Source organism: Arcticibacterium sp. SM2516, assembly GCF_057914865.1.
Genome location: NZ_CP195290.1, coordinates 5,304,795 through 5,362,465, shown reverse-complemented (window position 1 = coordinate 5,362,465; position 57,671 = coordinate 5,304,795). Strand labels below are relative to the sequence as shown.

The window sequence follows — 57,671 nt, the reverse complement described above, 5'->3', positions numbered from 1 at the left end:
CAAACAGGGTTCTCATGCATTCTTTAATAAGCTCATTAAATCTTTTTTTGGGCAGTGCCATGCCAGTAAACATAATCCTGCCAAGTATTGATATCCCATAACATTATCATTTTACTCCTTAATTAATTCATGAGCTTCATAAGTTCCTGAAATAACTCTTTCTACCGCTGACAAATATCTTTCTCTACTACTAACCGAACTCCATTAAAGGATAGTCTCCTGCTGCATGGCATGATACTCTTTTAATCCGCTTTATTCATTAGAAAAGCTCCCGAAATTTATCGGGAACGTAGCTAAATTGCTTCCTATCGGCAAGCTCAGGGTAGACTGCTATGCTAATCTCGTTTAAGTGACTGATTTATTCCACTTTAAAACTCATTACGATTCTCCATTGCATAAACCGAGTTTAAGAATCCACTACCACTTTTTTATTTCGAGGTCAACTCGCCCTAACAGTTTCATTTTCCTCACATGTTATATGAAGATTAAATTTTAGTTATTTCTAAAATATGAGAAATTTATAACCAGTGTGGTTTTTAATTTTAAGTACTTAAGAATGGGTAATCGATAATTGGAACAAGAAATTCTTTTTTGAAAATCATAATCCGATCCAATGGTTTTTCTTACGCATTAAATGGCTCATATAAAGCGATATATATGGGCAAAAAAATACCTCTTCAATTTCACCTTTTCCTCAATCTTTACACACGTACCTAACCGTAATTACACCTCCCAATAATCAACTACTGTCAAAAAAAACAGACCACTTTTATAGTCAAATATTTAGGTTTTATAAGTGTCATTTAGTCGTTAAATCATGAAAGTGATAGGACTTGAAAATGGTCAGAATCCAGATATATTCACTTTAGTTCATTTGGTATTCACAAAAGATATTTATGTACATTATTAACAAAAAAGCAATATAGGAAATCATAAAAAATATCAATAATAGACTACTTTTAGTTAAAATTATTCAATCAATCACTCTTAATTAACTTAGGTATACTATGCTTAAAAATTACCCAATTCCAAAATTGTGGTCTGGAGCAATTAGAAATCTATCTGTAGCATCCGCACTGCTACTGTGCTCCGCAAACCATTCATTTGCAGAACTTTACAACGCAAATCCTAACAATTCCAATTTAACCACCTCAGAGAAAGTGGCGGTTGATAAAAGAATTACGGGAACAGTAAAAGACGAAACAAACACCGGAATCCCTGGTGTAAGTATTGTTTTGAAAGGTACTCAGCGAGGAACCATCACAAATGGGGACGGAACATACGCTATTGAGGTACCAGAGAGCGGTGCCGTTCTTACTTTTTCTTTAATAGGTTACGGAGCTAAAGAAATATCTGTTGGCAATCAAACAGTAGTCAATGTATCACTTGATCCAGACGATAAAATACTGGATGAAGTAGTAGTAATCGGATACGGTACTTTGAAAAAATCTGATTTAACGGGTTCTGTAAGTTCCGTTAAAGCCGAGCAACTTTTAGAAAGACCTGCTCCTTCTTTAGCACAAGGGCTTTCCGGTAGAATGGCTGGGGTTCAAGTGAGTTCCAACTCTGGAAGGCCAGGAGGAAGAACGCAAATTAGAATTAGAGGTTTTAGCTCTATTAACTCTTCAAACAACCCGCTTTACGTGGTAGACGGAGTCATGCTTCCTCAAGGAAACCAATCTCAGTTTACTTCGGCTATTGACTACATTAACCCAAACGACATCGTCTCTGTAGAAGTATTGAAAGATGCTTCTTCTACAGCCATTTATGGAGCTCGAGGTGCCAATGGTGTTATATTAGTAACGACCAAAAAAGGTAAAGCTGGTGCTAGTCAGGTAACTTACAATGCTGATTTTAGTATGAATACTATTGGGCCAAACAGACCTGAAGTATTAAATGCAGAACAGTATTTGGCTGTTGAAGATTTGGCATGGGCTAACATGGCGAAATACGATCCAAACGGATGGGCAGCAGGAAAATGGGCCTACCTAAATCCAGCTTTACGTCGTACAGACCCAAGAATTTTTGATGCCAATGGCAAACCTAAATATGACACCAACTGGTTAGATGAGAGTTCTCAGAACAGAGTTTCTCAAAACCATCAGTTAGGTTTTAGTGGTGGAAATCAAAAAACGCAACATTCATTCTCTTTAGGATATAGAGACGACCAAGGTTTACTTATTAATTCATACCTAAAAAGATATTCTGCAAGGTTTACAATTGACGATAACGTAAACAGCTGGCTGAAAGTAGGTGGAACATTGAACTACAATAACCAAACAGAAAACGTAGTTGACATTAACGATGCAGTAGCTCGTCAAATCGTAGAAGATTTTCCTTTCCTTCCTGTAAGATACGAAGACGGAACTTTTGCCAATAACAGAGATTATCCGTTTGCTGAAGGAACTATGAGTTCTGTACACAGATCTACAAACAGAAAATATATTATGAATACCCAAACCTCAATAGGTAGTGTTTATTCTAATATCAAATTTATGGAGGGTCTTGAAATGAGAACGGTTTTGGGTGCTAACATTAAAACCCAAGAAATTAACCAATCTCAAACAAGAACTTTGAACATTGGTGCTCAAGGAAACGCTTCTACCTATAACGGAAAAGAAAGCTTCTGGTCTTTAGAAAACTATTTAACTTATACGAAAGACTTCAAGGACATTCACTCGTTCACTGGTCTTTTAGGTTTATCATGGCAAGAAACCAACTTCTTTGACATGAGTGCGAGTGTATCTGGTTTTGCAACAGATTATTTCACGTTCAACAATCTGGGTGCTGGTGCCACTAATCCATCTGTAGGTTCTAGTGCAAATAGAAGTGCTTTTAACTCATACTTCGGTAGATTAAACTATGGTTTAATGAATAAGTACTTGGTTACTTTCACGGGACGTGCTGATGGTTCTTCTAAATTTGGAGCAAACCACAAATTCGCATTCTTCCCTTCTGGAGCATTGGCTTGGCGTGTGTCTGAAGAGGACTTCCTTAAAGGCAATCCCGTAATTTCTAACTTGAAATTAAGAACAAGTTATGGTTTAACGGGTAACTCAGAAATACCGCCATATTCTTCTTTATCTCTTCTTAGCTCAAACTATTCTACGATCTATAACGACACTAGAGTATCTGGAACTGGTATTGCAAGACTAGCTAACCCAGACCTTAAATGGGAGAAAACAGCTCAGACTGACTTCGGTGTAGAATTAGGTTTATTGAATGGTAGAATTAATGTAGAGGCCGACTATTACTACAGAAAAACGACAGACATGCTTTTGGATGCTCCTGTTCCTCAAACGAGTGGTTATGCAACTATTCGTAGAAACGTAGGTTCTATGGAAAACAAAGGGATAGAATTAGGTATCAATACCAATAACCTAAAAGGTGCTCTGGAGTGGACTACTTCGTTCAACATCTCTTTCAACAAGAACAAAGTACTTTCTTTAGCAACGCCTTCAGATATTTTCAACGTAGGTGGACCTAACTTCACTAATCCAACGAACATTATTAGAATTGGAGAGCCAGTTGGTGCTTTCTGGGGTTTAACAAGACTAGGTGTTTGGAGCGAAGCAGAACGTGATGAAGCAGCTCAATTTACCAGCTACAGAAACGGTCTTACCATGCTTCCTGGTGATATTAAATACCTAGACGTCAATGGTGACAAAGCCATTACAGACGCTGACCGTTCTATCATCGGAAACGGAAGTCCTAAAGGATGGGGTGCTCTTACTAACAGTCTTCGTTTTAAAGGCTTTGACTTCTTGTTTGAAACACAATTCATGTTCGGTAATGACGTGATGATGATGAACCTTCACCCAAGTGAAGACCGTCAAGCTCTAGCTAACAGTTATACTTCGGTATTAAATGCTTGGACACCATCAAACCAAAACACGATGATTGCGGAAATCAGAGATACGCGTGCTGGTTATGTAACAAACGTGGATACACAGTGGATTAAAAATGGCTCATTTTTAAGAGGAAAAAATGCCATGCTGGGTTATACTTTCCCATCAGCCACAACCGAAAAATTAAAATTAAGCCGACTTAGGGTTTATAGTTCTGTTCAAAACTTCTTCTTGCTAGTTGAGGATAAGATTGTAGGAGATCCTGAAACAGCTCCTACCAACCAAGGAAATGGCAACAGTGCCTTCTCTCAAGGTATGATCTGGCATAATTATCCTAAGCCTACTACTTACATGTTAGGTTTACAGGTTACATTATAATAACACTCAAAGTATTAAAAGAAAGACAAAATGAAATATTTAATAAAAAACCAATTCGGTAAAATGATACTTAGTGTTATCATTTTATTCAGCACTGCGAGCTGCTCAGATTTTCTGGAAGAGGTAGCTCCATCTAACCTTAGTCCAGACAGCTTCTATCAAATCCCTGACCACGCTGAAGCAGCCTTAGCTTCTGTCTATTCAGACATGCGTTTCATGGGTAATGGAGCTGGTATATTTTCTGCTAACTGGCAACTTTTAGAAGCTTTAACAGGAACAAGCACTACTGAAACAGCTCAAAACTCGGATTTGAACAACCTTTATGGTTTGGTTCACGACGGAAACACGGCACACGTAGTTAACTACTGGAATGGCCTTTACAAAGTAATAGCTCAAGCCAACCAAGTGTTGGATAAAGTCCCAGCTATTACGCCAATGAACGAGGCTCAAAAAACCAAAATTTTAGGCGAAGCTAGCTTTTTGAGAGCTACCGCATATTTCACAGCGGTAAGACTATGGGGAGATGTTCCATTAATCACAAAACCACAGACAGCTGCTTCTGAAAATTTCTTACCAGCAAGAGCTCCGCAAGAAGAGGTTTATGCCCTTATAGAAGCTGACCTTAAGAGAGCCGAAGCTGCAGGCTTATCTTGGATGGATGCCACAGGTAGAGTAAGTTTAGCCGCGGTAAAAGCACAAATGTCGCGGGTTTATTTAACCATGGCAGGGTTTCCATTATCAAAGGGAGCTTCTCACTATCAATTAGCTGCAAATAAAGCTAAAGAGGTAATGGATTACGCCAAAGCTAACCCTACTCAAATAGCTTTGTTTGACACCTACACTCAAGTACATCAAGAAAACTTGAAGAATACAAAGGAGCACCTATTTATGCTTCAGTATAATAATGTGGTAGCTAGTAATCCTATGGATAACATGTACCCTAACTTTAAGCCTGTTACTTATAATGGACCGTCAGGTACGGGTAGTACTGTTCCTACTACGGCCTTTTATAACTCTTACGAGAAAGGAGATTTAAGAGCTAAGAATCAAGAAGGATACTTCTATAACACTTACTTCACTAATGGAAATGGTGCAGAGTTTGACCTAGGAGCGTCTTATATTTTCAAGCACTTCAATAAAACATCTAACGGAACCAAAGGCGTGTCCGGTTCTAGAAACAACAATCTGAATGTTCCACAAATTAGATATGCCGAGGTATTATTAATATTTGCAGAAGCTCAGAACGAACTAGGTAACCCTACACAGGATGCTTATGATGCTTTAAAGAAAATACGAGACAGAGCCACCTTAGCTACTCCGGCCTTAGGAACATACACTCAAGCTTCTTTCAGAGAGGCGGTTTGGAGAGAAAGATGGCATGAACTATGCTATGAGCAAATCACATGGTTTGACATGGTCAGGCTTAGAAAAGCCTATAATGAAAAGACCAATGGTTTTGATAACTTTGTGGGGCATATTAATGGCAGCTCTAACCAAGCCCTTCAAGAAAAACACTTATTGCTTCCACTAGGAAAGCAAGAAATGTTAAATAACACGAATCTTAAACCTCAAAATCCCGGGTATCCTAGCTAGGTCATAGCACATATTTTATTTTATTTAGCTCCTCACTACTTTTGAAGTGAGGAGCTTTTTTATGTAGCAGAGAAGGAATTGAAAACATTTTCTAAAGAAAACATACTACATGCGAACTAATAAAATCGAAAACCGCTTTTGTAAGTGATTACTCACATACTATGAAAAGAATTTTGAAAATGATATTCATCGGAATCACAGTCTTACTGCTTTTGATAGTAGCGGGCACCGTTGTATTTATGAATCTCCATCCAGTTTTTGGAGGGAAACCAACGGAAGCAAAGAGAGAAAACTATCTAAAGTCTAAAAACTATAAAGATGGACTTTTTATAAATGCCATAGAAACCACCATGGAAATGGGAACTTGGGAAGCCCTTAAAATGATTCCCGAATACCTGGACAAAGCAGGAAGAGAACCAAAAGTGAACCTACCAGTTCAAAAAATTGATTCCATAGACATTCAAAAAAGAATAGGCGACTCCACTCGAATTACTTGGTTTGGGCATTCGGCTTTTCTTTTAGAAATCGACGGATTAAAAGTACTCATTGACCCCATGCTTGGTGCTAGTCCATCACCCATTGCTATGATTGGCTCCAAAAGATATAGTAAAGACCTTCCTATCGCGATTGAAAAACTGCCTGAGATAGATTTAGTTATTTTCTCTCATGACCACTACGACCATCTAGACTATGAGTCTGTGTTGAAACTTAAAGACAAGGTCAAACAGTTTTACGTACCCTTAGGCTTAGCCAGTCATTTAGAAAAGTGGGGCGTAGGTTCTGATAAGATAAAAGAGTTAGATTGGTGGCAAGAAGCCGACTTTGAAGGATTAAAACTAGCCTGTACACCAGCCAGACACTTCTCAGGAAGAGGTCTATCAGACAGGTTCACGACTCTCTGGGCGTCATGGGTCATTAAAGGACAATCAGACAACATCTACTTTAGTGGTGACAGTGGTTATGGCCCTCACTTTAAAGAAATAGGTGAAAAATATGGCCCTTTTAATTTCGCCATGATGGAATGTGGGCAGTATAACGAACGCTGGGATAATATCCATATGATGCCCGAAGAAACGGTACAAGCGAGCATAGATATTAAGGCAGAGCAAATGATGCCTATTCACTGGGGGGCATTTACCTTAGCTTTACACCCTTGGCAGGAATCGGTTGAAAGAGCTACAGCAGCTGCTGAAACCGAAAATGTAAAAATGGTATTACCAGAAATTGGCCAAACCATTTCCTTGAGACATGAACCACTACCCAATGATAAGTGGTGGCGTAAATTTTTGTAAATCATAAAAGGCGAGCCCCAAAGCTCGCCTTTTAATTACGTTGTTTTGGGCTTAGTTCCTCCAATAATTTCCTTTATCATCTCTCCTGCCTCTGGAAACTTCTCTTTCAGCATGGCCAAAGTATCAGCAAGCTTATTAGACGCCTCACCTTTTAATGCTTCAAAGTATTCTGGAGCTTTATCTATAGCACCCTCGGCCTCGTCCTTTAATTGTGTTCCCTTGGTCTTTAAGTCCTCCATAAGCTTTTCGCCCTCTTCAGTTTGAAGATACTTATGCATTGCCACTCCAGCAGCCGCTCCCAAAATGAATGTTGCCAAATGTTTTGATGTAACCGACATATTATTATCCTTTTATATTTTTAGAAATTTACCAATAAAGCAGTAAAGAATCCTATTCAAACAGAATTTTAACTTCCTTTTTTAACATCAACAAGGCATTTCGAGTAGGGTCACGCTCTTCGTTAATCACTTTATCAAAAATTTTCTTTGAAAGCTGAATAGCCGAATCGTCTGGCTTAAGTTCCGAAGCCGCTTGATTAACCAGTGATAGCATTTCATTCATGGCACCTTTAACCTCTTCCCAAGCCTCTGCTGATATATAAATTTGCTGAGCCAGATTATGGTAATATTCCTCTCTTATTTCCTTTAAAAGAATAGCCTGAAAATCATTCACATGAACCGCTCTATCAAAAAGCCTTAATAACAAATAATTAGGTGTAATTCGCTCCAAAAAAAGTGTCATACGCTCATAAGCCTGAAGTCTTAACGGTGTTATGGCTTCGTTCGATTTGCTGTTTAGCTCTAACTTCCTAAGATCATATTGCTTATTCAAAAAAGATTTGGCCAATACATACATACCTATCAACAATAAGCCCGCTGGGACCATGATCTTCAACAAATCTTCCATTATTTTCATATCAATTTCTATTCGGTCTAAATTTCCGATAATATTCCTTCCTTCGAAACAATTAATGATTTTTCTTATTAGTAACCTAACCTTAGTGTATTTTATAAATCGCAACAAAACTCCATAAACCGCAAAGTCATTGGCACGGTTTTTTCCCTATCCATTGAAATTAGATAAGCGTTAAACACTTAAATGATCTCTTCCAAAACAAAAAAAATCACGCTACTCGTATTCGCTGCAATAAGCCTTATTGCGGCCTTCTTGAGCAATCGGTTGTTGGAAGAGAACACCCCAAGAGCTTCAGAAAAACATTATGGAGAGGCTGTTCAAAGCAAAGTATTAAAAAGCTTAGAAGCCGCCGACGAAGAACTTACAGAAATTACCGGCTTATTTCAAAAAAGTGATCAAGTAAAATTTGCTGAGTTAAATCTACAGACTGTATTTCCTTACTACATTTTTAGAGACGGTCACTTGATCTATTGGTCAGACCACCGATACATTCCCGATTACGAGTGGATCTCCACTTTTCAAGAAGATGGGCTTCTCGCTAAAAACAATCATATCAATATTGTCAAAAAACAAGTTTTCTATTACCGCAAACAAAAATTAGAAATTGTTTCTCTAATTCCACTCTACCAGAAATTCAGAAACGAAAACGACTATCTTAAGTCTGGCTTTGATAAAAGGATACTTCCTACTAGTCCTTTAACCATTGGAAATGCCCAAAGCAAATTCGACTATCTTAATATTAATGATAAAAACAATCATTTCCTTTTCTCCGTAGTTCCTCCTAGGGCAGAAAACCTGAATTCAACAGAGGTAACAAACCAATCTCTAATATTGACCTTTATAGGCTTATTCCTTTTCGGAATTTTCTTGTTCCTGCACATCAGATTATTATGTTCTACTTCGCAAATAGAATTGGCCGCGTCCTTACTATTGGCATATATCATTACCATTCGTTGGTTCATGCTCGCCAACAGTCTTCCATTTGCAATAAGTGAAGGAGACTTGTTCAACCCCAAGTATTTTGCCTTAAATAAGTTCGCCCCTTCTCTAGGAGATATCATCCTTAACACAAGTTTCCTAGTTGTATTTGTCTCCTTTTTAATTAGCCATTTTAATAAGTCCCAAGCATATTTTAAACTTCAAAGCTCATCTAAGGTCGTTAAAAGTATTTTTTCCGTTCTGGCTGTTATAGTTACTAATTTACTTGGGCGTTTAGCTTTCATACGTCTTTCGTCCATTTATGAAAAATCTTCATACCTCTTAGATTATTCTTTTAGCATAGACTTTAATCATCTCAAATTAGCCGCGATAGTATTTTTCATAATACTAGCGTTTGCATTCTTTTTATCCCTGCACTTCCTAAGTACTTTATTTTTAAGGGTAAACATGAATCAGAAATTCGGGATTTTACATTGGCTTTTGGGCGTTCTGATATCCATATTAATATTACTCTATTTAGGTGAACTATCATGGGTATACATGCTGGTATCCGTATACTTCTTGATTGTATACTATTTTAAACTATCCAGATATCTTCATTCATTTAAGTACAATACTTCCATTTACTTTTTCTTGGGGGCATTTGTCTTCACCTTAATGACCGTTCAAGTTATTAAAACTGAATCTGTCAAGAAAAATGTTTTCGACAAACAGAATTATGGTTTACGTTATTTGGCAGAAAACGACGCTCTTGCAGAAGGTCTTTTAACAAAAGTGATTCAAGGAATTAAAGAAGATTCCAATGTGGTTAAAAGTATAAAAAGGGAATTACTCCCAAAACAAGCCGTAGAAAGTCTGATTAAGCAAAAGCACTTAGATTTATATTTTGATAAATACAATACTGAGATACTCTCTTTTGACAGTAATGGAAACCAACTGGGCATAAAAACGCCCTTACCGAGTCTTTTAGAGCTGGAAGAACAATACAAGAAAAATAAATATAAGACGGATAACCCTAGCATATTCTTCATCAACGAAACAGGAGAGCAGTTTATAAAACAATACGTCGTATTTATACCTTTAAATGGGAATGCAGGTTCAGTGATTTTAGATTTCAAACTAAGAGATGGCTACGCCGAAAGTGTATACCCAGAACTTTTAATGGAAAAAAGGTTTGTCCAGAATCCTGATTCAAAATCTTATAGCTATGCCATATTTAATAAAAAGAATGAGCTCGTTTATACCTATGGAAAATTCAATTATCAAAAATCTATCGACCTAAACATTTTAAATAATCCTGACTTATTTAAGAACGGCATACAAGTCAATGATTTTGAACATTTAGGAGTAAAAGGCCAAAATGGAAGATCAATTATCATTTCTTCGGAAAACAACATCTGGATCTCCCTCCTCTCGGACTTCTCTTTTTTGTATCTCTTTTTGGTACTTATTATCTCTTTTGTTATACTTCTGTATGCCATAAGAATAGGCTTGAGAAAACTAAGAATGAATTTCTCTACCAAAATTCAGATATACCTGAATGCTGCATTCTTACTTCCATTCTTACTTATACTTTTTGCCATAATTGGAGTAATAAGAAGTACCCTGCTTACTATTCAGGGAAATTTCTATTTAGAAAACACTAAAAATATTGGCTCCACAGTAAGACTTCATTTGCAAAATTTAGAAGATGGAAAAAGTAGTGAGGCCTTTTTTAAACAAGAAATTAATAAGCTGGCACAAGACACTAAATCCGACATCAATTTTTTCAATAATGATGGCATATTAACTTTGAGCTCTAGACCACTAATTTATGAATATCATTTACTTTCTGACCGCATAAACCCTCAGGCTTATCAATATATATTGGAAGAGCACGAGAATGAAATCCTTCTGGACGAATCACTCGGCAAGCTAAATTATAAGGCCGTTTATCTAGCCCTTAAAAACAGAGAGAACAAAAGGCTTGGTGTGATAGGTGTTCCATTTTTTGATTCATCTAACACTCTTGAACATCAGTTAGAAGAGGTTTTTACTACTATACTTAGCATTTGCATTGCTCTATTCTTGATTTTGCTTATTCTCTCTTATTTTGCGTCAAACCACCTCACAAATCCATTAAAAATGGTGGCTCAAAAAATTAAGAAAACGAGTTTAAGTAAGCAAAATGAGCCTATTGTTTGGGAAGCACAAGACGAAATTGGGGTATTGACTCAATCTTACAATAATATGCTTAAAATGTTGGAAGATAGTAAAGACGCACTTTCTCAAAGTGAAAAGCAAACGGCTTGGAGAGAAATGGCCAAACAGGTTGCACATGAAATAAAGAACCCATTAACTCCGATGAAGCTCACCATTCAGCAGCTTCAGAGAACTTTACCCTCTCTTGATGAAAAAGCTCAAAAGAGAATAGAAAGGGCATTAGTTTCTTTAACAGAACAGATTGACAATATCTCCGAAATCGCCAATTCTTTCTCTGAGTTCGCAAAAATGCCAGTTCCGAGAAGTGAAGTCTTTGAACTTTCAGGTCTAGTTCAAAAAACCGCCTACCTGTATGCACAAAATAATAAGGTGGACGTTTCCATCGAAACAGAAGAAAAGGAACTTCTTGTAAGAAGCGACCATCAACTGATCAACAGGGTAGTGACCAACCTTATTATTAATGGAATCCAATCTGTACCAACCGATAGAAAAGCAAAAATCAATATCAGAGTTTACAAAAATGATAAAGAGAAATTTGCCATTATTGAGGTAAAAGATAACGGAAGCGGTATCCCAGAAAACGTTAGAAACAAAGTGTTTTTACCAAATTTTAGCACCAAAGTTGGCGGATCAGGACTTGGGCTAGCCATGGCAAAAAGAGGCGTTGAACATAGTGGTGGAAACCTATGGTTTGATACTGAAATCGGTATAGGTACCACTTTTTACGTTGACCTGCCTTTGGCAAGCAGCCTAGGATAACTTTATTCTTCTTCCACCAATTTCACATGACCCCAGTTTTCCCCAGACCTAATTCTGTTTAACTGTGTATGCGTAATACCAAACTGCTTGGCAATCATTTTTAATCTAGACTTGTCAGACTTTAGCATTTTCTTAATCATCATCACCTTTGATTCATTAAGCTTATAATTTTTAGATTTTGCAGGTCTAGGTCTATTAATTACATTTGGGTTTTTTCTGTTGTGTTCTAGCATTTCTTCCTTGGTCACCCAAAGAAGGTTGGAGTAAATGTTGTTTAATTTGTCATAGTCTTTGTGGATTACAAAGCATTTTTCTTCAGAACTTTTCGTTACAAAAAAAGTTGCGACTAGTTTATGAATATAGCGATTAAAAGATTTCCCTTTAGGGAGACGAATGTTGAGTGAACGATATCCTTGAATTACAGATCCTTTCAAAATTTTTCCTTCGGCATCATTTTGAAAACTCCTTAGTCTTCCATAATTAGAGACTTCATAATGTGGTGGATTCTCTAAGTCTGGAACGCTAATTTCAATTCTTTTCCATTGCTCACCGGAGTGGTTGGGCTTGGTCATTTTTTGGGGTTTTATTTTAAATACATTGCTATTTAGCTAAATGATTGATATTGTGAAAATTAAAAATATAAAATTATTTAACGGTAACAATACTACCTAATTAAATGCCATTGAATATAACTATATTACAAATACAGTTTCCTTCATTTGCACATTTAGACGATAAGCTTAAAAAAAGTAACATGCACAATATTAAAATATTTACCTTCTCGCCCTTTAGTGAAAACACTTACGTTCTATGGGACAAAATGGATGAAAATAATGAAGCGGTAATTATTGATCCCGGCTGTCTATCTCAGTCAGAAAAAGAAGAACTAAATGGATATATCCTTAAGGAAGGTTTAAAACCAGTAGCTTTACTGCAAACTCACACTCACCTAGATCATGTATTTGGTAGTGCGTATGTAAAAAGAAAATTTGGCGTAAAAATGTATATGCATAAGTCTGATCTACCTGTGTTATCTGATGTGGAACTAAGATGTAAAACATGGGGAATACCTGGCTATGAACCTGTGGAAGCGGATGAGTTTCTTGAAGAAGGCGATAAATTTGAGTTTGGGAACACCACTTTAGACATTGTTTTTGTTCCTGGCCATGCTCCTGGGCATATTGCATTTATAAATCATAAAGAGCGATATATTATAGGAGGAGACTGTCTTTTTAAAGGAAGTATTGGAAGAACGGATTTCCCCTTATGTAGCACAGAAAAACTAATGAATAGCGTTAAAACAAAGTTCTTTACCCTTCCAGACGATTACGTGGTTTATGCTGGGCATATGGAGCCTACCACCATTGGACATGAAAAATCAACAAACCCTTTTTTTAATTAATGAAGATATTCACACTCCCTAACTTTATTACACTAGGAAATCTCCTTTGTGGAATTTTCGGAATAGTCTTTTTAGCCGATGGAATGATTCACGAGGCTGCCATCCTTATTCTGATAGCATTGCTTTTAGATTTCCTTGACGGCTTTGTAGCCAGATTAACGAATTCCCATTCTGAAATAGGAAAGCAGCTAGACTCTTTGGCTGATATGGTGAGTTTTGGCGTTTTACCAAGCTTAATATTGCTTTATCTTATGCAAGATGCTGGCTATCTAAAATATGTATCGCTACTCCCAGCCCTTTCCTCCGCTTTAAGGCTTGCAAAATTCAATATTGACACAAGGCAAACAAACAGCTTTAGAGGCTTACCTACCCCTGCTAACGCCATGGTGATTGCATCATTTCCCTTCATCATTGATCAAGGGTTCACATTTCTTAATGATATAAGCTTAATAATTATTTTTAGTGTTTATGCTGTTTTTGTGAGCATCATTCTAATCTCAGATGTGCCTATGATTGCATTGAAATTTAAAAACCGTTCATGGGAGACTAATAAAGTAAGATACCTCTTTTTAGTGAGTTGTCTAATCTTATTACTGACGTTTAAGTTTGCAGCTATACCTATGATACTAGTCCTTTATATTGGTCTATCTATTTTCTTCAGTGCCGATGAGTAAACTACCAGGGAAATGAGAACTTACTGAAGTAGGAATATTAGAAGGTTTCTTTCTCTCCAAAAAATTTGCAGTTAATACCTTCCTTGGATAATGCTTTGGAAGCTGCGTTTTATAAACTGTTCTGGCATTTTTAAGCCACAGGTAATGATCTACTGGGGTGGGGTTAAAATCACTGTCTATTTTTAGGAACATTAAATGAAGGTGTGTGTCCGAGCGGTTGGTTTTGGCATTAAAACCTGTCCGTCCAACTTCCGCTATTTTATCTCCTTGCTCCACCAACTGGCCTTCCACCACATAAACCTTACGCTGATGAGCATAATACCACAAGCCACCAGACTTAAAATCATATAGCCAAACGTAGTTTCCGCCACGATAACCACTCTCTTCTTCCCAATCCTGCTCTACGGCAATAACCACTCCTTCATTCACTGCCAAAACATCCACGTAGTCATCATCAATATCATCTTTCTCGTCCTTATTACGGTCATAGATGAAAATATCATGAGCAGGATGGCTTTTGGCTATAGAATGGTCAAAAAGATCGAAATGTCTGCCATAAAAACCTCTGCCTTTACCACCTACAGACCTATAATTTTTTTTCTTCAAAGGAAACACCAAATCCATGTTTAATGAATCATAATCGGGAGAAGGGTATTCCATTTTAATATCTTTTAAAATCCGCTTAAATTCAAGCTCAGCCTGCTTGGGCGTAATTCTCTGCTCTCTTATTTCTACCAGGAGCTCTTTAAAGTTCAAAGGTATTCCATCCATTTTGTCCCTGGACTGCAATTGGCATCCATTGGAAAAAATGGTTAGAACAAAACAGAATAAAAATTGAAAGTTGGGTAACATTAAAAATAAAAGAGGGGTTTAGACAAAGATAAGAAATAGAACAAACATATACAGATATAAACAAAAAGAGCTACCTGTCGGCAGCTCTTTTCAAAATTATATTCAAAGCCTTACTTACTCTGATTTCTTTTCGCAATCTGCTTTTCGTGGAATTCAATAAATCTATCAAATTCCTCTATAGGAATTCTTTTTCCTATTATTCTCTTTTCAGAATCCAGAATAAATGAGGTAGGAGTGGCATAAACATCATAATTTTCTCTAAAATAATAATGGTGTCCTTTATCCCACAAGTTCAGCATATCACCTGTTTTATATTTTTCTACAAACTCTTTATGCTTTTCCGTTTCATAGTCTACTGAAACATTATAAATCACAATGCCCTTTTCTTTTGCTTTAGCATTATAGGCCACCAATTCCGGAGCGGCTTCTTTACAGTGACCACAGTCTGGGCTATAAAAATAAACTATCGTATACTTTCCTTTACTTTCTTGAACGGTTCTGGCGTTACCCTCTAAATCATAAACCAAGAGCCTAGGAAAAACTTCACCAGTTCTTAACGGTTTCAAAATCTTAACCCTGTCTTTAAATTTCTTTATTTGATCTTCATCTAACCAATTAGCATCTTTTAAGTAATATTCTTCGGCTAAATGGACAAAAACACCATCAAGACCCACTATCTCACTATTTTCATACTTATTAGTCACCCACCAAAGCACATATCTGTACATTTCTGGGTCCTGCTTAGAAAGCATAATGACCTGATCTGCATTGGCAATAATACTGTCCTGAACTTGATAGACTAGATCTTTGAAATACTTTTCCATTTTAGAAAGGAAAAAAGGCGTTCTCAAGTTTCTTGGGTCGCTGAAATCTATACTATCCCAATAATGAGATTTGTAATAACGATAAGCAAAAGTACTGTCTTTGCTTCCATCGGCGTTTAACGGAATTTCTTTAGGGATTTCTACTTCCTTATTTGCCAAAATCACCTTTGAGGCAAAAGTACCTGCATTATTTTTGGCTACATTGTCGATATAAGTGGAAACTTCGTTTTGAAGCTCATTCATTTTATCTCTGCGTAAGACATTCGCATTGGGGTCGTCTGCTTTTATAGATTGATTAACCGCCGCGGCCTTATCATTCATACTCAAAAGAAACTTCCTATAACCAAACAAAATATCATTTTCTGGAGAATTGGTAAACTTCACAGACTTTACAAAATCCAAAGTATCTGCTTCAAAAGAGAATTTTGGTTCATCGCCACTGACAATGAAGTCATAGTATTTTGCAGGATTTAAAACGATAAGGTAAATCCCTCCTTTTAAAGGTTGATCACCTTTGAAATGATACAGACCAGATTCAGCCTTAACAGAATCTACCTTTATGTATTGATTGTATCCAAAAAAATGAGCGAGATAAACCATCTTATCCTGCGGCCCTCCAGCTAACTTAACAGTAATATCATACCCTTTTTGAGCAGATAATTGAAAAACAAATGACAGTATTAGAATAGCACTTAGTGTAAATCTTTTCATTGGTTTAATTTTAAAACTTTCTATGACGGATTCATACCACTAATTTTACTTTTAAATGATCATTGAAAGTAAAACCTAAGTGGTATGACGCAAATTTAATTATTAACGAAAATATATTTCCAATATTAACATCTCTTTATGTTTTACCTTGTTTCCAAGTTACTTACGTTCTTGTTGATGCCCATAGGGATAATTATCTCCTTAATCCTTGCAATGACTATTTGTAAAAATCGTACCAAAGCTAAACAGTTGGGGTACCTTACAATATTGTTAACATATCTTTTTAGCTCTCCTATACTGGTGAACAAGCTGACTATTCTATGGGAAGAGCCTCAAAAAGACATTGAAAAAATGGAATCCCACGATGTAGGTATTCTTTTAACAGGGGCATTAACAAACGCTTATCTTCCCTATCCAGAAAATATAGACCTAAAAAATTCTGGAGACCGACTTTGGCAAACTTTACACCTTTATAAAGAAGGTAAAATAACAAACATTATCATTTCTGGTGGAGACACTTCCTTATTAAACAAGAACATAAAAACAGAAATAGATTATGCAAAAATGTTTCTTGTAAAGAATGGCGTAGATCCACATGAAATTTTCTTAGACCACGCCTCCAAAAACACAAACGAAAACGCCTTAAACTCATCAAAATTATTAAACGAAAGCTTTAAGAACAAATCTGTCCTTATCATCACCTCCGCATTTCACATGAAAAGAGCGATGGCCTGTTACAAGAAAAGAGGAGTCAATGCCTCCTCTTTTCCCTCAAATTTCTTATCATTCCATAACAAACCAGATCTCTTGGATTACTTTCCAGATGCCAATGCTTTCCAAACTTCCAGTCAAATAATTAGAGAAATTATAGGAATGGCTGTTTATAAACTAATGGGATATGCTTAATCTATTAGATACTTAAAATATGTACCATTCTTAACAAGTCCTCATGAATAGGCTTTGGCTTTTGGATGGTATCGATGAAAGGCGTGTAGACTAAATTATTATTTACAATACCCGCCATTACATTCTTTTCGCCATTTATAAGACCTTCTATAGCTCCTAAGCCAAGTCTACTTGCCAAAATCCTATCATAGGCCGTTGGTCCACCACCACGCTGAATATGTCCAAGGGTAGTTACCCTAATATCTAGTTTATCTCCAACTTGCTTCTTGATTTTTTCTGCTATTTCTGGAGCATGACCCTCTTCATCTCCTTCTGCAACCACTACTATAGAAGAAGATTTAGATCTTTGCCATCCATCTTTCAGTGTAGAGATAACTTTTTTCAATGGAGTATGTGTTTCAGGAACCATCACAATTTCTGCTCCTCCACCTATTCCAGACTGAATAGCGATATAACCAGAGTCACGACCCATTACCTCAATAAAAAAAACGCGGTCATGAGAATCTGCCGTATCACGAATTTTATCGATAGCCTCTAGCGACGTGTTTACGGCCGTATCAAAACCAATAGTATAATCGGTTCCATACAAATCGTTATCTATCGTTCCTGGACATCCTACAGTAGGTATTTGATATTCATTATAAAAGACTTCTGCTCCTGTAAAAGTACCATTACCTCCAATAGCTATCAAACCATCTATTTCATGAGACATAAGGGTCTCATAAGCTTTCTTTCTTCCTTCAGGAGTCATAAACTCCATACTTCTAGCTGATTTTAATATAGTCCCGCCTCTCTGTACTATATTACTCACGGATCTAGAATCCATGCTTTTGATATCACCGGAAATCATCCCTGAATAACCACGGACTATACCGTACATATCCAGTCCATGATAAATCCCTCCTCTCACTACAGCTCTAATACAAGCGTTCATTCCTGGGGCGTCTCCACCCGATGTAAATATTGCTACTTTTTTCATTTGACGTAATATGGTTTCAACAAACGTGGCAAAAATAATCAGATTTAGGGATTAACACCATTTTGATCCTGCCTGTTTATTACGCAATAAATAAATTTTTCAATCAAAGTCATGGTAAATCATACATAATTAATATTACACCTTCCATTGGCACGTTTTTTGGGCTCCAACAAGCATATACGCTAAAATGTCAAATAAAAGATTTTGTAGTTAATCGAACTAAAGGAAAAAAAATGAATCTACGACTAAAAAAGAACGCTTTCTTAACGCTCTTCTTTTTGATTTTACTTGGATTGTCGCAAGTTAAAGCCCAAACAGAAGGAGGAGTAGGAATTGGAACAACAACACCGGACAATTCTGCCATATTAGATCTAAGTTCTAACAACAAAGGTCTCTTATTACCGCGAATGTCACTACAGGACAGAGCTGCCATCAAAGACCCCGCAAAGGGTTTGATAGTTTATCAGACCAATTTTATGTCTGGACTCTATATTTACGACGGAAATCAATGGACTACAGTAAGTAACACAGAAGCAAGATTAACTGCGGAAGATACTTCTATCTGGAGCACCATTGGAAATGCTGGTCTTAAAGCCGAACAAAACTTTATTGGAACTACAGACGAAACCGCTTTAGTTTTTAAAGTGAATAATTACAAATCGGGCTTAATTGACCCCGAAAGAGGAAATTTATTCCTAGGTTATCGTTCTGGTCAAAACTCTGCAGCTTATAACTCCGTGGTACTCGGCTCTTTAGCCATGCAAAAGGCAAATACCAGTGGAAACAATATTGCTTTAGGTTTCCAATCCATGTTTAATAATGAGAATGGAGGACATAACGTAGGAATAGGAACAGGCTCATTAGTGTCCAATATTTCTGGAAATAACAACGTAGCCATAGGTTCTTTGTCTGGATATAAAGCCACAGGAGCTAGCAATGTATTCCTAGGCTTTCAGGCTGGATATTCCGAGCAAGGAAGCAATAAGTTGGTCATAGCAAACGAAGCAAATCGCTCCCCGCTAATCTATGGAGACTTTCTTCAAGGCAGACTTGGATTCAACACACAGGAACTTACATCTACTGTAAATATCAACAGCGATGCTGCAAACACCAGCGGACTGCGATTTTTGAAACTGACTAACCAATCACCTGTTTCTAATTCATCTGGAAAAGTCTTAACCGTCAATGGAAATGGAGAGGTTGTACTAACCTCTGATTTGACCGGTGAGGCAGCCACAACCTATTGGACAGCTACTTCAAACAAAATTGAGAACTCCAACTCTGGCGTCGTAGCCATTAAAAATGACTTGACTGTTGGAAATAAAATAACCGTGAAAAACCTCTCTGTAGGCTCAGACGGATTAACACTGCCCTTCTTAAATCAATCGAATAAGATTTTAGGTTTAAATGATGCAGGAAAGATAATCACCGTTGATATGCCAACGAGTGGCACCGGAGGAACTCCCTCTGGTACTAGCGATCAGTGGTATTACAGTGCTTCAGGAGATCTGACTGCAAACATTTCGAACTCCAACAGGGTTTCGATGTTTGGTATAAATGTGGCCTGGGGTGGTATTAAGTTTACAGAACTAAACTCTACCTATGCTAACCCATTCCCTTCCAACGGCTTAGCCTTATCACTGGATGAATTAGGAAATGTTATTCTAACCAAAAACGCTGATGGCGGCACGGGCTCAAGTTCAGGAACAGGAAATAGCAAATGGAGTCAATCAGGGAACATCATTTTCACACCTACGGATAACAAAGTAGCTATAGGGTCTGGATTAACTTCCTTACCAGATGGCTACCTCTTATATGTAAAGAAAGGTATATTGGCAGAAAGAGTGAGAGTGGCCGTAGCGACATCATCTAAATGGGCAGATTATGTATTCAAAGACGATTATAAATTAATGCCTCTTCATGAAGTCGAAAGCTTTATTACTGAAAACAAACACTTGCCAAACGTACCATCAGCAGCCGAAGTTGCCGCATCAGGCATTGACATGGCTGAAATGGCTGCCAAACAAATGGAGAAGATTGAAGAACTAACACTTTATCTAATTGATGCCAACAAACGTATTGAGAAACTTGAAAAAGAAGTAGCAGCCTATAAAAAATAATTTTACAAAAAACTCTTAAAAGACCCACTTGGTGCATACCGAGTGGGTTTCTTATTTAAGCCCGCTTATGCATTAGTCAATCTCCCGATTTTATCGGGACCGTAGCTAAATTGCTTCAAATCAGTAGGTAAAACCAATTAAAGTAAATCACCATAGCCATGCTAATTTACTTTAATTCTGATTTATTGTACTTTAAAACTCATAACGATTCCCCCAACGCATAATCCTGTTTAAAGACTAACTATGCCATTTCTTATGGCAAAAAGTACCATCCCCACCCTACTTTTGACATCTAACTTATAAAACAGATTTTCTCTGTAGCCATCTACTGTCCTTGGAGATATGCACATCTTATCTGCTATTTCCTTATAAGTAAATTCCGAACACGCCAATTGAAGAAATTCATATTCTCTAGCCTGATATGTAATATCCGAACTAACTAACTCCTTTTTCTTTCCATTCAGAGAAGAAAGCAAAGTATTTGCCACCAAATCACTGTGATAATATCCTTTGGAGACCAGCTCATTTAGTGCCAATTCCAAATCGTCGGTATCAGAATCCTTTAGAAGGTAGCCTTTGGCACCACAACGGAGCATTTTTATAATAGCCTCTTCGTCATCTTCTACAGAGAGTGCCATCAATTTTATAGACGGAAATTCTTTCGTAAGACGCTGGGAGGTTTCAAAGCCATCCATTACAGGCATATTTATGTCTATTAGGGCTATGTCTGGTAGGTTTTGAGCATCTAAGCTTGATAAGAATTCACTACCATTAGCGGCATGATGCGTTACTTCATAATTATCAAACCTGCTAATGAGTTCTCCAAGAGCATTTCTTATGAGACTGTGATCGTCAATCAGTGCGACTTTTTTCATGGCTAGCGGTAGTTTTAGGGATAGATAGCTTGATTTGGGTTCCATTTCCAATGCTGCTTCTTATCTCTAAATCTCCACTTATTAGTTTTGCTCTATTCAACAGGTTTGCTAAACCAGCTCCTGAATTAAAACTTTTTAGGCTAGATTTTTCTCTAAAATCGAATCCGCAACCATCGTCAAGTACATCTAAAGTATAGACTTCTCCGATTTTCTGCAAACTTACTTTTAAGTTTTTGGCACCAGAATGCTTGATAACATTCTGAACTATCTCCTGAAAAATCCTAAAAATAATGATTTCAATTTGTGCATCAACCTCCAAAACTCTTACCTCACATTGAAATTCAACATTAAAAACACCCACTTTAGAGAGCCTGTCTACTTCAAAATCTAGAGCATTAATAAGCCCCCCATTTAGAATATTATCCGAATTAAGTGTTTTAGATAGCCCTCTTAGATCCTTTATGGCTTTACTCAAAAACTCCTTACTATCCCCTACTCTTTTTATCCCAGGATGTTCATCGTCAATGGTATTCAGTTGAATTTTTATAAGACTAAGCATTTGCCCAATATTATCGTGGATTTCCCGAGCAATATGCTTCATGGTGTTCTCCTGCACCTCGTTTTTGGCAGTCAGAATTTCTTCCTTGAATTGGGCTTGTAGATTGGTCTTTTCTAGTTTGTGGGCTTGTTGGCGGCGTTGGAAAACAAAGGCAAAAATAATAACAGCAGTAAAGAGCATCAAAAGGATTAGGGCTCCTGCTATCAAACTGAAAATTATTTCGGAATTATTGTTTGCCATCTATACTCGAAGCCTGTTTTGATAAAAATACAGGAACAAACAGACCATATAATAAGTAATTGCTAAAAAAACGAATATTAGCAAGAACAGATGATAGCTCCGGATGTTTTTCAGCTATGCTATTATGAGTTCCTAAAACAAAAAGATTGATCAAACTAAAAAAAGAAAAACCAATACTAACCCAAAATAAAGGAAAATCAATAAAACTATTATTTGTTTCTAACAAAAGAAGCCTCCTTAAATACAACAAATTGATCAAAAGCAGTAAAACACAATACACCAGAAATGCATTCGAGTTAAACTCTTCCATAAAACTTTGAAAAAACACACTATTTATAAGAGAGAAAATCAAAAACGAAAACCCAAATATTAATGATATTCTTTTAAAACCTTCTTTTTCATATGCCGTCATTATTAGAATAAATTCAAAAGGCATAAAAATATGATATACGAACAAATTGGAATGTCCTTTTAATCTTAAAAATGTAGCAATAATCTCGCTAAATAGAGTTATAATTAATAAAAGCAGTAAAGCTTTACTACTCTTATTTAAAGAGTCGAATCTATAAACACCTACTAAAAAACTAATTACAATTACTGCAAAATACGCTGCATACATTGGTGTCATGGACAAGTTCCGCAAGGATCCACATACTCAATATAATGCCCATCTTGACCTTTATTTGAGGTTTTCCTAGGAACTTTGACTCTAAAACTTCTTAAATTTCCAACATCATCAACCGTATCAACTCCACTTATCATTATAGTTAATGTGTCTCTTGAAGATTTACCTAGCTTTAGTCCTACATCAAATAAAACTTGATCAACTATATCATCTTTAGTATCATCCTTTTGTTTTTGGTGTATTAATTCGTCCAGCATTGAAGCATCGACTTTCCATCCCCTCAAAGAATCTTGCCATAAGATTAACCTAAATTTGTCAGAAGTCATAGGCAATGTTTCCAACGACATACGAAAGTTTTCCTTGGTTCTCAAAATAAACTCTTCATTCACCCAACCTCCAGCCTGTCTTTTATCGATAAAGCCTGCAGACTTTTTAGTAATTTGATCAATATAACTTTGCTTTACCGCTGGAGGGAAATCAGCAAACTTCATTTCTTCTTTTTTTAAAACGAAATAAAAATATCCAATTAAAAATCCTGCTACAAGTCCAATAACAGTCGCAAAAACTATTTTTTTATTCTCTTTAATTTCCATGAGCCTTTTTTATACAAAAAAAAAGTATAAATGGTCTTAAAACCACGGGAAAAACACCCTATTTCTAAAACCGAGCAAACCCCCTATCTTAGCATTACAAACCCAAACTAAGATAGACCCTATCAAAAACATAGCACCCACCTACAAAGCGTTAATGCCGATGCTTTATCTTTTACTGCTTGCGATACTAAGTTCTTGCAGCTTGGAAGACCAGAAGGTGAGGAATATGGTGCCAGAGCAGGTTGTGGTGAAACAGCTGGTGACTTTTATTGACAGCACCCATACACTGGGTATTGAGGATGTGTGGGCCAAACCCTCGCTTTTTAAGCCCTACCCGGGGCCAGAGATTAATTACGGGCACTTGAGAGATGCACTCTGGGTAAGAATAACTTTAGAGAACAAAACAGACTCTCTGAGAAAATTTTACTTTAGCTCAGATCAGGTTATTCTGGAAGACGTTCGTTTTTACGATAAAAAAGATAGCATTTGGAATGAAGAAAAATCAGGTTGGGGCCTCGCCGCCAATCAAAAAAACACTCCCTCTTATTTGCATGCTTTCAAATTTGAACTTTTACCAAAAGAACAAAAAAACTATTTCTTTAGAATAAAAAACGAATATCAAGTCGTCAGACTTCCTTTGCATCTCTATTCCAAAACCCAGTTTTATGGGCATTATGGTTTTTATGTCTTTTTAGACGGCTTGGTGATTATGGCATTGATTACCTCAATTTTATATGCCATTTACAACCTTATTTTTTCACGGAAAGAGCGAATTCTATTTTACTATCTGCTTTATGCCGCCAATTTCTTAGTTTTTTACGGCATCCGTATAGCCTCCCCAGCCCATATTACCTCGGCATACCCATCGGTTCTTAACTACTTTGTGCATATTTTCATATTTACCAGTACCTATGCCTTTGTTAAATTTGGAATACGCTTTATAGACCCCAATAAAGATGACAAAAACCCCATCTTAGAAAAGATCATTGACGTATTCTTTGGCTTAACCATCTTGGTGTCATTGCTCCCAAAATATTCTGATTCTACTATTTTCAATAGTATTAAACTCACGTTTTTTGTTGGCTCCATTCTATATCTCATTTGGTACATGATCATCCGCTTTAGGAAAAGTCTTCTCTCCAAGATTTATTTCTTTATGGGAATGCCATTGATTATTTCTGGATTAGTGGAGGGCCTAACCAATGTTTTTGGAATTCTAAAAATCCCAAATCAGTTTTTTGAAGCCTTCCGAATTTCCATTTGTATTGAGATGCTGTACATTCTTTTTGCGTACATCTATCGAGAAAAAATACTGACATCTATTATTCAAAATAGATTAAAACAAGCCGAATTTAAACTTCTGAGGTCAAAAATTGACGCCCAAGAAGCGGAACAGCAGAGAATTGCGGTGGATCTACATGACGACCTAGGAGGTACCCTATCTACTTTAAAAAGATTGGTTTATGATAACCTTCTAAATAATGTTCCCAAAAGGGAATCGGAAGCAATCAAAAATTTAACCCAAAAGGCAGGAGACGACCTTAGACGCATATCTCATGCCTTAATGCCACCTGAGTTTGAAACAACTGGCCTTGTAGAATCTGTAAAGGAACTTTTAAGGAGCAATAATTCTGACAAAAGGAAAATACAATTCATACAACACGGGGAGCCGCAAAAACTTAAGAATTCCATTGAACTCAACGTTTATAGAATAGTGTCAGAAATTTTTCAAAACATCAATAAGCACAGTAAAGCCACCAAGGTTTTGGTGCAATTCATTTGGACCGATAATGAGCTAACCCTGATGGTTGAAGATAATGGCAGCGACTTTAGAAACGCTGAATCTGGTATGGGAATGAAAAACATGCGAATGAGGGCGGAATATATCGGAGGCTTCATTAACTTTGATTCCAACGGAATAGAGTCTACTATTACGTTAGAAGTACCCCTTAAATGACCACTAAAGTACTTATTGCAGACGACCATCAGCTTTTTGGCAATGGTTTAAAAGAACTTTTACAGAAAGGTAATCTGTATGAGGTTTATGGTCCTATAAAGCATGAGGAAGAAATAAAAAAAAGTATCTCCGAGCTTAGACCCGCTGTACTTTTGCTAGATATCAATCTAAACGGAACCAACGGCATTGAACTGGGAGAAGTATTAAAGAACGATTTTCCCGAGCTTAAAATCATCATCATTACCATGTATGAAAACATGGCTTTTTTAGCTCAAAGTAAGGAGGCCAATTTAGATGGTTACTTATTAAAAGATTGTGAAACCTCCGAACTGCTAGACGGCATAAAAAAAGTACTTCAAGGCGGTTCCTGTTTTATAGAGATTGAAAATGCTTTTTTTGAGAATGAGTTTTTCAAAGACCGCTTTTTAGAAAAGTATAATATTACCGAGCGTGAGATGGAAATTATGACTCACCTGAAAAATGGAAGAACCAATGAAGAAATAGCCAAGAGGTTATTCTTAAGTTTCCATACCGTAAAAACACACCGGAAAAATATCTATAACAAGCTAGGTGTCAACAATTTAGCGGAACTCATAGATTTCACCTCACAAACTCCGTGAAAAACACCCCCGCTTTTCACCCTATCATTTAGGGTCTAATTCATCTGTTTTAAGAAGCTAATAAGTCAGAATTTTGGAATACAAATTCTAACACTTAAAAGCATATAACCATGACAGAAGAACTGATTTTAGACCAAAAAATGGAAGGCTTTATGCATCAACTTACTCAGAAAGTTAATGCCGCCAACCTATTATTCGAAAAGAAATTGAAGTCCAATTTCCCTGAAGGCTTACAAAAGGAACAATACATTAGATACCTTCAAATGCAGTATCATTTGACCAAAGGTGTACAAGAAACGTTTTTGGCTCTTGCCGCACATAGTGACACCCGAACCTATAAAAAACTGCGACCCTTTTTGATCAACTTTGCTTATGAAGAAGAAATGCACTTCAAATTGGCCGAAAAAGATTTAAAAAACCTTGAAGCCCAAACTGGTGAAATGCCATTTCTGGTAGAAGTCTGGTGGGCATACCAGAAAGAAGTAGTGAAAAACAAGCCACTGGAAAGACTTGGGGCCACAGCTGTTTTAGAAAACATTGGAAACTATGCGGCACCTATTATAAAAAAGCTAATGGGTTCTGCCACGTTTATCAGTAAAAAGAACACCACTTTTACCCAGGTCCATATGCATGAAGCTCTACCTCATGGCGATCAAATTTTGGATGCTTTAGCCCAAGAAAAATTCAGTGTATTGCATCAAAAACAACTTTTAGAGGGTGCTGAACGAGCTACTTGGCTATATGCTTCATGCATCTATGATTGGATCATTAATGGTTTCATTATCAACCCTAATTAAAAGAATCCATGGATATTTCCACCGTTAACACTCCAGAAGAGCTCGCTGCCATTAAAGCCCTTAGATACTCCGTAAATAAGGACGAATTAGGTAAAGATTTCCTGTTCCAAACAGAAGATACTGGCGACCAAAACGCTCTTATTTTATACGCCAAAAGAGAAGATCTAATTATTGGAAGTTTAAGATGCTCCTTTACTTTTTTTCATGACGGCATTAAAACGTATTGGGGTATAAAAAAGCCCGATTTTAACTCCAAAGTAGCCTTAGTAGACCGGCTAGTGGTGCATCCAGCGTATCGTAAAACCAGAGTTACCTTTGATTTAACAACGGCCATATACAAAAACGCACTTTTAGAAGGTGCACATATGGCTTTAATTGAAACAGAAGAGCATTTGGTGAAAATGTACAACAAAATTGGTTTTCAGGTTTATCGTGAAATAAAACATGATTACGGTCTACGTTTCCAAATGTTTATTAACCCATGGGACTCCGCCTATCTCAACAGCATCAATAGCCCATTTTTCAAAGAATATCTCGCTTATATTCAGTTCGTAAACTCATTCGCACTGGCGGACTTCAGTGGTAATACATCTAAAACTAAAAACCAAAATACCCCGAACGGGGTATTGCCTGTCCCCTAGCATTCCCACTACATTTGAACCTTGTGCAAAACTTATAAGACAGGAGATTATTTTCAAAATAAAACTTCAAAATCGCCATGACCATAGAAAACAAACATACCAATGCCGAAATACTTTTTTTGGAAGCGGATATTAATTATACCAAAATACACTTTAAAGATGGCAGTAATAGACTTTCCTCTTATACGCTTGGCAATCACCAAAAATCACTTGATTCATTTATCCGAGTAAGTAAAAAACACTTGGTCAATCCAAAATTCATTGGGACTTTTAACCGACATGGCAATTATGCCGAACTCAGTTTGAAAAATGGATTTAAAGTGAAAGTTTCTAGAAGAAAAATCAAAGAAGTACAGACTCAACTTACCACATCATAAATTTACAGCAAAGCTTATAAACATATTTAAAACCCCTTTTTATCTATTTAACTAAATCTGCCCTGCCCAAAAGCCTCACGTAAGTGGGGCTTTTTAGGTTATTCCAGCTTAGGGACCACCTTCCTCATGCTCTGATATACCCCCTTATATTCATAAAACATTCAAAGGCATTCTTGATGAAAACCAGTATCATCTATAAGATTTTCAAGAAAAAAGCAACATTAACCATACTAAAGTGGTCTGATTAAAATCAAAATTATAGATTTCTCCATTCTTCCCTAGTTAACTATTTTTTCAATAACCTTATATTTGAATTTTTAAAACAATCATCAGTCAACTATGAACCCAAAAGTATTCGCATTTAAACGCCATAAGACTTTAATATCCAGTCTTATGACTTTCATTATCAGTATATCTTTCGCTACCGCACAGATTAAAAGCACACGTCTTTTTGAGCAACTTGGAGAAGATTTACCAAGTCCAAACGAATACAGAACAGGTTCTGGAGCTCCTGGACATGCTTATTACCAGCAAAAAGCCGATTATAAAATCAAAGTGGAACTGGATGATAAAAATCAAAGAATTATTGGCTCCGAAGAAGTTACTTATTATAATTTCTCTCCAGACCCTTTAAAATACATCTGGGTGCAGTTAGACATGAATATGTTTAAGGACAATTCTATCAATGCACTTTCTAAAACGGGTGGCATTGATTCTAAAATGACATCTGGTCAAATTAATGGCTTACAATCTGCCAGTTCCGTTTTTGGTGATGTGGACAAAAGCAGAGAGCGGGGTTATGACATTACCTTGGTGAAGGATTTACAAGGTAAAGACCTAAAATATACCATTAATAGCACGATGATGCGTATTGATTTACCAACGCCCTTACTTAAAGGACAATCATTCGCATTTAAAATTGACTGGTCATATAATATGGCTGCTTATTACGGCCGTTCGGGTTTTGAGTATTTTAAAGAGGATGATAGCTATAACTATTTTGTAGCTCATTGGTTTCCAAGAATGGCAGTTTATGACGACGTAAACGGCTGGCAGCACAAACAGTTTGTAGGTAATGGAGAATTTGCCCTTGTTTTTGGTGATTATGAAGTGGAGATTACCGTACCAACAGATCATGTATTAGTAGCCACTGGCGAGTGTCAAAACTATAGTCAAGTACTTACGAAAGCTCAAAATAAAAGAATGGAAGAGGCTGCAAAAGCCACCAGTCCAGTGTTGATAGTTACGCCAGAAGAAGCCGCCGAAGCTTCAAAAAAGAAGTCTGACAAGAAACAAACTTGGAAATTTAAAGCCAAAAATGTGCGTGACTTCGCTTTTGCTTCTTCTAGAAGATTTATCTGGGATGCTATGCAAACCGACGTTTATAATAATGGCCGTAAAATATGGAGCATGTCTGTTTACGGTAAAGAAGGAAACCCACTTTGGGGTCAATACAGCACTAAAGTAGTAGAGCATACCATGAAATCTTATGGTGAGCGTACTTTTGAGTATCCTTACCCAGTGGCCATTTCTTGTCACTCTACCGCTGGTGGAGGTATGGAATATCCAATGATTTCATTTAATGGTGGACGACCAGAAACAGATGGCACCTATTCTAATGATGTCAAAAAAGGAATGATTGGCGTAATTATTCATGAAGTAGGTCATAACTTCTTCCCGATGATTGTCAATTCTGACGAACGCCAGTGGACATGGATGGACGAAGGTCTAAACACTTTCTGCCAGTACCTGGCAGAACAAGAATGGGATAGCGACTTCCGCTCTAGAAGAGGAGAAGCACAGAGCATAGTGGAATATATGCGTTCTGACCCTTCTATGATGCAGCCCATCATGACCAATTCTGAACAAATAATCCAGTTTGGAAACAATGCCTACGGAAAACCAGCAGCAGCTCTAAATATTCTTAGAGAAACGGTTATGGGCAGAGAGCTTTTTGATTATGCCTTTAAAGAATACGCTCAAAGATGGGCATTTAAACACCCTAAGCCTGCTGATTTCTTCAGAACTATGGAAGATGCCTCTGGCGTAGACCTAGATTGGTTTTGGAGAGGGTGGTTTTATACCACAAACCCGGTAGACCAAGAGTTAGTTGGTGTGGAATGGTTTGTGGCAGATGCCCAAGACCCTGCAGTAACTAAGGCCGACGAAAAAAGAGCTTATGATATCTCAAGAAATACAACATCTGTAGAAAGAAACAAAACGGATATCAAAAGTACCGTGGAAGAAAGCGACAAAAGATACCAAGATTTCTACAGTACTTTTGACCCATATAAAGTAACGCCACAAGATCAAGCTAGATTTGAAAAATACAAAGCCAGTTTAGCCGAGGATGATAAAGTAATCATAGAAGAAGGAACAAACTTTTATGCTTTGCATATCAAAAACAAAGGCGGTTTGGTGATGCCGGTAATTGTTCAGTTGGATTATGAAGATGGCACTAACGAAGTCATGAGGTTTCCAGCAGAAATATGGAGAAAGAATGCAGAGGAAATTACTAAAACTATTCCTACGGCTAAAAAAGTAGTGAAATTCACGCTTGACCCTTTCTTAGAAATAGCGGATATAGATACCTCTAATAATACTTATCCAAGAGGACAAGCTCAGCCAAGTAGATTTGAACTTTATAAATCAAATAGAGGAAGAGCTGTAAACCCTATGCAGGAAGCTGCTCAAAAGTAAGTTTTTATTGACATCCGGCAGCACCTAAACTGCCGGATGTTTTTTTATAGCTCGTCCACTTATTTTGCCATTCGTGCAACATCCCCTTTTCCAATCAGACTTTTAGACATAGCTTTACGGCGGTTCAGTATACCCGAACTTGACCAAATTTGAACAAAACAATTATTCCCTCGTGCGGGTAGAGGTGCCGAAATTGATTGACACCTAATAAATACATAGAAAAGAACTCCGTATTAGTGGAGAAATGTAAGCAAGGCGACCGCAAGGCACAGTACCAGCTTTATAAGCTCTACTCTAAAGCCATGCTTAATACCTGTATGCGTTTTGTAAAACAACAAGGCGAAGCAGAAGATGTATTGCAAGAGGCCTTTATTGACGCCTTTACAAAAATTGATTCCTTTAGAATGGAATCATCATTTGGTCTTTGGCTGAAGCAAATAGTGGTGAATAAATCCATTAATTACCTTCGGTCAAAAAAACTGGATTTAGTGGATATTGAAGACCACAAATACCAAGTAGAGGAGATAGAGGAACCTTGGTACGACGATGATGACAAAAAGTACAAAATAGAACTCATCAACACGGCAATGCCCCTTTTGCCGGATGGCTACCGAACGGTGCTAAGTATGTACCTTTTTGAAGGCTATGATCATGAAGAAATTGCCACATTTTTAGGCATAAGTGAGAGCACCTCAAGAACACAATACATGAGAGCAAAACAGAAATTATTACAATTAATGAGCAATGGACAAGCTTAAAAACTATATAGAAAAAAACAGGGAGAACTTTGACCATCATGAGCCAAGTATGGATTTATGGTCAAAGATTGAACAACAGCTTTCAGAAACTCAAAAGCCAAAAGAAATAGCTTTTGTACCCAAAAGATGGTTTAACTGGAGAGCCGCCGCTTCTGTCATCCTTCTTCTCAGTATAGGGTACACGGCAGGGAAATACTGGAGACCCGTAACTGAAAATAACGAAATCATTACCCTCAGTCCAAAATACGGTTCAGAGGTAATCCAGTATACCTCATTCATTGACGCTAAGAAAAAGAAACTTAATGCCTACGCTTTAAGCGACCCTGAGCTCATGAAAGATTTTCAGGAGGATCTAGAATCTTTAAATGGATCATTTGAAGATTTAAAAAGCAACTTGCCTAATAATCCTAACCAGGAGGAAATTTTAAACCGAATGATTGACAATCTAGAGTGGCAAATGCAACTTTTAGATCAGCAATTAGACATTATAATAAAGAAAAGGCAAGAAGAAGACAAAAAAGTAATTGTCTAGCCGTCAATTAGAAATGCGGCATTTATTCTCGTTTAATTTAAATTATTAATAATGAAACAGTTCATCATTTGTGTTTTGCTTTTAACAGGCTACACTGCCATGGCTGGCGACTTATGTACGTGTATTGATGTAAAACCTGGTAGCGGTGAGTTTACGCACCTGATAGAAAAAAAGAAATCTGTTAGTTACTCTTATAAGCTAGACACTCAAGACCCTGTAAGCATAGAAAATCATTTTGGAGATGTTAAAGTAAAATTTTGGAACAAGAATCAGGTGAGGGTAGATATTACCATTACTGCCAATGCTCCCACCGTAGAAAAACTAGACGCTTTTTTGAATATTGTAAATATTCAAAGTGTCAAAGAAGGGGGAGAAGCCCGATTTGTAACAAAACTAAATTGCTATAAATCAGCCTTTGGCAATAACATAAGCAAAGAAGACGAGAAGAATTTCCTTAGGGTTGATTACCAAGTCTATATGCCAGAAAACCATAACCTCTCGGTCAACAACTCTCATGGAGATGTTTATATTCCAGCGTTTAATGCCGTTTTAAAAGTAAAACAGGATTATGGTAATTTATATACAGACCATATAAAAAATTCTAGTTCCGTTATTGACGTGAATTTTGGTAAAGCCTTTATTAAATCCATGACTGGAGGGGAACTAAAAGCTAAACAAACATCATTACTCATAGACCGAGTTCAAAACGTTTCTATGACCAATACATGCGGTAGTTTGAAGGTTTTGGAAGCTAATAACTCCCACATAAAAGCGACTTATACAAAAGGATATATAGGAAAAGTTAATGAATCTTGCGAATTCACGGTTAACTACTCAAAAGACTTTAAACTCGGTGAAATACTGGAAGATGTGGAACAACTTCAAATTTCCACTTCTTATACCAATTTTGAGCTACCACTATGCCTTAAAGGCACTTACGATTTAAGAACAAACTGTAAGAACACGGATGTGGTGATGAACGAGAAATCTAAAATTCAGCTGATTAATTCACCGAACAGCTCTCAGAAAAACTATATTATTGGTGGCGATAACTCCGAACGTGCCACCAAGGTTCATCTTACCACCAACTACGGGAAAGTGGAAGTCAAGTAATTTAGCATTTCTAAAAAACACAGGGTCTGAATAGAAATATTCAGACCCTTTTTTGTGCTCAATAATGCCACTAAATCGTTATATTTAGTTTCTTCAACAAACCCTATAAAATAAAATGCAGCAGTTTCATTATAGAACTTGCAACCTTTGCGAAGCTATGTGCGGACTAAAGATTACGCACGAAAACCAAGAGATAATTAAAATAGAAGGCGATAAAAAGGACCCCTTTAGCCGAGGTCATATTTGTCCTAAAGCCTACGGACTTAAAGAAATATACGAAGACCCTGACCGACTAAAAACACCAATAAAAAAGGTTGATGGAGAGTGGCAGCCCATTTCTTGGGAATTGGCCTATAAAGAAATAGCTACCAAAATAGTAGAACTTAATGTAAAGCATGGCCCAGACAGTATAGCCGTATATCAGGGTAATCCCAGTATTCATAATTTAGGAACCACACTCACTGGACCTAGATTCTTCAAAGCCCTCAAAACCAAAAACATTTACTCTGCCTCCTCTTCAGATCAAATCCCCCATCACTTTGCTTCATGGCAAATGTTTGGGCATCCCATGTTGATACCCATCCCCGACATTGACCATACAGAGCTCTTCATCATCATTGGTGGAAATCCAATGGTTTCTAATGGCAGCATGATGACCGTTCCAGACATTGGAAATAGGTTGAAGTCAATTTCCGAAAGAGGGGGCAAGATCATCGTTATAGACCCTCGTTATACCGAAACCGCAGCAAAGGCAGACCAGCACATTTTCATTCAACCTGGAACAGATGCTTGGTTATTTACGGCCATGTTAAAACATATTTTTGATGAGGATTTGATCAATATGAATCATCTTAAAGATTTTACAGACGGACTGGCCGAATTAAAACTGGCAATGGCAAGCTTTGATATCGCCATTGCTGCTGAAAAAACGGGCATTGACCAAAGCACCATAAAAGATTTGGCTACACAAATAAGCCAAACAAAAAAAGCAGCTCTTTATGGGAGAATGGGCATAAGCACCCAAGCCTTTGGTGGATTAAATAATTGGCTCATCAATGCCATAAACATCGTTTCTGGCAACTTGGATATAGAAGGTGGCTTGTTATTCACGAAGCCCTTGGTAGATTTTATTGGTAAAGCCAAACCTAAAGACAGATATAACAGATGGCAAAGTAACGTAAGAAACTTTCCGGAATTTTTGGGTGAATTGCCTGTAGCATGCTTGTCGGAAGAAATTGAAACCGAGGGGAAAGGTCAAATAAAAATGTTGATGACCAGCTGTGGAAATCCAGTACTCTCAATTACCAATGGTAATAGACTAGACAAGGCTCTAGAAAAGTTAGAATATATGGTGAGTTTTGACATCTACCTAAACGAAACCACCAAACACGCAGATATTATTTTACCTCCCGCCACAGGTATAGAAACGTCTCATTATGACCTAACATTTAATGCATTAGCGGTAAGAAACACGGCCAAATACTCCCCTGCCCTATTTCCAAAACACAAAAACGCCAAATACGATTGGGAAATTTTTCAGGAGTTAGGACAAGCTCTGGCAAATGCTGCAGGCGTACCGCCACAAAACGGTGGTAAAGTCTACACACCTGAAGAAATGCTAAGTATTAGTCTCAAACAAAACGACTACCAACTAAGCTTCAAAGATTTAGAAGAGCAAAAGCATGGCATCGACCTTGGTCCTTTGAAACCGCAGCTACCTGAACGTCTCGGAAATGAAGATAAACGAATTAAACTGTGTCCCGAATTATTGATGGAAGACCTCAATCGTTTAAAGCAGTGGTCAGAAAAAAAAGCGGGTTATCTACTTATTGGTAAAAGGCATTTGCGAGATAATAACAGTTGGATGCACAATTCTGAATTGCTTCAAAAAGGAAAAAATAGATGTTTAGTTCTCATTAACCCTGCCGATGCAGAAAAAGAAGGCATTAGCTCTGGAGATAAAGTTATTGTTACATCTAGGGTAGGAAAAATCAGTATAGAAGCTGAGGTGACCACAGACATTATGCCAGGCGTACTCGTAATCCCACATGGCTATGGTCACGAAAAAGGAAACATAAAGCTACGTGTAGCTCAGAAAAACCCAGGCGTAAGTGTAAACGACCTCACAGACGACCTGCTTATAGATGAACTTACAGGAAATGCAGCCTTTAGTAATGTAAGGGTATATATTGAGATTGCCGCTTAATAAAATTTAACCAACGGATGTGGAATCCATTTCCACATCTGTTTCTGTTTCTTTAGGCAGAATAAAACACCTACGGCATCTGGCCTCATAACTGTCTAATTCGCCTAAAAGTACTTGTTTTTCATCTACGGCCTTTCTATAAGAGAAATGAGCTATATCTCCACATTTCACACAGATGGCATGTACTTTGGTGACATATTCTGCTACCGCCATTAGAGCGGGCATTGGCCCAAAGGGTTCACCTTTAGAATCCATATCTAAGCCTGCTACGATCACTCTTTTACCCGAGTTTGCCAGTTTATTCACAACCTCCACCACACCTTTATCCAAAAACTGAGCTTCATCTATGCCTACCACGTCGCAGTTTCCGGTATAAAGTAATATCTCTGCCGCAGAGTTAACAGGAGTAGATCTGATGGCATTTTTATTATGCGAAACAATGTCTTCCTCGTCGTATCGGGTATCAATACTCGGTTTAAAAATCTCTACATTCTGTTTGGCTATCTTGGCACGATTAAGCCTTCTGATTAGCTCTTCTGTCTTTCCGCTAAACATGGAGCCACATATCAGTTCCACCCATCCCATCTTCTGGTCTTTTGAACTATCTCTTTTTGGCTCGATAAACATAAATTTACTTTTTTTTCGTTTAGCTAAAAGTGGAGCACTTTTTGTAACTTTACTTCACTTACATGCTCCTACAAAAGAAACGAATTTGAAAATGACGTACAAATGGAATTCGGCAGATGTCGAAACTTACGCAAAAGCTTTCTCTAATCTCATATGCAATGAGTATTTCCAAAATCAGAAAACCATCTCTGGTGGAGACATTCTGAAGATAACAGAGATAAAGCAACTTAACCTATTAGTTATCAGAAACTTGTTTGAAAAATGGCAAGAAGAAAGTAGTCGGTTAAAGAGTCCATTTTTTGACTTTGAAAACGAAGAAGTTAAAATAGCATTAAAGGATTTCATGAATACCTTGTCTAAATTTATTTCTGTCAGCAGAGATAAATTTGAGAGTTTATTGGCAAAGTCCGTTCAGGATACGCTTCAACTCGCAATAGAACCAAAAGGTTATTTTGAAAATTTAATGCGAAATCTACCCGAGTTCAAATTGACTGCGGAGTGGATTAACGCCAACAAAAAGTATTTTCTTATCAACAAAGATGTATTAACTGAACTAGAAAGCAAGCTAAGTGGAGGCCCCATCTATGCCAATCAGGGCATAGAAAGCTTGTCTGAAATTTTCAATAAATATACATTAGAAGACGCATCCGAAATTTTGGAAGATTTTGATGGCATACTTAAATTAACGCTGAGTAGTAATAATGCCAATAAGTCATTCTTTGAGGAGGCATTCGAGGCCTCTATTTCTCAGGAAAGGAAATTACAACCTTCTCAAGAAAAGCCCGATGTGGTCATTCAGCGTGCCATGGTTATGGAAAGACCAGAGCCTGTTACGGTAAAAATGCCAACCGTAGAGAAACCTGTGGAAGCTTATAGGCCAGAGGCTAAATTCAAAGCAGCGGTAACTGAAAACATCAGCTTTAATGATAGGTTACTAAATGGTAGCCAAACATTAAACGATAAAAGAGTGGCAGAAACAAACACCAGCCTTTTAGATTCTCATAGCAGATCCAAGATTAATAGCCTTAAAAGTGGTGTTTCTCTAAATCAGCGTTTCCTGTTTATTAACAATCTATTTAGCGGAAATCAGGATGCTTATAACAGAACTATAGAAGCCTTAGACACCTATAGCTCGCTCACCGAAGCCATGAGCCATGTCAACCAGGAAATAGCTTCTAGATTCCAGTGGGATAGTAACTCTGCAGAAGCAGAAGAGTTTTATGCCCTCATTGAGCGAAAATTCAATTAAGTAGAAACTTTTAATTTCTTTCAAAAATTAATAAGACTCTTGGGTTCCAAACTCAGGAGTCTTTTTTTGTGCTAGACCGAAGCTTATTAATACGCTTTAAAATGAATCCTAAAGGCATTTCAAGGAATATTCATTTCACAAAAAGACAAAACATGATGGCAAATTGAGTCATTTATTCGACATAAGGGCTAAAAACGAATTTGAATTATTTTTCTAAATTTGCCTAAAAAGGGTTATTTTTCATTTCCATGCAGAAAACCCTTTTATACTTTTTTATCACAACTACCCTCAGTTTTGCTCAAAATGGCCTCTCAAATGTAGGAGGTAAAAGCTGGGGAATGGGGCATGCCATGGTGGCCTTATCGCACAGTCAAACCTTCTTTTACAACCCTGCTGGATTAAGCTTTTTAGAAAATACTGTTGTTAATTCGTCTTATGATTCTCGGTTTGATATAGTCGGTCTTTCAACCCTTTCTTTATCTGCCGTGAGTCCTCAAAAATGGGGAACATTAGCTCTGGGAGCGGAACGTTTTGGCGATCAGCAATACAATGAAAACAAAGTCGGCATAGCCGTAGCCAAAAACACAGGCAACGTTTCATTAGGCGTGAAAGTCTCTTATCTAGGAGTGGTAATGGAAAATATCTCCGCTCATAATACCCTATTAACCGAGTTTGGGGTAATGGCAAAACTCTCCTCAGCGTTTAGGCTAGGCTTTCAGGCCATTAATTTAACAGGTGCTGCATTATCTTCTTTCCAGAAAATACCCACCACTTTAAGATTAGGAGGGGCATTTCAACCCAACGTTAAGATTACCATTTCGGCAGAAACCGAATATATTATAAAGCAAAACCCCTTTTTAAAAGCCGGTTTAGAATATATGCTTTTTGAAAACTTCTTCCTTAGAACAGGAATAAACTCAGGCGTAAGAACCAATCACTTCGGAACAGGATACGCCTATAAAAAATGGCAATTTGATTATGCCGTTAACACGCATCCAACTTTAGGGCTTTCGCATCATTTCAGTTTGCAGCTAAACTTTCCAAAAAAGCTTAAATGAGACTGAAAATCAAATACATATTGACCATTATAGCTTTCTTTATAATACATATCGGTAAAGCTCAAATGACACGTTTGGACGCTCCCAGAGTGGAAATAGATCTACAAAACTTTATTCAAAGGCTAGTAGCCACACAACAAGAAGACGTTAACTATGATGATTTATACGAAGCCTTATTACAGTTTTATCTCAACCCCATTGACCTCAACAAAACTACACCAGACGAACTCAGAAGCTTATTTGTCCTTTCTGAGGACCAGATTAATAATTTCGATGCTCACATAGAAAAGTATGGTAGATTACTCAGCCTTTATGAACTCCAGACCATTGCGGGTTTTGATTCTGAAACCATTCAAACACTACTCCCTTTTGTGAGCGTGAGTAATGGTATTTCTACAAATGATGTTAAAGGAATCTTTAATAGAGCCACAGACCATTACTTGGTTATTAGAACAGAACAAACCTTAGAAAAAGCGAAAGGATTTAAGGAAAACAAATACTTAGGTTCACCCCAAAAGCTTTATGCCCGTTATCGATTGCAGCACGCTAAAGATTTTAGCCTGGGGTTTATTATGGAAAAAGATCAAGGTGAGCCCAACATTGCAGATTACACTACCTTTCATTTCTTACTTCAGAACAAAGGGAGACTCAAGAGTGCCATTATTGGAGATTATCAACTCCAGTTTGGTCAGGGACTCATTATGGCTGGAGGTTATGCCGCTGGCAAAGGAGCAGAACCCATTTACACCACCAGAAGAAGTGATTTGGGTATAAGATCTCATAACTCTGTTTTGGAAGGAGGCTTTTTAAGAGGGGCTGCAGCCACATTTCAAATGGGTAAGGTAGATCTAACGGCTTTCGGCTCTTTAACCAAAAGAGACGCAAGCATAAATACTGAAATAGAGGATAGAGAAGATGTTTTTAGCTCCATTTCTGCCTCTGGCTTACACAGAACGGCATCCGAAATAGATAAAAAAGGTGGACTAAAAGAAACAAGCATGGGACTAAATGCAAAATGGCGACACGCTAATGGGCATATAGGATTCACGGTGCTGAATACGAGTTACAGTGGGCTTTTAGAAAGAACATTTAGAGAATATGCCGTTTTTGAATTTAAAGGAAATCAAAACATGGTGGTGGGTCCAAATTTTTCATACTCCTGGCAAAATTTTAATTTTTTCGGTGAAGCCGCTCGTTCTTCGAGTGGCGGAATTGGGGCGATTGGTGGTTTTGTGGCCTCCTTAAGCCCGCAAATAGAATGGGCCTTAAATTTCAGAAACTATGACCGTAATTTTCATAGCTTTTATGCCAACGCTTTTGGGGAGGGAAGCCGAACTATCAATGAAAAAGGTATTTATACCGGCATAAAATATACGCCTAAAAAAGGCTATACCTTTGCTGCATTTTACGACAAATTCAAGTTCCCTTGGTTAAGATACTTGGTGGATGGTCCATCTGACGGAGACGATTACCTATTAAGGTTTACCCTAAAACCTACCAAGAAATGGATTTTCTATACACAATATCATAGAGAACAAAAGGAGAAGAACTTCCCCGATAATATAACCGTATCTGATTATTTGGTAAAAACAACCCGCCAAAACTTAATGGCACAGTTTGAATTTAACTTCAATAAGAAGCTAAAATCACAAACAAGGATGCAGTATAACGCATTTCAATACGACGGTCTTCCTAAATCTAAAGGAGTAGCACTTATTCAAGACTTAGAAGGAAACATAGGCCGGTTTCAAATTAAAAGTAGAATAGCCCTTTTCAAAACGGACTCTTACGATTCTAGAATCTACGCCTACGAAAATGACGTGCTTTACACGGTTTCATTTCCTGCTTACTTTGGCAAGGGTTACAGAGCCTATTTATTAGGAAGATATTCGGTGAATAGAAACATCGACATTTGGGCCAGGATTGCCCGTACATCACTGAAAGATACTGATACCATTAGTTCTGGTAATAATGAGCTGGATGTTCCACACAGAACAGACGTGAAATTACAGATGAGGTACAGGTTTTGAGGCTATTAAGAAACAGAGCATATCTTTAAATTCCCGATGTTACAAGGATTTAATCCTTTGACATTAAAGAACAAAAACTTTTCTATTACAGCATATGGAGACGCTTAAGCTACCATATTTCAGGCACTTTAGCCGATAAAATATAGTAAACCATAGATACGGATGTAGGTGAACCTCAAGATTGATTTATTGCCTTATAAAACACTCATTGCGATTATCCAATACATAAACCGGGTTAAATCAATCATAAGCTTTCTAGTGCCTCATAAGGTTTTAGCATAATAACAGAATTAAGCTATTGTGCCCCAAACCCGATTTACCATTCCATAAAATTCAAATTCGATTCAAAAAAATCTAATACAAAAACCATAACTTAGAAGTTAAGACTCAAACCCTATTTTGCCATGAAAACTATATTTACTCTCCTTTGCGTTTCTATCGCACTGTCATTTTCCTATTCATCTAACGCCCAAAAATTAGCATTCGGAAAAGAAGTTTCCATTAATATTGACGCTATTCATCGGGCCGCAATTCAGCACACCGCATCCATTGAAACACTGTCTTTAAACCTAGAACTTCCTTTACCAACTGGTAAAATGACCACTTTTAAGCTTGATTACTCCGCTCTTATGGAGACCCAACCCTCTGATATTTTAACTTTTTCCGCCCAGAATTTTGATGGCAGTGCCATTGCTCGCTGTAGCCTAACACCTAGCGGATTTACTGCTATCATGAGGTACCAAAACGGCTATTATATCATTGAACCCATTGATGCTAAAGAAGGCAGGTATAGCATTTACAATATAAATGAAAGCCCAACTGGAGAATGCGGCATATCAAACCCGTCAGAAAGTAAGATTACGGATAACAATGGGAAGATATTGAGTGCTGCTAATTTCCCTGTGGGTACTCAAATGAGAACGTACAGGTTTGCAGGAGCCGCCACAGGAGAAATGACAGCTGCCTATGGAAGTCAAGCATTGGCAAAAGATAGAATAGTGGCCATTATGAACGCTACCAACCTAATCTATCAAGTAGAAGCATCCATGCAATTTAGCGTCATCACGAAAACCACTAATTTGTCATTAATCTTCACAAACCCTAATACAGACCCTTTCAACGTAAACACCAACTTTGGAGATGCCGGTGACAGCCAAGATGGCTTTGACATTATGAATGGAAATGCTTCCTTGTTGTATTCTGAATATGATATGGGGCACACTTTTAATCATTACACTACATCCGGAGGTGCTAGAGGAACTGGAGGAGGTTCTCCCTGTGTAAATAGTAGCAAATCTGTTGGCTGGACAGAATTTGGCACTGGCTCCTCTTTAGGACTTATTGTTGGTGTTTTTGCCCACGAAGTTGGGCACCAGTTTAATGCATGGCATACCTATAATGCTGTTGGAGGTAGTCCCGGTAATACCTCATTTTGCACTGGCGGATGGGACAGTAACACCGCAGTAGAACCTGGAAGTGGAAGCACACTCATGGCTTATGGAAACAACTGTTCCTCTCCTACAAATTATGTTTTAACCTCACCAAACAACGAATCTTACTTCCACGCAAAAAGCCTTGACCAGATTTTCACCAAAATGAGCGGAGTTAGTAATTGTTTTACCACCGCGGCTACAGGAAACACTCCGCCTGTAGTCAGTGTTGGCTCTGCAGCTACTATTCCAAAAGGAACCCCGTTTTCTCTAACCGGAAGTGCAACTGATGCCAATGCTGGCGATGTGTTAAGCTATACTTGGGAACAAATGGATAATGCTACTGGTAGTGACCAGGGGGCTTTGGGAAGTTCTATAAACGGCACAGGAGGTTACCCTGCAGTAAACAGTACAGCTTCGGCCCCACTCTTTAGAAGTAGAATTTCCAGTTCACCCTCTAGAACTTTTCCAGACATTAATTTTATTCTTAACAACGCCAATAATCCAGCGGATAATGAAGGCGAAGATTTACCGCAGGTAGCTAGAACCATGAACTTCAGGCTTACAGCTAGAGATAATAAGGCAAATGGCGGAGGTGTTGATTCTCAACCCTTGGTAGTTACCGTAAACGCTACAGGACCATTTCAAATAACAAGTCATAATACTGCTTCTACTATGGCAGCTGGCAGCAGCATTACCGTAAACTGGGATGTAAATGGCACAAACGCCTTATCGGCCAATGTTAAAATTTCCATGTCTATTGATGGAACTAGCTTTCCATTCATACTTTTGGCTTCTACACCAAACGACGGAACTCAGGCTGTCACCATCCCATCCAATTTCCCAGCTACAGCTAAAGCAAGGATTAAAATATCAAGCATTGGTGGCAATGGATTTGAATGGTTTGATATCAATAATGCCAATTTGACTATCACCTCATCTTGTGCGGCGGTAGCCTCCTTTATTTGTCCCACCAATATCGTTTCAGGAAGTCCAGGTAATGCAATTTTTAATTTATCCCTAACGAATTCTGCGGGAAGTATAAACACAAGCAAAAACTTCAACTTCTCTTTTGCCGCCAAAGCAACAAGAGCCATTGTTGGAAATAATCAGGGTGGAGGATGTGTGACAAACTTTACAGACCCGTCGATATTAGTTCCATTTCAAGTTACTTCTACTGGCACTTACAGTATTTCAGGTGATGGGACTCATTACATGACAGTTTTATCTAATTCAAATATGAACTGTACCGGTTTTGTTGGCTCTAGTTTGACAATGAACGGTGGCAGTTTTTCTTGGGGTAGCTCTATAGAAAACATAACCCTTCAAGCTTGTACTACATATTATTTGGTTATTTATGTTCAAGATGCTTCTGCAAACGGAGCCTTTTCTTTTTCTGGAGGAGGAGATATTATACAAACAGCAACTTACCCAGGAGGCTTTTCTTATACCTATGCGGCAATAAACAATGCAACGGGAAATATTGCTGCCGTATCCGCAACAGCCAACTTCACTAGTCTGTCTGGTGGGTCTTATTCTGTCAAAGGACTGTCATACGCCAATGGTACAAACACCGCCTCATTTGTTGGTGGCTCAGAAGCTGCTGCCTATAACACTGGGTCTTGTATCTTATTTAGCAACAATTCCAAGACTTTGATAATTACAGCAGGTCCATGTCCTAGTACCTTAAATCTAGTTTCTACGGCAAACGACATTTCTTCCGGTACACTAACTTTCCAAAGCAGTAATGTCACTAACCCAGGTTTAATTTCAGCCACAAATAAGCTTACTGGTGGAAATGTAACTTATGATGCCGGTAAAAAGGTAGAAATGAACCCAGGATTTGAAGCAAGAAGTGGAGCAGTCTTTAAAGCTCAAATTGGCGGGTGTAATTAAAATTTAAGAAACTTTCAATCCTATTATTTCAACAATCAATGTCCAAACCTTCTCTTTTAGTCTTTCTAGTTGCACTCTTTTTAAGCCAAACCGTCAAAGGGCAAAACAATTATTCGAAACCAAATAAAGACTTAATTCAAAAAATAAAAGCAACAGAAAACCTAGTTGCTCTCTGGCAATTTAAAGAGAAAACTGGCAAAGCCAAGAAAGCCATAGGTGTGGCTAAGTTCTCCTTAAAAGAATCTGATGCAGCAATTAAGGTGTTAAATGAAGGGCCACTTTCTGGCCATTCCATAGCGTTAACAGGAAACCAGTATCTCACCCTTCCATACACTGAAGTTGGTGCTCTAAATATCACTAAGCAAGTCACCGTTTTAGCATGGGTAAAATGGACCGGGGAACAAACCGGATTTGTCGGAGGCTTGTGGAATGAATATCAAGATGGAGGAAAACGTCAATACGGCCTTTTCGTTTCACTACCCCACTATAATGGCTTTAACCAAGTCTGTGGTCATATCTCTAAAACAGGCAGACCAACACCGCCATACCCATACTCTTTGGACTATTCTGCAAGCAAACAAAAGGTCATACCTAATCAATGGGCGGTAGTGGCGTTTACCTATGATGGCACCTACGCCAAATCCTATTTGAATGGCGTTTTTGAATCACGCGAGCCTGAATTAATTCTTCATACAGAAGGCTTTAAAGAAACACCTGAAGGTTTAACTCACAGTAAAAACCCTTATTACTTCCCAGATGGAATGGGCAGCAATGGTTCCGATTTCACGGTTGGGGCTGTGTTACTCAAAAGAGGTATGGGAAACTTCTTCAAAGGCCAAATAGGCGGTTTGGTCGTTTTTGACCGAGCTTTGAATGAAAGAGAAATTAAGGATTTATCAAAACTTAATTAACGTATTTTCATTCCACCAAAGACTTAGTCCTAACAGCTTTGACAATAACAAAGATGACATAACCAAGGGGTCCAAACATAAACACAAAAGGAAGAATCAGGCTGTAAAGCCATCTTGGCACACCCACTGTTATTGATTTCCTTACGACATACGCTCCTACAAATAAATCAAAAGCCAGGTAATGTAACCAGCCCATCGCAATAGCGGTATCACTCGTAAAAAGAGCTTTTACACTGGCTAGAGAATTAAAGCTACCCATATCAAAACTACTTAGATCCTTAATTAGCAAATAGGCATATATCAGAGCCAAAAGAAGTATTACCCCATTCAAAACTAGTGTTTGGGTGTATTTCCAATGAGGTAAAATAAGCAAGAGTAACCAACCCAGTATAACAAAAGAGTTTCCGAAAGAGAAGATGGATGATGGTGTCATTTTTTTATTATTTAAAATACCCCTACTGTGAGTTTAGAACAAAAGTAATCTCAAAATAAGCTTTCTTTAGAACATACCAGTGGCTTTATTAATAAGTTTAAAATTGACTATGAAAGTTAAAACCCTCCACAAAACGCAAAAAAAACAGCCAGAAACTAAAACAATTCCTCCAATTTTAAGGTCTGCAGCAGGAGTTAAAAAGTCATACATTTTCTAATGAAAGTTTTCAAATTATCAATGTTGAAATTGAAGCCATAAACACAAGTCATTCGTCGGAAAAAGGGCAAGCAAATCAAATGAAAAGGTCGTTAACCCAAATTATTAATCGCTATCGGAATGGCAGCAATTGGTATACCTTTTGGCGTAATACTGGGTTCTATTCTAGGTAACATGGACTATTTAGGAATTGGCTTTTCCATTGGTATAGCTGTGGGCACAACTATGGTTCAGCCAATACCCAACAATTAGAAATAAAATATGGATAAATAATAATTTCACAGATCACCGATTTTAGACCAATCTTACATTTTATCTCCTACGCATTTTTAGAAAAACGAATAGGAGATCTAGAGGTCCATGCTCTAACTCACTTACGCTCAACCCCCTATGGTCACCAAAAAAAACACCCATCTCCGCATTTATTTCATTCACTGTTTTCTGTTAAAAAAAATGACTTTTAAAAGCCAAATGCGGTCTTCACAAGAAATAAAATATAGTGCGTAGCGTTCTAAATAAACTCAGGAAAAAGGTTTTAAATTGCTGCCTTTAATACCTGAAAAAAGGTTTTTTAAACGGAAGACTTATATCTTAGTTTTTTAAGTCAACGGAATAAAAAGTCGCCAACCAAATAGCCTAGGAATGAAAACAATGATTTATGATGTGATTTCCGCATTCGTTAAATCCTTCTCAAAAACCACTATTTCCATCAAAGAAATTAATGGCTCCAAAATGAAACTTCATTATGAGAAAGCTCAGCATCTTACATTTTTGTTCAAGAGGAAAATCTCGTATGAAAACCATCTTCAGAACAAAGTAAAAAAGTATGTAAATTCTGGTGACTTGGTTTTTGATATTGGTGGTAATATTGGTCAGTATGCTTTGCCGTTTAGTCAAATGGTTGGAGATTCTGGAAGGGTCATCTCATTTGAACCTGACTATAATAACTTTGCATTTCTTCAGTTTAATGTCAATATCAATCAGTGCTCCAATGTTCATTGTATTAACGCTGGTCTAGGGGATAATGACAGCCATTTAGAGTTTTTTAGAGACACGGAAACCGGAGGAAGAAGCGGCTCGTTCAAAAAAGAGTTTGTTGGTGAGCACTACAAGGGGTTTTCAGATACCGTGAGCTTAAGAAAATTTGACACGCTTTTAGCGGAATTTGGTATACCTGATTTTGTAAAAATTGATGTAGAGGGTTTTGAAGAAGATGTCTTGAGTGGTTTATCGCAAAAGTTAGATAAGACTATTTTCTTCATAGAAGTACGCGAAGAAACAAAAGTGAAAATATTTAATTATTTTCACAGACGTGGGTATGAGTGTCTCTGGATTGATGGCAATGACCACCTCATTAAGGACCCAAATACGATACCCCGGTTTGCAAACTTGCTTTTCAAAAAAACCTAATACCTTCGGATTTATCAGGACTAATATCTAATTTCAATAGTCTTAAAATATTTCTTGAATGACGCTTCCTTATTCCGTCCATGAATTGGTTCGGAGTAGGGAATGTTTTAAAAGCAGATGGAAAAAATCACACTTAAGGATTTAGCAAAAATCTTAGATATGTCTATCTCCACAGTATCGAGAGCACTTTCTGATCACCCAGACATAAGCACCAAAACAAAAGCCAAGGTTAAAGAAGCCAGCAAAAAGTATCATTACCTTCCTAATCTTAGGGCCAGGTATTTAAGAACAAACAGCTCAGGGCTTATTGCTTTGATACTACCCGGATACGATATGTTCTTTATTCCAACACTTATGGATGGTATCTCCAGAGTGGTAAAAGAAAAGGGCTATTCTCTGCTAGTCTTTCAGTCTGAAGATTCCTACCAAAAACAACTTGAAATTATAGACTATTGTAATCAACTATCTGTGGATGGTATTTTATTATCCTTGGGTGCTGGAGTACATGAAAACAACGATCTATCTCCTTTAGCGAATAATGGTGCTCCTATAGTCATGCTAGACAGAATGTGGCGAAATGACCATATCAGCACAGTAGGTATAGAGTGTGAAAAGATATCCAAAGATGCCGTGGAATACCTCATTAAAATGGGCCATACCAATATCGGAGGTATTTTTGGAAACGTTCAAAGTACTACCGCGATAAAAAGAAGTCGTGGTTTTAAAGAATCCGTTGAAAAACAAAATGGTGCAGTAAAAGGGGTACAGTTGATGGTGGATCATTCGGAAGATTTCGGTAAGGCCATGGATGACTTTTTGGAACAAAATCCAGAACTGACCGCCATTTACACCATGTCAGATACTCTCACCCTTAACCTTTATCATTATCTTAACAGTAAAAGTATACGTATTCCTGAAGACATCTCTTTAATCGTTATCTCTGACGGCACCCTCCCAAAAGTGATGCACCCGAATACTACTCACTTTTTCCATTCTGCAGATGAAGTAGGTCATATAGCAACCGAACTACTGGTGAGGAAACTAAAAGGTACTGACGAAACCGTGGAGCATCAAAGAACAACTTGCCAGTTGGTTGAAATGAAGTCTGTCAAAAAAATAAATTGAAAAATTCATATCTATTCCTGTTCCTTCTATTCTGCTTTGATACATTTGGTCAAGATGTAAGACCATTAAGCATTGGTGAAGTACTAAGTTTTCAATCTGAAATCTTAGATGAAAATAGAAGTGTCAATGTTTATCTACCTCTAGGCTATTCCCATGATTCCAGCATAACTTATCCTGTAATCTACCTGTTAGATGGTTCACAAGACGAAGACTTTATGCATATTTCCGGCCTAGTTCAGTTTGGCTCTTTCTCATGGATAAATATGCTTCCAGAAAGCATCGTTGTCGGCATTGCCAATGTTGACAGGAAACATGACTTTACATTTCCTACTCATAATGTACAAGATCAAAAGAACTTCCCTACCACTGGCGGCTCTGAAAACTTCATTCAATTCATTGAAAATGAATTGCAACCTTTGATTCAAAAAACTTACAAAACGTCTCCTTTCAAAACAATAATTGGTCAATCTCTCGGTGGGCTTTTGGCAACAGAAATCCTGTATAAAAAACCACATTTGTTTAATTATTATATACTGGTAAGTCCCAGCTTATGGTGGGATGACCAATCACTATTAGCGTGTAAGCCTGTTTATGATGCCAACATCAAAGCTATTTATATTTCTGTAGGTCAAGAAGGGCATATCATGAAAAAAACGGCAAAAAAACTTTATAAAAAAGAGAGAAGTAGAGCTTTAGGAAACACGAAGGTCTATTTTGATTATTTACCTAAACAAAAACATGGAGATGCATTACATCTTTCCGTTTATAAAGCCTTTGAAAGGCTATTTAAAAGCAGGTAATAAAACAAGATTTACTTCCCAAACCACCACCGCTCCACTTCTTACTTAAATGAAAAGTTTCCATAAAACAATAAACGCTAAATTTACCCCAAAAAATAAGAGACAATAATGAATAAAGGACGTTTAGAAGCTTTTAGCGATGGGGTGCTGGCCATCATTATTACCATTATGGTATTAGAAATCAAAGTGCCACATGGAGATAGCTTTACCGACTTGAAACCCCTCATTCCTGTAGCACTGAGCTACCTGCTAAGCTTTATTTATATAGCCATATATTGGAACAACCATCACCACATGATGCATACCGTTAAAATGGTTTCTGGAAAAATACTCTGGGCCAACTTCCATTTATTATTTTGGCTATCGCTTATTCCGTTTTCCACTGGCTGGGTTGGAGAAAACAATTTTACAAAAGCACCTTTGGCCCTTTATGGGGTAGTTTTACTCATGGCGGCCATTGCCTACGGCATGTTACAAAATACCATTATAAAAAATCATGGAACAGATTCCTTACTATCTAAAGCCATTGGTAAAGATATAAAAGGTAAAATCTCCCCAGTCTTATACGCTCTGGCCATTGCCTCTTGTTGGATTAGCGTTTGGATAGCCGGCATCCTATATGTTTTAGTTGCTTTAATGTGGCTCATACCAGACCAAAGAATTGAAATTATTTTCAATCATCAAAATCAGGATTAAAAGCTCTACGTAGACCGTAAGCTTATATAAAGAAATCTTTAAGGTTTTAATAGCCACTGCATCGTTTATATATCTCCACTTTTTTGTTCCACAAGACCTAAAAAGAAATACCACAGGTCTTTATGAATATGCTACGCTTGAAATACTAGACAAAACCCCAAATTCAGCACTCAACAAAAGTAGAATTAGGACTTTAGATATAATAATTTTCATTAATTTTAAGAAGTATTTGGAGAAACAAAACCCAAATAACGAAATACTTTAATTCAACCATTTATTCGACTCTTAAAAAATGAAAGCTAAAAAAAACAGTACCTCGAGGAGGTCGTTTATTAAGCAGGGAGCTATAGCTTCTTCCTTTTTTGTGGTACCTAGGCACGTTCTAGGTGGAGTGGGTTTCACTGCTCCAAGTGATCAATTAAATCTAGCAGCGATAGGTGCAGGTGGTAAAGGTGCCAGCGACATCAGAAATGCCTCTGTAAAGGGTAGAGAAAGAGTAGTTGCTCTTTGCGATGTAGATTTTTCAGGTTCTGCATCTGCCTCAGTAAAGGCTTTTCCTAAAGCTAAACTCTATGCAGATTATAGAGAAATGCTAGACAAGGAAAAGGATATCGATGCCGTTACAATCTCTACGCCAGACCACGTTCACGGCCCTGCTGCTAAGTATGCCATGGATAGAAACAAACACGTATATGTGCAAAAGCCTATGACGCATAATATTCGTGAAGCTAGAATCTTAACGGAACTAGCCAGAAGCAACAAAATTGTTACCCAAATGGGTAACCAAGGAGGTTCAAATGAGCTTTTAGGAATGGTGCAGAAATGGGTAGACTCTGGTGTAATGGGCAAAATCTCTAAAGTGCAAATCTGGACGAACAGACCAGTATGGCCACAAGGAAATGCCATGCCACAACCAGATGCCAGCCTAAAACCAAATGACCTTAACTGGGATCTATGGCTAGGACCTAACGCACTAAAACCATATACTCCTAACATGCATCCGTTTAACTGGAGAGGCTGGTGGGATTATGGTACAGGAGCTTTAGGAGATGTAGGATGTCACTTAATAGATATTCCTTTTAGAACATTGGGCTTAAAATATCCTACCGCAGCAGAATGCTCTGTGGCTTCTATCTATTCTAAAATGTGGAATGCCGATTATAATCCAGAAGGCTGCCCTCCTTCTTCTTTTATTACTTTAAATTTTGGTGCTACCGCAAAAAGCAAGTCGCCAATAGAAATGACATGGAGCGATGGCGGTATCAGACCTTCTCACCCAGATATAATTCCTGCAAATGACGATATAGGAGGAAAAGACAGCCAGAATGGTGTTTTAATCGTTGGTGAGAAAGGAATTATATCAACCAATATTAATGATAGTTCTCCTTTAATGCCAAAACTTTACCTTAATGATGGTACCAAAGATTTTGGTCCGGATGTAGAGAAAAGTGATGAGCCAGAATATGGCCACCAAAGAAAATGGGTCGATGCATGTAAAGCTGGTTTTAAAAGTCCAGAACATATGGCACTTACTTCTTCTTTTGATTATGCAGGCCCAATGACAGAAACTGTTTTAATGGGCAATCTAGCCATTAGAAGTTATATGCTCAGAAAAGAAGATAGCAAAGGCAAAATGGAATTCTTTGCAAGAAAGAAACTCCTATGGGATGGTGAAAATATGCGTATCACCAACCTAGAAGCTGCAAATCAATTTGTAGGTAGAACTTACAGAAAAGGCTGGGAAGTTTAATTTCTATTACATATTACAGCTCGGTTCCAATAAAACTGAGCTGTAATTTTTTAATTTTACGCTCAAAATAAGATAAACTATAACTCACTAAATACTTATGAAAATAACTACGCTTGGTTTAGCTCTAGCTTTACCTGTCGCCCTTTATTCATGTACAAGCACCAGTACTGAAACAACCGAAACTACGGAAGAAGTAGCCAGCTCTGACGATGGTTTTGTTTCGCTTTTCAATGGAGAAAACTTAGATAACTGGATAGGAAACAAAGCTGTTTATACTGTTAAAGATGGCGTAATCACCGTAAACCCAGAAGAAAAGGGAGCCGAAGGAAGCGGTGGAAATTTATTGTCAGAAAAAGAATACAGTGATTTCATTTTCAAATTCGAATTTCAATTAACTCCGGGTGCTAATAATGGTCTTGGTATCCATGCTCCTTTAGAAGGCGATGCCGCTTATGAGGGCATTGAATTGCAAATCTTAGATAACACGGCAGATAAATACGCAGACCTGCACGATTACCAATACCATGGATCTGTTTACGGCGTAATACCTGCAAAAAAGGGATTTCTGAAACCCTTAGGCGAATGGAATGAAGAGGTAGTAACAGTACAAGGTTCTAAAATAAAGGTAGTTTTAAACGGAACCACTATTTTAGATGGCGACTATCTAGAAGCTAGCAAAGAAGGAACTTTAGACGGAAAAGAGCATCCTGGCTTGGCAAGAACTAGCGGACATGTCGGATTCCTTGGTCATGGTGAAGTGCTTTCTTTTAGAAACATTCATATCAAAGATCTAAGTCTATAAATCTAACCTAAGTTTTAAAATTTAGATCAACAATCTTTATAAAGCAGTGGCAAAAGCCACTGCTTTTTTTACGCCTTATCCAAAATACACCCATATAGATTAGTAAAAGGTATTTCAGAAACACATATTTTCGTTATTAACAAAGCCTAATTCATATGCCACAAAACACAGTTCGGCATTAATCTAAAAAATAACATCATTTAATTGGTGTTTTTCTAGTGTATTTAGATACTTTTAAAAGCATTTGTCAGTTTTTATAAAATTACGCTTCCTAATAATTGAAAAAATACCTACTTCACGTTTTCGTGTTAGTCTTTACTAGCATGCTTACTTTTGCACAAGCTCCAACGCTTAGTTGGCAAAAGAGTATTGGTGGCTCTAGTGACGACCTCAATTTAATTTCTGTCCAAAACTTTCAAGGAGATATTTTCATTGCAGGCAGCACAAAATCTAATGCGAATGGAGATATTCCTGCCAATAAAGGAGCCTCTGATATTTATGTTGCAAAACTTACCTCAAGCGGTGTTCAATCTTGGTCAAAAAACTTTGGAGGAACTTTAGATGACATGCCCGCATCAATTGCACCTACTTCCGATGGTGGTATAATTATCTTATGCTATGTAGCTTCCGCTGATAATGATTTTAATCAAGCAGGAGTTTGGCTCTTAAAACTTAATAACGACGGAAGTCAAGGCTTCAAAACTTTCTACGGAGGTAACCCACAAGTAAAAGGAAAAGTAATTCAAACCTCGGATGGCGGGTTCATTTTTCACGCTACTAAAACCATGACTTCTAAAGCTTTAGAACTATGGGTGGTCAAGACAAACGCTGTTGGAGCTATTTCTTGGCAAAATACCTATGGCGGAACAGCTGATGAATATTCGGCTGATATATTGGAGTATAGCGGTAACTATTATGTTTTAGGGGAGAGTAACTCCACTACCATAAACGGTGTGAGTCATACTTCTCTTGGATTTGATATCGTGTTTTTTAAAATAAATACCTCTGGACTGCCACAATGGACCAAGTTTTACTCAAACACCGGAGATGATATAGCAGAAAGGGTGGTACTGAACGAAACCAATGAGTTCTTAATATTAGGCTCAAGTACAAATGCACCAGGAAATGCTGGAGGAGTTGACTTTTGGATTAAAAACGTAGACACCACAGGCTCAAACATTACAAGCTTCTCGGTGGGAGGTGCTAAAAACGACTTTGCGAAAGACATGTACTTCAATGAATCCAGCTTTCAACCAATAGTAGTAGGTGAGACCTTCTCTGACTGGCTTCCAGGCTCAGAACCCGATACTTCAAATATCTTAGTTACCGAAATAATTCCTTTTGGAGGGACACAATGGATAAACGTTTTAGGGGGAAGTGGTTTTGAATCCCCTACAAGTATCACAGGTACTGCAGATGGTGGTTTTCTAATCTCTGGTCACTCCTACTCTTCTAATGGCAATTTAACTGGCAATAAAGGGGGAGCAGACTTTTGGTTAGTGAAATTAGCTTATCCATGTCCTGATGAATTAAACATAAATGCCGCCGATTTCTCCAAAAGCCTAAGCAGAACAGCGGAAAGCTCCATAAATACCAACTCTAAGTTTACGGGTTCGCTGTCCAAAGTGAAGCTTACATCCAAGTATATTCAGATGAATCCTGGATTTAAAGTGGAAGCCGGTACCGTATTTGAAACCACAATTGGGGGGTGCCCAAACTAGTAAATCAGATCTAATCCTAATTCGTCTTTAAAGTCTTTCAATGCCGGGTTTTTCTCTAGCATCGCCTTAAATTTTTCCTGCTCGGTTCTAGGTTTACCTTCATTTTTAACGGCAACCAGTCTTGAAGTTAACTGTAATGATGTGTTTTGTAGGTTTTTCCTAATGTGGTCAAGAATGTCTTGCTTTTGTTCGTCAAACAAATCCATTAAGGTTTGATTAACCAACTTTAGCGTAATAAGTCCATCCTCCAAATCAAACTCACTTTTCAGAATCATGTGCTGACTCTGCTTTTCCATTATTTTACAGCAATCTAGCAGTGCACCTTTGACGCTTTCCACAGTAAAAGGCTTATTTTCTATGACCTTTTGAACCTCCTCTTGCTTATTAACCTCCACAGGAGTACCCTTTTGAAGAATCTCTTCCTCTAAATCTACCGTGGAGCGTAACTTTGAAGATTTAAATTTCGGTCTTACACCAGCCGGCTTTGGCATCTCTGCCTTTATTTCTGGCCTAGGAAGAACAGCAGTCTCCTTTTTTTCCGCTGGAGCAATAGAAGAACTTACACTAGTTGAGTTTTTTTTTTCAGCCTCCCCATTTGGAAGCGTGCTTAAGTTAAGTACCTGAGAGATACTGGCCATTTTCATGAGCCCTATCTCTACATGAAGTCTTTGGTTTTTGGCAGATTTATAAGACAAATCTACCTGACTACCTATACTCAAAGCCGACATCAAGAAACCTTGACTGAGCTTTTTAGTTTGGTCCAGATATTTCTGTTTTACAGAAGTAGACACTTCCATCAAGTCGATGGTTCTGGCGTCTTTCCCTACCAATAGATTTCTAAAATGCCCATTTAAACCCGTCACAAACTGATGTCCGTCAAAGCCTTTTTCTAAGATTTCATTTAAAACCAACAAACTCTCTGAAAGGTCTCCTGTAAAAAGAGCATCGGTTATTTTGAAATAATAGTCATAATCTAAAACGTGAAGATTTTCTAAAACCTCCGCATAAGTCAGTTTTCTATCTGTAGAGAAGGTTACGTTCAAATCAAACATGGACAAGGCATCCCTCAATCCACCATCTGCCTTTTGAGCGATAAGCTCCAAAGCTTCGGGTTCTGACTCAATACCTTCTTTGGAAGAAATTTCAGCCAAATGATTTGCCATGTCTTTTATCTGAATTCTATTGAAATCAAATATTTGGCAACGGCTTAATATCGTTGGGAGAATCTTGTGTTTCTCCGTAGTCGCTAAAATGAATATGGCGTAAGATGGTGGCTCTTCTAAAGTCTTCAAGAAAGCATTAAATGCCGCCGAAGACAGCATGTGAACCTCATCTATAATATAGACTTTGAACTTTCCATCTTGCGGCGGAAAACGAACTTGGTCTATAAGATTTCTGATGTCCTCCACCGAGTTATTACTGGCAGCATCTAGCTCGTGGATATTGAAAGATGCGTTTTGAGCAAAGTTTTTACAGCTTGTACATTGGTTACAAGGTTCTGTATCAGCTCCTACATTCTGACAGTTAATCGTTTTGGCCAAAATTCTGGCACAGGTCGTTTTCCCTACCCCTCTTGGACCGCAAAAAAGAAACGCTTGAGCTAAGTGCTCCGTCTTTATTGCATTCTTCAAAGTGGTGGTAATGTGACTTTGACCCACTACGGAATCAAAAGTTACCGGTCTATATTTTCGAGCTGATACTACGAACTGTTCCATCGGTGGCAAATATAAAAAAGAATGTTCCTAATAGTGGAAGAGCGTGGAAAACTTTGATGTACAATTGAGGTGGATTAAGTTTTTGAGAAGAAAGTACGGAAGTATAAATTGAAGTTAAAAAAAGCCATACATGTCCGCAGAATTCGCCAAGCAAAATACTCTTATCAAGTTTTGATTGTAGTTTATGTTTTTCTCAAATTCTTTGAAAATATCAGAACAGGTCACGAAATTACATCACATTAAACTCAAGCCTATTAATGCTAAGTCAAAACGAAATGGAGTCACTTGACCGTGACGGATTTTTAAATCTGGGTCAATTATTAAACAGCCAAGAAGTAAAAGAAGTCAATGATAAAATTGATGAACTGCTAGCCAAAGAAGGAAAAAAGGCCGGCTCTGAACTATTTGATTCTAAATATATTCGGCATCCTACAGAGGATGGTGTTGATCGACTGGCTGATTTGGTAAACAAAGGAAAGGTATTTGACCAGTTTTATATGCATCCAAAAGTTTTGGCCACGGTTGAAAAAGTTATTGGCAAAGACTATAAGCTTTCATCACTAAATTACAGGGCCGCCAAACCTGGCAAAGGTCTACAAAAGCTTCATGTGGATTGGGGTAACACAGTAGCCAATGGTGAGTATAAGGTCTGTAATACCATCTGGCTTTTAGATGATTTTGTATTCAACAACGGAGCCACCAGAATAGTACCTGGTACACATAAATTAAACGTACTACCGAATGACGCCTTAGAAAATCCACTTCAAAAACATCCTGATGAAATCCTGATATTGGCACCAGCTGGTTCTGTGGTGGTGTTTAATTCGCATGTATGGCATGGCGGCACCACAAACCTTACCCAAAAAGACCGCCGAAGTATCCATAGTTATTTCTGTGCTAGAGACCTCCCACAGCAGGTAGATCAGCAGAGGTATATTACTCGAGAGACCAAAGACAGAATTGGCGAGAAAGGAGCTTTTGTTTTGGATGTCTAAACGATGCAAATTTTATAATAAAAAGGAGAACACGAAAACGCTCTCCTTTTGAAGAAGTCATTGAAAATGACCTTACAAATGCTAACTAAAAATATATTTAGGAACGTGATATAAATAATATTTAAGACAAAATCACCAAATCTGATGCACGCTTTTTTTAATGTATTGTGCATAAATTCTATTCACGGCCTCTTTCTGTGCTGAGCTTATGGCTTGAATTTCTGATGCACCTAAATTCGACTTAACCTGCTCTACCCTACTCGCACCAGGAATAATGCAGCTAACGGCATCAAAACCCAAAATCCATTTTAAGGCCACTTGGGCCAAATTAGTTTGATTTGGAAAAACGGCTTTCAATTCTTCCACAGCTTTTAAACCTAAATTATAATCAATTCCGGCAAAAGTTTCTCCTTTGTCAAAATGCTCGCCGTTTCTGTTAAACTGTCTATGGTCGCCTTCTCCAAAACTAGAGTCCTTAGAAAACTTACCTGTCAATAGTCCACTGGCCAAAGGCACTCTTACTATAACGCCTATGTCTTTCTTTTTCGCTTGCTCGAAGAATAACTCAGCAGGGCGTTGTCTAAACATATTAAAGATAATTTGAACCGTAGTTACATTTTCAAACTCTATTCCTTTCAAAGCCTCTTCAATCTTTTCTACACTTATGCCTAAGTTTTGAATCTTACCTTCGTCTTTTAATCTATCAAAAAGCTCAAAAACTTCTGGTCTATAAAAAACTTCGGTTGGAGGACAATGCAATTGAATCAAATCCAAAGTTTCTAAACCCATTCTGCTCAAACTATCCTCCACAAACTTTCTCAATGCTGCTGGTTTATAAGCTTCATTATTATGTGGATTTAACTGCCTTCCACATTTGCTGGCTACATAAATTTTCTCAGACCTACTTTTGACAAATTTGCCAACCGCCCTTTGACTTTCACCTACTTCATTTCCATACACATCTGCCGTATCTATGAAATTCACTCCGCCATCCACAGCTTCATTTAAAATCTTATCTGCTGAGGTCCAGTCAAATGGCTCTCCCCATTTCCCGCCTACCTGCCAGGTGCCAAGGCTAATTTCTGATACTTCAATATTGGTCTTTCCTAGTTTTCTGTACTTCACGTCAAAAGGGTTTTGTTAGTTGAAAATCAAAAATCAATTCTTTTTACTTATATTAAAAGAACTTTAAAACTTCATTTTACAAGACTAACAAGAAATCAATGAAAGACGTATTTATTTTAGGTAGCTGCCGTACCGTCATAGGAAGTTACGGTGGTGCTCTCAGTGCAGTATCGGCCATAGAGTTTGGCCAAAAGAGTGTAGCATCTACTTTAGAGAAGTCGGGAGTGTCACCCGAAGATATTGAAACCATAGTTTTCGGCAACGTAATTTCCGCTAATCTAGGTCAAGCACCTGCTAGGCAAGTATCAAAAGCCGCAGGATTACCAGACGCCGTATGTGCCACAACTGTAAATAAAGTATGTGCCTCCGGCATGAAAGCCATCAGCATATTAGCAAACGAAATAAAAGTTGGTGAAGTCAGTATAGGCATTGCTGGCGGAATGGAAAGTATGTCGAACATCCCTCATTATGTACCCAACGCACGATTTGGATTAGGTTTTGGAGACAAAATTTTGGTTGATGCTCTCAGTAAAGATGGTTTAACAGACGTGTACAATAGTTGCCTTATGGGACTTTGTGGTGATAAAACCGCCGAGAAATATGAAATAACAAGAGAAGAGCAGGACGACTACTCCGAACAATCCTATAGAAGATGTGCTGCCGCATGGGAGAAAGGCGTTTTTGATGAAGAAGCC

The 57,671-nt window shown here is 37.7% G+C and carries 47 protein-coding genes (1 of these 47 only partly in view); 33 read left to right on the top strand and 14 right to left on the bottom strand.

Going from position 1 to position 57,671, the window contains the following annotated elements:
* Nucleotides 1–1,007: 1,007 nt before the first annotated feature.
* The 3 genes from ACSBFT_RS21845 (at nt 1,008) to ACSBFT_RS21835 (ending at nt 7,111) form a co-directional block, all read left to right on the top strand.
* Nucleotides 1,008–4,226: a SusC/RagA family TonB-linked outer membrane protein gene (locus ACSBFT_RS21845; protein ID WP_489602431.1), complete on the top strand. Its 3,219-nt coding sequence runs from the start codon at nt 1,008–1,010 to the stop codon at nt 4,224–4,226.
* A 63-nt stretch (nt 4,227–4,289) separates the two neighbouring features.
* Complete coding sequence (locus tag ACSBFT_RS21840) at nt 4,290–5,819, top strand: RagB/SusD family nutrient uptake outer membrane protein (protein ID WP_489604855.1); 1,530 nt, start codon at nt 4,290–4,292, stop codon at nt 5,817–5,819.
* Nucleotides 5,820–5,980: 161 nt separating this feature from the next.
* Entirely contained in the window at nt 5,981–7,111 is a 1,131-nt protein-coding gene (locus tag ACSBFT_RS21835; protein WP_489602430.1) for an MBL fold metallo-hydrolase, read from the top strand.
* A 35-nt stretch (nt 7,112–7,146) separates the two neighbouring features.
* On the opposite strand, the gene ACSBFT_RS21830 is transcribed toward ACSBFT_RS21835, so the two are convergent.
* Nucleotides 7,147–7,449: a YtxH domain-containing protein gene (locus tag ACSBFT_RS21830; protein ID WP_463044877.1), complete on the bottom strand. Its 303-nt coding sequence runs from the start codon at nt 7,447–7,449 to the stop codon at nt 7,147–7,149.
* Nucleotides 7,450–7,501: 52 nt separating this feature from the next.
* Nucleotides 7,502–8,026, bottom strand: coding sequence for a DUF7935 family protein (locus tag ACSBFT_RS21825; protein WP_463044878.1), 525 nt, complete (start codon nt 8,024–8,026; stop codon nt 7,502–7,504).
* A 183-nt stretch (nt 8,027–8,209) separates the two neighbouring features.
* On the opposite strand from ACSBFT_RS21825, the gene ACSBFT_RS21820 reads away from it, so the two are divergent.
* Entirely contained in the window at nt 8,210–11,926 is a 3,717-nt protein-coding gene (locus ACSBFT_RS21820; protein WP_489602429.1) for an ATP-binding protein, read from the top strand.
* A gap of 2 nt (nt 11,927–11,928) precedes the next feature.
* On the opposite strand, the gene ACSBFT_RS21815 is transcribed toward ACSBFT_RS21820, so the two are convergent.
* Complete coding sequence (locus ACSBFT_RS21815) at nt 11,929–12,498, bottom strand: NUMOD4 domain-containing protein (protein ID WP_463044880.1); 570 nt, start codon at nt 12,496–12,498, stop codon at nt 11,929–11,931.
* A gap of 182 nt (nt 12,499–12,680) precedes the next feature.
* On the opposite strand from ACSBFT_RS21815, the gene ACSBFT_RS21810 reads away from it, so the two are divergent.
* Both ACSBFT_RS21810 and pssA read left to right on the top strand, forming a co-directional pair.
* Nucleotides 12,681–13,328, top strand: coding sequence for an MBL fold metallo-hydrolase (locus ACSBFT_RS21810; RefSeq protein WP_463044901.1), 648 nt, complete (start codon nt 12,681–12,683; stop codon nt 13,326–13,328).
* Complete coding sequence (pssA, locus tag ACSBFT_RS21805; RefSeq protein ID WP_463044881.1) at nt 13,328–14,002, top strand: CDP-diacylglycerol--serine O-phosphatidyltransferase; 675 nt, start codon at nt 13,328–13,330, stop codon at nt 14,000–14,002. Before ACSBFT_RS21810 ends, pssA begins: the two co-directional genes overlap by 1 nt.
* On the opposite strand, the gene ACSBFT_RS21800 is transcribed toward pssA, so the two are convergent.
* Both ACSBFT_RS21800 and ACSBFT_RS21795 read right to left on the bottom strand, forming a co-directional pair.
* Complete coding sequence (locus ACSBFT_RS21800) at nt 13,973–14,773, bottom strand: M23 family metallopeptidase (RefSeq protein ID WP_463044882.1); 801 nt, start codon at nt 14,771–14,773, stop codon at nt 13,973–13,975. The two genes, pssA and ACSBFT_RS21800, sit on opposite strands and share 30 nt — an antisense overlap.
* Before the next feature lie 191 nt (nt 14,774–14,964).
* Entirely contained in the window at nt 14,965–16,389 is a 1,425-nt protein-coding gene (locus tag ACSBFT_RS21795) for a redoxin domain-containing protein (RefSeq protein WP_489602428.1), read from the bottom strand.
* A 267-nt stretch (nt 16,390–16,656) separates the two neighbouring features.
* Here ACSBFT_RS21795 and ACSBFT_RS21790 point away from each other — a divergent pair, with 267 nt between their 5' ends.
* Nucleotides 16,657–17,295 (top strand): YdcF family protein, encoded by a 639-nt coding sequence (locus ACSBFT_RS21790; protein WP_489602427.1) that lies wholly within the window; start codon nt 16,657–16,659, stop codon nt 17,293–17,295.
* 4 nt (nt 17,296–17,299) lie between these two features.
* Here ACSBFT_RS21790 and pfkA read toward each other — a convergent pair whose 3' ends face one another.
* Nucleotides 17,300–18,274, bottom strand: coding sequence for a 6-phosphofructokinase (gene pfkA, locus ACSBFT_RS21785; RefSeq protein ID WP_463044885.1), 975 nt, complete (start codon nt 18,272–18,274; stop codon nt 17,300–17,302).
* Nucleotides 18,275–18,507: 233 nt separating this feature from the next.
* Here pfkA and ACSBFT_RS21780 point away from each other — a divergent pair, with 233 nt between their 5' ends.
* Complete coding sequence (locus tag ACSBFT_RS21780; protein ID WP_489602426.1) at nt 18,508–20,394, top strand: autotransporter outer membrane beta-barrel domain-containing protein; 1,887 nt, start codon at nt 18,508–18,510, stop codon at nt 20,392–20,394.
* 230 nt (nt 20,395–20,624) lie between these two features.
* Here the strand turns inward: ACSBFT_RS21780 and ACSBFT_RS21775 are convergent, their stop codons facing one another.
* Genes ACSBFT_RS21775 through ACSBFT_RS21760 form a run of 4 tightly spaced genes read right to left on the bottom strand, consistent with a single transcriptional unit; the run spans nt 20,625 to nt 23,286 of the window.
* Nucleotides 20,625–21,269: a response regulator gene (locus ACSBFT_RS21775; RefSeq protein WP_463044887.1), complete on the bottom strand. Its 645-nt coding sequence runs from the start codon at nt 21,267–21,269 to the stop codon at nt 20,625–20,627.
* A complete protein-coding gene (locus tag ACSBFT_RS21770; RefSeq protein WP_489602425.1) occupies nt 21,247–22,068 on the bottom strand; it encodes a sensor histidine kinase in 822 nt (273 codons plus the stop codon). The genes ACSBFT_RS21775 and ACSBFT_RS21770 overlap by 23 nt, the downstream gene beginning before the upstream one ends.
* Complete coding sequence (locus ACSBFT_RS21765; protein ID WP_489602424.1) at nt 22,055–22,696, bottom strand: hypothetical protein; 642 nt, start codon at nt 22,694–22,696, stop codon at nt 22,055–22,057. The genes ACSBFT_RS21770 and ACSBFT_RS21765 overlap by 14 nt, the downstream gene beginning before the upstream one ends.
* The gene (locus ACSBFT_RS21760) at nt 22,693–23,286 is read right to left on the bottom strand and encodes a hypothetical protein (RefSeq protein WP_489602423.1); all 594 of its coding nucleotides are present in this window, start codon (nt 23,284–23,286) and stop codon (nt 22,693–22,695) included. Before ACSBFT_RS21760 ends, ACSBFT_RS21765 begins: the two co-directional genes overlap by 4 nt.
* 202 nt (nt 23,287–23,488) lie before the next feature.
* Between ACSBFT_RS21760 and ACSBFT_RS21755 the strand changes: the two genes are divergently transcribed.
* The 10 genes from ACSBFT_RS21755 (at nt 23,489) to ACSBFT_RS21710 (ending at nt 34,987) form a co-directional block, all read left to right on the top strand.
* Nucleotides 23,489–25,243, top strand: coding sequence for a sensor histidine kinase (locus tag ACSBFT_RS21755; RefSeq protein ID WP_489602422.1), 1,755 nt, complete (start codon nt 23,489–23,491; stop codon nt 25,241–25,243).
* The gene (locus tag ACSBFT_RS21750; RefSeq protein ID WP_489602421.1) at nt 25,240–25,863 is read left to right on the top strand and encodes a response regulator; all 624 of its coding nucleotides are present in this window, start codon (nt 25,240–25,242) and stop codon (nt 25,861–25,863) included. The genes ACSBFT_RS21755 and ACSBFT_RS21750 overlap by 4 nt, the downstream gene beginning before the upstream one ends.
* Before the next feature lie 110 nt (nt 25,864–25,973).
* Nucleotides 25,974–26,660: a hypothetical protein gene (locus ACSBFT_RS21745; RefSeq protein ID WP_489602420.1), complete on the top strand. Its 687-nt coding sequence runs from the start codon at nt 25,974–25,976 to the stop codon at nt 26,658–26,660.
* Between the two features lie 8 nt (nt 26,661–26,668).
* Entirely contained in the window at nt 26,669–27,301 is a 633-nt protein-coding gene (locus ACSBFT_RS21740) for a GNAT family N-acetyltransferase (RefSeq protein WP_489602419.1), read from the top strand.
* 77 nt (nt 27,302–27,378) lie between these two features.
* The gene (locus ACSBFT_RS21735; RefSeq protein ID WP_463044894.1) at nt 27,379–27,678 is read left to right on the top strand and encodes a LytR/AlgR family response regulator transcription factor; all 300 of its coding nucleotides are present in this window, start codon (nt 27,379–27,381) and stop codon (nt 27,676–27,678) included.
* Nucleotides 27,679–28,071: 393 nt separating this feature from the next.
* Nucleotides 28,072–30,378: a M1 family metallopeptidase gene (locus tag ACSBFT_RS21730; protein WP_489602418.1), complete on the top strand. Its 2,307-nt coding sequence runs from the start codon at nt 28,072–28,074 to the stop codon at nt 30,376–30,378.
* Between the two features lie 197 nt (nt 30,379–30,575).
* Nucleotides 30,576–31,136 carry an RNA polymerase sigma factor gene (locus tag ACSBFT_RS21725; protein ID WP_463044896.1) on the top strand — a complete coding sequence of 187 codons (561 nt, stop codon included), beginning with the start codon at nt 30,576–30,578 and terminating at the stop codon, nt 31,134–31,136.
* On the top strand, nt 31,123–31,668 hold the full coding sequence (locus tag ACSBFT_RS21720) for a CHASE3 domain-containing protein (protein ID WP_489602417.1): 546 nt from the start codon (nt 31,123–31,125) through the stop codon (nt 31,666–31,668). The genes ACSBFT_RS21725 and ACSBFT_RS21720 overlap by 14 nt, the downstream gene beginning before the upstream one ends.
* Nucleotides 31,669–31,719: 51 nt before the next feature.
* Nucleotides 31,720–32,781 (top strand): hypothetical protein, encoded by a 1,062-nt coding sequence (locus ACSBFT_RS21715; RefSeq protein WP_489602416.1) that lies wholly within the window; start codon nt 31,720–31,722, stop codon nt 32,779–32,781.
* 115 nt (nt 32,782–32,896) lie between these two features.
* Nucleotides 32,897–34,987: a molybdopterin-dependent oxidoreductase gene (locus ACSBFT_RS21710; RefSeq protein ID WP_489602415.1), complete on the top strand. Its 2,091-nt coding sequence runs from the start codon at nt 32,897–32,899 to the stop codon at nt 34,985–34,987.
* A gap of 6 nt (nt 34,988–34,993) precedes the next feature.
* On the opposite strand, the gene ACSBFT_RS21705 is transcribed toward ACSBFT_RS21710, so the two are convergent.
* On the bottom strand, nt 34,994–35,614 hold the full coding sequence (locus ACSBFT_RS21705; RefSeq protein WP_463046047.1) for a thymidine kinase: 621 nt from the start codon (nt 35,612–35,614) through the stop codon (nt 34,994–34,996).
* 91 nt (nt 35,615–35,705) lie between these two features.
* Between ACSBFT_RS21705 and ACSBFT_RS21700 the strand changes: the two genes are divergently transcribed.
* The 5 genes from ACSBFT_RS21700 to ACSBFT_RS21680 all read left to right on the top strand — a co-directional run bounded on the left by ACSBFT_RS21700 (nt 35,706) and on the right by ACSBFT_RS21680 (nt 44,188).
* The gene (locus ACSBFT_RS21700) at nt 35,706–36,863 is read left to right on the top strand and encodes a DUF8457 domain-containing protein (protein ID WP_489602414.1); all 1,158 of its coding nucleotides are present in this window, start codon (nt 35,706–35,708) and stop codon (nt 36,861–36,863) included.
* Between the two features lie 248 nt (nt 36,864–37,111).
* Nucleotides 37,112–37,921 (top strand): PorV/PorQ family protein, encoded by an 810-nt coding sequence (locus ACSBFT_RS21695; RefSeq protein WP_489602413.1) that lies wholly within the window; start codon nt 37,112–37,114, stop codon nt 37,919–37,921.
* A complete protein-coding gene (locus ACSBFT_RS21690; RefSeq protein WP_489602412.1) occupies nt 37,918–39,951 on the top strand; it encodes a ComEA family DNA-binding protein in 2,034 nt (677 codons plus the stop codon). Before ACSBFT_RS21695 ends, ACSBFT_RS21690 begins: the two co-directional genes overlap by 4 nt.
* Before the next feature lie 404 nt (nt 39,952–40,355).
* On the top strand, nt 40,356–43,277 hold the full coding sequence (locus ACSBFT_RS21685; RefSeq protein WP_489602411.1) for a reprolysin-like metallopeptidase: 2,922 nt from the start codon (nt 40,356–40,358) through the stop codon (nt 43,275–43,277).
* A 38-nt stretch (nt 43,278–43,315) separates the two neighbouring features.
* On the top strand, nt 43,316–44,188 hold the full coding sequence (locus ACSBFT_RS21680) for a LamG-like jellyroll fold domain-containing protein (protein ID WP_489602410.1): 873 nt from the start codon (nt 43,316–43,318) through the stop codon (nt 44,186–44,188).
* Nucleotides 44,189–44,195: 7 nt separating this feature from the next.
* On the opposite strand, the gene ACSBFT_RS21675 is transcribed toward ACSBFT_RS21680, so the two are convergent.
* Complete coding sequence (locus tag ACSBFT_RS21675) at nt 44,196–44,621, bottom strand: abscisic acid-deficient protein Aba4 family protein (protein ID WP_489602409.1); 426 nt, start codon at nt 44,619–44,621, stop codon at nt 44,196–44,198.
* Between the two features lie 336 nt (nt 44,622–44,957).
* On the opposite strand from ACSBFT_RS21675, the gene ACSBFT_RS21670 reads away from it, so the two are divergent.
* The 8 genes from ACSBFT_RS21670 (at nt 44,958) to ACSBFT_RS21635 (ending at nt 53,141) form a co-directional block, all read left to right on the top strand.
* A complete protein-coding gene (locus tag ACSBFT_RS21670; RefSeq protein ID WP_489602408.1) occupies nt 44,958–45,089 on the top strand; it encodes a hypothetical protein in 132 nt (43 codons plus the stop codon).
* Between the two features lie 390 nt (nt 45,090–45,479).
* Entirely contained in the window at nt 45,480–46,247 is a 768-nt protein-coding gene (locus ACSBFT_RS21665) for an FkbM family methyltransferase (RefSeq protein WP_489602407.1), read from the top strand.
* 117 nt (nt 46,248–46,364) lie between these two features.
* Nucleotides 46,365–47,372, top strand: coding sequence for a LacI family DNA-binding transcriptional regulator (locus tag ACSBFT_RS21660; protein ID WP_489602406.1), 1,008 nt, complete (start codon nt 46,365–46,367; stop codon nt 47,370–47,372).
* Nucleotides 47,369–48,172, top strand: a complete 804-nt coding sequence (locus ACSBFT_RS21655; protein ID WP_489602405.1) for an alpha/beta hydrolase — start codon at nt 47,369–47,371, stop codon at nt 48,170–48,172. Before ACSBFT_RS21660 ends, ACSBFT_RS21655 begins: the two co-directional genes overlap by 4 nt.
* A gap of 108 nt (nt 48,173–48,280) precedes the next feature.
* Nucleotides 48,281–48,868: a TMEM175 family protein gene (locus ACSBFT_RS21650; protein WP_489602404.1), complete on the top strand. Its 588-nt coding sequence runs from the start codon at nt 48,281–48,283 to the stop codon at nt 48,866–48,868.
* A 292-nt stretch (nt 48,869–49,160) separates the two neighbouring features.
* A complete protein-coding gene (locus ACSBFT_RS21645) occupies nt 49,161–50,618 on the top strand; it encodes a Gfo/Idh/MocA family protein (RefSeq protein ID WP_489602403.1) in 1,458 nt (485 codons plus the stop codon).
* 97 nt (nt 50,619–50,715) lie between these two features.
* On the top strand, nt 50,716–51,420 hold the full coding sequence (locus ACSBFT_RS21640) for a 3-keto-disaccharide hydrolase (RefSeq protein ID WP_463046060.1): 705 nt from the start codon (nt 50,716–50,718) through the stop codon (nt 51,418–51,420).
* A 278-nt stretch (nt 51,421–51,698) separates the two neighbouring features.
* On the top strand, nt 51,699–53,141 hold the full coding sequence (locus ACSBFT_RS21635) for a 3-coathanger stack domain-containing protein (protein WP_489602402.1): 1,443 nt from the start codon (nt 51,699–51,701) through the stop codon (nt 53,139–53,141).
* On the opposite strand, the gene ACSBFT_RS21630 is transcribed toward ACSBFT_RS21635, so the two are convergent.
* Nucleotides 53,138–54,856: a DNA polymerase III subunit gamma/tau gene (locus ACSBFT_RS21630; protein ID WP_489602401.1), complete on the bottom strand. Its 1,719-nt coding sequence runs from the start codon at nt 54,854–54,856 to the stop codon at nt 53,138–53,140. The genes ACSBFT_RS21635 and ACSBFT_RS21630 overlap by 4 nt on opposite strands.
* A 257-nt stretch (nt 54,857–55,113) precedes the next feature.
* Between ACSBFT_RS21630 and ACSBFT_RS21625 the strand changes: the two genes are divergently transcribed.
* A complete protein-coding gene (locus tag ACSBFT_RS21625) occupies nt 55,114–55,851 on the top strand; it encodes a phytanoyl-CoA dioxygenase family protein (protein ID WP_489602400.1) in 738 nt (245 codons plus the stop codon).
* A 132-nt stretch (nt 55,852–55,983) separates the two neighbouring features.
* Here ACSBFT_RS21625 and ACSBFT_RS21620 read toward each other — a convergent pair whose 3' ends face one another.
* Nucleotides 55,984–56,976: an aldo/keto reductase gene (locus ACSBFT_RS21620; protein ID WP_489602399.1), complete on the bottom strand. Its 993-nt coding sequence runs from the start codon at nt 56,974–56,976 to the stop codon at nt 55,984–55,986.
* 98 nt (nt 56,977–57,074) lie between these two features.
* On the opposite strand from ACSBFT_RS21620, the gene ACSBFT_RS21615 reads away from it, so the two are divergent.
* Nucleotides 57,075–57,671, top strand: partial view of a thiolase family protein gene (locus tag ACSBFT_RS21615; RefSeq protein ID WP_489602398.1) — the 5' portion only. It continues 588 nt past the right edge of the window; the window shows 597 of its 1,185 coding nt (coding positions 1–597); it begins with the start codon at nt 57,075–57,077; the stop codon falls past the right edge of the window.

What these genes read in the sequence shown, in the direction of transcription:
- ACSBFT_RS21845 (WP_489602431.1), top strand. Translation starts at nt 1,008, where the DNA reads ATGCTTAAAAATTACCCAATTCCAAAATTGTGGTCTGGAGCAATTAGA.
- ACSBFT_RS21840 (WP_489604855.1), top strand. Translation starts at nt 4,290, where the DNA reads ATGATACTTAGTGTTATCATTTTATTCAGCACTGCGAGCTGCTCAGAT.
- ACSBFT_RS21835 (WP_489602430.1), top strand. Translation starts at nt 5,981, where the DNA reads ATGAAAAGAATTTTGAAAATGATATTCATCGGAATCACAGTCTTACTG.
- ACSBFT_RS21830 (WP_463044877.1), bottom strand. Translation starts at nt 7,449, where the DNA reads ATGTCGGTTACATCAAAACATTTGGCAACATTCATTTTGGGAGCGGCT.
- ACSBFT_RS21825 (WP_463044878.1), bottom strand. Translation starts at nt 8,026, where the DNA reads ATGAAAATAATGGAAGATTTGTTGAAGATCATGGTCCCAGCGGGCTTA.
- ACSBFT_RS21820 (WP_489602429.1), top strand. Translation starts at nt 8,210, where the DNA reads ATGATCTCTTCCAAAACAAAAAAAATCACGCTACTCGTATTCGCTGCA.
- ACSBFT_RS21815 (WP_463044880.1), bottom strand. Translation starts at nt 12,498, where the DNA reads ATGACCAAGCCCAACCACTCCGGTGAGCAATGGAAAAGAATTGAAATT.
- ACSBFT_RS21810 (WP_463044901.1), top strand. Translation starts at nt 12,681, where the DNA reads ATGCACAATATTAAAATATTTACCTTCTCGCCCTTTAGTGAAAACACT.
- pssA (WP_463044881.1), top strand. Translation starts at nt 13,328, where the DNA reads ATGAAGATATTCACACTCCCTAACTTTATTACACTAGGAAATCTCCTT.
- ACSBFT_RS21800 (WP_463044882.1), bottom strand. Translation starts at nt 14,773, where the DNA reads ATGGATGGAATACCTTTGAACTTTAAAGAGCTCCTGGTAGAAATAAGA.
- ACSBFT_RS21795 (WP_489602428.1), bottom strand. Translation starts at nt 16,389, where the DNA reads ATGAAAAGATTTACACTAAGTGCTATTCTAATACTGTCATTTGTTTTT.
- pfkA (WP_463044885.1), bottom strand. Translation starts at nt 18,274, where the DNA reads ATGAAAAAAGTAGCAATATTTACATCGGGTGGAGACGCCCCAGGAATG.
- ACSBFT_RS21780 (WP_489602426.1), top strand. Translation starts at nt 18,508, where the DNA reads ATGAATCTACGACTAAAAAAGAACGCTTTCTTAACGCTCTTCTTTTTG.
- ACSBFT_RS21775 (WP_463044887.1), bottom strand. Translation starts at nt 21,269, where the DNA reads ATGAAAAAAGTCGCACTGATTGACGATCACAGTCTCATAAGAAATGCT.
- ACSBFT_RS21770 (WP_489602425.1), bottom strand. Translation starts at nt 22,068, where the DNA reads ATGGCAAACAATAATTCCGAAATAATTTTCAGTTTGATAGCAGGAGCC.
- ACSBFT_RS21765 (WP_489602424.1), bottom strand. Translation starts at nt 22,696, where the DNA reads ATGACACCAATGTATGCAGCGTATTTTGCAGTAATTGTAATTAGTTTT.
- ACSBFT_RS21760 (WP_489602423.1), bottom strand. Translation starts at nt 23,286, where the DNA reads ATGGAAATTAAAGAGAATAAAAAAATAGTTTTTGCGACTGTTATTGGA.
- ACSBFT_RS21750 (WP_489602421.1), top strand. Translation starts at nt 25,240, where the DNA reads ATGACCACTAAAGTACTTATTGCAGACGACCATCAGCTTTTTGGCAAT.
- ACSBFT_RS21745 (WP_489602420.1), top strand. Translation starts at nt 25,974, where the DNA reads ATGACAGAAGAACTGATTTTAGACCAAAAAATGGAAGGCTTTATGCAT.
- ACSBFT_RS21740 (WP_489602419.1), top strand. Translation starts at nt 26,669, where the DNA reads ATGGATATTTCCACCGTTAACACTCCAGAAGAGCTCGCTGCCATTAAA.
- ACSBFT_RS21735 (WP_463044894.1), top strand. Translation starts at nt 27,379, where the DNA reads ATGACCATAGAAAACAAACATACCAATGCCGAAATACTTTTTTTGGAA.
- ACSBFT_RS21730 (WP_489602418.1), top strand. Translation starts at nt 28,072, where the DNA reads ATGACTTTCATTATCAGTATATCTTTCGCTACCGCACAGATTAAAAGC.
- ACSBFT_RS21720 (WP_489602417.1), top strand. Translation starts at nt 31,123, where the DNA reads ATGGACAAGCTTAAAAACTATATAGAAAAAAACAGGGAGAACTTTGAC.
- ACSBFT_RS21715 (WP_489602416.1), top strand. Translation starts at nt 31,720, where the DNA reads ATGAAACAGTTCATCATTTGTGTTTTGCTTTTAACAGGCTACACTGCC.
- ACSBFT_RS21710 (WP_489602415.1), top strand. Translation starts at nt 32,897, where the DNA reads ATGCAGCAGTTTCATTATAGAACTTGCAACCTTTGCGAAGCTATGTGC.
- ACSBFT_RS21705 (WP_463046047.1), bottom strand. Translation starts at nt 35,614, where the DNA reads ATGTTTATCGAGCCAAAAAGAGATAGTTCAAAAGACCAGAAGATGGGA.
- ACSBFT_RS21700 (WP_489602414.1), top strand. Translation starts at nt 35,706, where the DNA reads ATGACGTACAAATGGAATTCGGCAGATGTCGAAACTTACGCAAAAGCT.
- ACSBFT_RS21695 (WP_489602413.1), top strand. Translation starts at nt 37,112, where the DNA reads ATGCAGAAAACCCTTTTATACTTTTTTATCACAACTACCCTCAGTTTT.
- ACSBFT_RS21690 (WP_489602412.1), top strand. Translation starts at nt 37,918, where the DNA reads ATGAGACTGAAAATCAAATACATATTGACCATTATAGCTTTCTTTATA.
- ACSBFT_RS21685 (WP_489602411.1), top strand. Translation starts at nt 40,356, where the DNA reads ATGAAAACTATATTTACTCTCCTTTGCGTTTCTATCGCACTGTCATTT.
- ACSBFT_RS21680 (WP_489602410.1), top strand. Translation starts at nt 43,316, where the DNA reads ATGTCCAAACCTTCTCTTTTAGTCTTTCTAGTTGCACTCTTTTTAAGC.
- ACSBFT_RS21675 (WP_489602409.1), bottom strand. Translation starts at nt 44,621, where the DNA reads ATGACACCATCATCCATCTTCTCTTTCGGAAACTCTTTTGTTATACTG.
- ACSBFT_RS21670 (WP_489602408.1), top strand. Translation starts at nt 44,958, where the DNA reads ATGGCAGCAATTGGTATACCTTTTGGCGTAATACTGGGTTCTATTCTA.
- ACSBFT_RS21665 (WP_489602407.1), top strand. Translation starts at nt 45,480, where the DNA reads ATGAAAACAATGATTTATGATGTGATTTCCGCATTCGTTAAATCCTTC.
- ACSBFT_RS21660 (WP_489602406.1), top strand. Translation starts at nt 46,365, where the DNA reads ATGGAAAAAATCACACTTAAGGATTTAGCAAAAATCTTAGATATGTCT.
- ACSBFT_RS21650 (WP_489602404.1), top strand. Translation starts at nt 48,281, where the DNA reads ATGAATAAAGGACGTTTAGAAGCTTTTAGCGATGGGGTGCTGGCCATC.
- ACSBFT_RS21645 (WP_489602403.1), top strand. Translation starts at nt 49,161, where the DNA reads ATGAAAGCTAAAAAAAACAGTACCTCGAGGAGGTCGTTTATTAAGCAG.
- ACSBFT_RS21640 (WP_463046060.1), top strand. Translation starts at nt 50,716, where the DNA reads ATGAAAATAACTACGCTTGGTTTAGCTCTAGCTTTACCTGTCGCCCTT.
- ACSBFT_RS21630 (WP_489602401.1), bottom strand. Translation starts at nt 54,856, where the DNA reads ATGGAACAGTTCGTAGTATCAGCTCGAAAATATAGACCGGTAACTTTT.
- ACSBFT_RS21625 (WP_489602400.1), top strand. Translation starts at nt 55,114, where the DNA reads ATGCTAAGTCAAAACGAAATGGAGTCACTTGACCGTGACGGATTTTTA.